Origin of the sequence: Acinetobacter psychrotolerans (genome assembly GCF_048552595.1) — a bacterium.
In the GTDB taxonomy this organism is placed as follows: Bacteria; Pseudomonadota; Gammaproteobacteria; order Pseudomonadales; family Moraxellaceae; genus Acinetobacter.
Window position 1 is genome coordinate 1 of sequence record NZ_JBIMDK010000015.1, and the last position, 57,671, is coordinate 57,671.

General features: G+C 37.4%; 58 protein-coding genes and 1 pseudogene (1 of these 59 running past the window's edge). 38 read left to right on the forward strand and 21 right to left on the reverse strand.

Annotation, left to right across the window (positions count from 1 at the left end):
• Positions 1 to 76: 76 nt before the first annotated feature.
• The 4 genes from ACG94X_RS12615 to ACG94X_RS12630 all read right to left on the reverse strand — a co-directional run bounded on the left by ACG94X_RS12615 (position 77) and on the right by ACG94X_RS12630 (position 3,155).
• Positions 77 to 898: a hypothetical protein gene (locus ACG94X_RS12615; RefSeq protein WP_419384072.1), complete on the reverse strand. Its 822-nt coding sequence runs from the start codon at positions 896 to 898 to the stop codon at positions 77 to 79.
• A 460-nt stretch (positions 899 to 1,358) separates the two neighbouring features.
• Positions 1,359 to 2,018, reverse strand: a complete 660-nt coding sequence (locus ACG94X_RS12620) for a hypothetical protein (RefSeq protein ID WP_419384073.1) — start codon at positions 2,016 to 2,018, stop codon at positions 1,359 to 1,361.
• A 16-nt stretch (positions 2,019 to 2,034) separates the two neighbouring features.
• A complete protein-coding gene (locus tag ACG94X_RS12625) occupies positions 2,035 to 2,475 on the reverse strand; it encodes a ClpXP protease specificity-enhancing factor (protein WP_419384074.1) in 441 nt (146 codons plus the stop codon).
• Positions 2,476 to 2,501: 26 nt separating this feature from the next.
• Positions 2,502 to 3,155: a glutathione S-transferase N-terminal domain-containing protein gene (locus tag ACG94X_RS12630; RefSeq protein WP_419384075.1), complete on the reverse strand. Its 654-nt coding sequence runs from the start codon at positions 3,153 to 3,155 to the stop codon at positions 2,502 to 2,504.
• Between the two features lie 124 nt (positions 3,156 to 3,279).
• Between ACG94X_RS12630 and ACG94X_RS12635 the strand changes: the two genes are divergently transcribed.
• Complete coding sequence (locus ACG94X_RS12635) at positions 3,280 to 3,744, forward strand: hypothetical protein (RefSeq protein WP_419384076.1); 465 nt, start codon at positions 3,280 to 3,282, stop codon at positions 3,742 to 3,744.
• A gap of 137 nt (positions 3,745 to 3,881) precedes the next feature.
• Here the strand turns inward: ACG94X_RS12635 and rpsI are convergent, their stop codons facing one another.
• Together rpsI and rplM are read right to left on the reverse strand one after the other, a co-directional pair.
• Entirely contained in the window at positions 3,882 to 4,268 is a 387-nt protein-coding gene (gene rpsI, locus ACG94X_RS12640; protein WP_004647927.1) for a 30S ribosomal protein S9, read from the reverse strand.
• Positions 4,269 to 4,280: 12 nt separating this feature from the next.
• Positions 4,281 to 4,709, reverse strand: a complete 429-nt coding sequence (gene rplM / locus ACG94X_RS12645) for a 50S ribosomal protein L13 (protein WP_086192086.1) — start codon at positions 4,707 to 4,709, stop codon at positions 4,281 to 4,283.
• 251 nt (positions 4,710 to 4,960) lie between these two features.
• Here rplM and ACG94X_RS12650 point away from each other — a divergent pair, with 251 nt between their 5' ends.
• The 4 genes from ACG94X_RS12650 to ACG94X_RS12665 all read left to right on the forward strand — a co-directional run bounded on the left by ACG94X_RS12650 (position 4,961) and on the right by ACG94X_RS12665 (position 8,838).
• Complete coding sequence (locus ACG94X_RS12650) at positions 4,961 to 5,974, forward strand: hypothetical protein (RefSeq protein WP_419384077.1); 1,014 nt, start codon at positions 4,961 to 4,963, stop codon at positions 5,972 to 5,974.
• A 201-nt stretch (positions 5,975 to 6,175) separates the two neighbouring features.
• Positions 6,176 to 7,144, forward strand: coding sequence for a 4-hydroxythreonine-4-phosphate dehydrogenase PdxA (gene pdxA / locus ACG94X_RS12655; RefSeq protein WP_419384078.1), 969 nt, complete (start codon positions 6,176 to 6,178; stop codon positions 7,142 to 7,144).
• A gap of 20 nt (positions 7,145 to 7,164) precedes the next feature.
• Positions 7,165 to 7,977, forward strand: a complete 813-nt coding sequence (gene rsmA / locus ACG94X_RS12660) for a 16S rRNA (adenine(1518)-N(6)/adenine(1519)-N(6))-dimethyltransferase RsmA (RefSeq protein WP_419384079.1) — start codon at positions 7,165 to 7,167, stop codon at positions 7,975 to 7,977.
• On the forward strand, positions 7,978 to 8,838 hold the full coding sequence (locus ACG94X_RS12665) for a symmetrical bis(5'-nucleosyl)-tetraphosphatase (protein ID WP_419384080.1): 861 nt from the start codon (positions 7,978 to 7,980) through the stop codon (positions 8,836 to 8,838). It begins immediately after the preceding gene.
• A gap of 71 nt (positions 8,839 to 8,909) precedes the next feature.
• Here ACG94X_RS12665 and ACG94X_RS12670 read toward each other — a convergent pair whose 3' ends face one another.
• The 5 genes from ACG94X_RS12670 to hflX form a co-directional block, all read right to left on the reverse strand.
• Positions 8,910 to 9,329 carry a DUF2147 domain-containing protein gene (locus ACG94X_RS12670; protein WP_419384144.1) on the reverse strand — a complete coding sequence of 140 codons (420 nt, stop codon included), beginning with the start codon at positions 9,327 to 9,329 and terminating at the stop codon, positions 8,910 to 8,912.
• 571 nt (positions 9,330 to 9,900) lie between these two features.
• Positions 9,901 to 10,344: a DUF2147 domain-containing protein gene (locus ACG94X_RS12675; protein WP_419384081.1), complete on the reverse strand. Its 444-nt coding sequence runs from the start codon at positions 10,342 to 10,344 to the stop codon at positions 9,901 to 9,903.
• A 93-nt stretch (positions 10,345 to 10,437) separates the two neighbouring features.
• Positions 10,438 to 11,106, reverse strand: a complete 669-nt coding sequence (locus tag ACG94X_RS12680) for an LrgB family protein (protein WP_419384082.1) — start codon at positions 11,104 to 11,106, stop codon at positions 10,438 to 10,440.
• 9 nt (positions 11,107 to 11,115) lie between these two features.
• On the reverse strand, positions 11,116 to 11,487 hold the full coding sequence (locus ACG94X_RS12685; protein ID WP_419384083.1) for a hypothetical protein: 372 nt from the start codon (positions 11,485 to 11,487) through the stop codon (positions 11,116 to 11,118).
• A gap of 43 nt (positions 11,488 to 11,530) precedes the next feature.
• A complete protein-coding gene (hflX, locus tag ACG94X_RS12690; RefSeq protein WP_419384084.1) occupies positions 11,531 to 12,862 on the reverse strand; it encodes a ribosome rescue GTPase HflX in 1,332 nt (443 codons plus the stop codon).
• Positions 12,863 to 13,144: 282 nt separating this feature from the next.
• Between hflX and ACG94X_RS12695 the strand changes: the two genes are divergently transcribed.
• On the forward strand, positions 13,145 to 13,960 hold the full coding sequence (locus ACG94X_RS12695) for a lysophospholipid acyltransferase family protein (RefSeq protein ID WP_419384085.1): 816 nt from the start codon (positions 13,145 to 13,147) through the stop codon (positions 13,958 to 13,960).
• Between the two features lie 133 nt (positions 13,961 to 14,093).
• Here the strand turns inward: ACG94X_RS12695 and ACG94X_RS12700 are convergent, their stop codons facing one another.
• A complete protein-coding gene (locus ACG94X_RS12700; protein WP_419384086.1) occupies positions 14,094 to 15,725 on the reverse strand; it encodes a phospholipase D family protein in 1,632 nt (543 codons plus the stop codon).
• A 96-nt stretch (positions 15,726 to 15,821) separates the two neighbouring features.
• Between ACG94X_RS12700 and ACG94X_RS12705 the strand changes: the two genes are divergently transcribed.
• The 3 genes and pseudogenes from ACG94X_RS12705 to ACG94X_RS12715 form a co-directional block, all read left to right on the forward strand.
• Positions 15,822 to 16,832 carry a metallophosphoesterase gene (locus ACG94X_RS12705; RefSeq protein ID WP_419384087.1) on the forward strand — a complete coding sequence of 337 codons (1,011 nt, stop codon included), beginning with the start codon at positions 15,822 to 15,824 and terminating at the stop codon, positions 16,830 to 16,832.
• A gap of 276 nt (positions 16,833 to 17,108) precedes the next feature.
• The gene (locus tag ACG94X_RS12710; protein ID WP_419384088.1) at positions 17,109 to 17,480 is read left to right on the forward strand and encodes a ribonuclease E inhibitor RraB; all 372 of its coding nucleotides are present in this window, start codon (positions 17,109 to 17,111) and stop codon (positions 17,478 to 17,480) included.
• A 288-nt stretch (positions 17,481 to 17,768) separates the two neighbouring features.
• A pseudogene (locus tag ACG94X_RS12715) lies at positions 17,769 to 17,934 on the forward strand (SRPBCC domain-containing protein); the annotation flags it as partial.
• Positions 17,935 to 18,101: 167 nt separating this feature from the next.
• On the opposite strand, the gene ACG94X_RS12720 reads toward ACG94X_RS12715, so the two are convergent.
• The 3 genes from ACG94X_RS12720 to ACG94X_RS12730 form a co-directional block, all read right to left on the reverse strand.
• Complete coding sequence (locus ACG94X_RS12720; protein WP_419384089.1) at positions 18,102 to 18,995, reverse strand: NAD(P)-dependent oxidoreductase; 894 nt, start codon at positions 18,993 to 18,995, stop codon at positions 18,102 to 18,104.
• 103 nt (positions 18,996 to 19,098) lie between these two features.
• Positions 19,099 to 19,887: a crotonase/enoyl-CoA hydratase family protein gene (locus ACG94X_RS12725; RefSeq protein WP_419384090.1), complete on the reverse strand. Its 789-nt coding sequence runs from the start codon at positions 19,885 to 19,887 to the stop codon at positions 19,099 to 19,101.
• Positions 19,888 to 20,084: 197 nt separating this feature from the next.
• Positions 20,085 to 22,889: a GacS-like sensor histidine kinase gene (locus ACG94X_RS12730; protein WP_419384091.1), complete on the reverse strand. Its 2,805-nt coding sequence runs from the start codon at positions 22,887 to 22,889 to the stop codon at positions 20,085 to 20,087.
• A gap of 314 nt (positions 22,890 to 23,203) precedes the next feature.
• On the opposite strand from ACG94X_RS12730, the gene cysM reads away from it, so the two are divergent.
• From cysM to ACG94X_RS12750, 4 genes are all read left to right on the forward strand, one after another.
• Positions 23,204 to 24,124 carry a cysteine synthase CysM gene (cysM, locus tag ACG94X_RS12735; protein ID WP_419384092.1) on the forward strand — a complete coding sequence of 307 codons (921 nt, stop codon included), beginning with the start codon at positions 23,204 to 23,206 and terminating at the stop codon, positions 24,122 to 24,124.
• Positions 24,125 to 24,209: 85 nt separating this feature from the next.
• A complete protein-coding gene (locus ACG94X_RS12740) occupies positions 24,210 to 25,031 on the forward strand; it encodes a 3'-5' exonuclease (protein ID WP_419384093.1) in 822 nt (273 codons plus the stop codon).
• An 8-nt stretch (positions 25,032 to 25,039) separates the two neighbouring features.
• Complete coding sequence (gene rlmD, locus ACG94X_RS12745; protein WP_419384094.1) at positions 25,040 to 26,434, forward strand: 23S rRNA (uracil(1939)-C(5))-methyltransferase RlmD; 1,395 nt, start codon at positions 25,040 to 25,042, stop codon at positions 26,432 to 26,434.
• A 27-nt stretch (positions 26,435 to 26,461) separates the two neighbouring features.
• Entirely contained in the window at positions 26,462 to 28,771 is a 2,310-nt protein-coding gene (locus ACG94X_RS12750) for a RelA/SpoT family protein (RefSeq protein ID WP_419384095.1), read from the forward strand.
• 79 nt (positions 28,772 to 28,850) lie between these two features.
• Here the strand turns inward: ACG94X_RS12750 and ACG94X_RS12755 are convergent, their stop codons facing one another.
• Both ACG94X_RS12755 and ACG94X_RS12760 read right to left on the reverse strand, forming a co-directional pair.
• Positions 28,851 to 29,276, reverse strand: coding sequence for a hypothetical protein (locus ACG94X_RS12755; RefSeq protein WP_419384096.1), 426 nt, complete (start codon positions 29,274 to 29,276; stop codon positions 28,851 to 28,853).
• A 147-nt stretch (positions 29,277 to 29,423) separates the two neighbouring features.
• Complete coding sequence (locus tag ACG94X_RS12760; RefSeq protein WP_419384097.1) at positions 29,424 to 30,200, reverse strand: SDR family oxidoreductase; 777 nt, start codon at positions 30,198 to 30,200, stop codon at positions 29,424 to 29,426.
• Positions 30,201 to 30,308: 108 nt separating this feature from the next.
• Between ACG94X_RS12760 and mazG the strand changes: the two genes are divergently transcribed.
• The 9 genes from mazG (at position 30,309) to yjgA (ending at position 37,027) form a co-directional block, all read left to right on the forward strand.
• Positions 30,309 to 31,088 carry a nucleoside triphosphate pyrophosphohydrolase gene (gene mazG, locus ACG94X_RS12765; RefSeq protein ID WP_419384098.1) on the forward strand — a complete coding sequence of 260 codons (780 nt, stop codon included), beginning with the start codon at positions 30,309 to 30,311 and terminating at the stop codon, positions 31,086 to 31,088.
• Positions 31,089 to 31,170: 82 nt separating this feature from the next.
• Positions 31,171 to 31,536, forward strand: coding sequence for a ComEA family DNA-binding protein (locus ACG94X_RS12770; RefSeq protein ID WP_419384099.1), 366 nt, complete (start codon positions 31,171 to 31,173; stop codon positions 31,534 to 31,536).
• A 142-nt stretch (positions 31,537 to 31,678) separates the two neighbouring features.
• The gene (pcnB, locus tag ACG94X_RS12775; RefSeq protein WP_419384100.1) at positions 31,679 to 33,160 is read left to right on the forward strand and encodes a polynucleotide adenylyltransferase PcnB; all 1,482 of its coding nucleotides are present in this window, start codon (positions 31,679 to 31,681) and stop codon (positions 33,158 to 33,160) included.
• Positions 33,157 to 33,642 (forward strand): 2-amino-4-hydroxy-6-hydroxymethyldihydropteridine diphosphokinase, encoded by a 486-nt coding sequence (gene folK, locus ACG94X_RS12780; RefSeq protein ID WP_419384101.1) that lies wholly within the window; start codon positions 33,157 to 33,159, stop codon positions 33,640 to 33,642. The genes pcnB and folK overlap by 4 nt, the downstream gene beginning before the upstream one ends.
• Positions 33,643 to 33,688: 46 nt before the next feature.
• A complete protein-coding gene (gene panB / locus ACG94X_RS12785) occupies positions 33,689 to 34,498 on the forward strand; it encodes a 3-methyl-2-oxobutanoate hydroxymethyltransferase (protein WP_419384102.1) in 810 nt (269 codons plus the stop codon).
• A gap of 2 nt (positions 34,499 to 34,500) precedes the next feature.
• Complete coding sequence (gene panC / locus ACG94X_RS12790; RefSeq protein ID WP_419384103.1) at positions 34,501 to 35,346, forward strand: pantoate--beta-alanine ligase; 846 nt, start codon at positions 34,501 to 34,503, stop codon at positions 35,344 to 35,346.
• A 27-nt stretch (positions 35,347 to 35,373) separates the two neighbouring features.
• The gene (gene rapZ / locus ACG94X_RS12795) at positions 35,374 to 36,225 is read left to right on the forward strand and encodes an RNase adapter RapZ (RefSeq protein ID WP_419384104.1); all 852 of its coding nucleotides are present in this window, start codon (positions 35,374 to 35,376) and stop codon (positions 36,223 to 36,225) included.
• Complete coding sequence (locus ACG94X_RS12800; protein WP_419384105.1) at positions 36,222 to 36,491, forward strand: HPr family phosphocarrier protein; 270 nt, start codon at positions 36,222 to 36,224, stop codon at positions 36,489 to 36,491. Before rapZ ends, ACG94X_RS12800 begins: the two co-directional genes overlap by 4 nt.
• Before the next feature lie 2 nt (positions 36,492 to 36,493).
• A complete protein-coding gene (gene yjgA, locus ACG94X_RS12805) occupies positions 36,494 to 37,027 on the forward strand; it encodes a ribosome biogenesis factor YjgA (protein ID WP_419384106.1) in 534 nt (177 codons plus the stop codon).
• A 202-nt stretch (positions 37,028 to 37,229) separates the two neighbouring features.
• Here yjgA and ACG94X_RS12810 read toward each other — a convergent pair whose 3' ends face one another.
• Entirely contained in the window at positions 37,230 to 38,876 is a 1,647-nt protein-coding gene (locus ACG94X_RS12810) for an acyl-CoA synthetase (protein WP_419384107.1), read from the reverse strand.
• A 229-nt stretch (positions 38,877 to 39,105) separates the two neighbouring features.
• The gene (locus tag ACG94X_RS12815) at positions 39,106 to 40,158 is read right to left on the reverse strand and encodes an AraC family transcriptional regulator (protein ID WP_419384108.1); all 1,053 of its coding nucleotides are present in this window, start codon (positions 40,156 to 40,158) and stop codon (positions 39,106 to 39,108) included.
• A gap of 123 nt (positions 40,159 to 40,281) precedes the next feature.
• Here ACG94X_RS12815 and ACG94X_RS12820 point away from each other — a divergent pair, with 123 nt between their 5' ends.
• From ACG94X_RS12820 to ACG94X_RS12860, 9 genes are all read left to right on the forward strand, one after another.
• Entirely contained in the window at positions 40,282 to 42,006 is a 1,725-nt protein-coding gene (locus tag ACG94X_RS12820) for a neutral/alkaline non-lysosomal ceramidase N-terminal domain-containing protein (RefSeq protein WP_419384109.1), read from the forward strand.
• Positions 42,007 to 42,018: 12 nt separating this feature from the next.
• On the forward strand, positions 42,019 to 43,362 hold the full coding sequence (locus ACG94X_RS12825) for a D-arabinono-1,4-lactone oxidase (RefSeq protein WP_419384110.1): 1,344 nt from the start codon (positions 42,019 to 42,021) through the stop codon (positions 43,360 to 43,362).
• 67 nt (positions 43,363 to 43,429) lie between these two features.
• Positions 43,430 to 44,602, forward strand: a complete 1,173-nt coding sequence (locus ACG94X_RS12830; protein ID WP_419384111.1) for an alanine racemase — start codon at positions 43,430 to 43,432, stop codon at positions 44,600 to 44,602.
• Between the two features lie 232 nt (positions 44,603 to 44,834).
• The gene (gene thrS, locus ACG94X_RS12835; protein ID WP_419384112.1) at positions 44,835 to 46,757 is read left to right on the forward strand and encodes a threonine--tRNA ligase; all 1,923 of its coding nucleotides are present in this window, start codon (positions 44,835 to 44,837) and stop codon (positions 46,755 to 46,757) included.
• 5 nt (positions 46,758 to 46,762) lie between these two features.
• The gene (infC, locus tag ACG94X_RS12840) at positions 46,763 to 47,314 is read left to right on the forward strand and encodes a translation initiation factor IF-3 (protein ID WP_419384145.1); all 552 of its coding nucleotides are present in this window, start codon (positions 46,763 to 46,765) and stop codon (positions 47,312 to 47,314) included.
• Positions 47,315 to 47,555: 241 nt separating this feature from the next.
• Positions 47,556 to 48,173, forward strand: coding sequence for a glutathione S-transferase N-terminal domain-containing protein (locus tag ACG94X_RS12845; protein ID WP_419384113.1), 618 nt, complete (start codon positions 47,556 to 47,558; stop codon positions 48,171 to 48,173).
• A gap of 87 nt (positions 48,174 to 48,260) precedes the next feature.
• Positions 48,261 to 48,542 carry a hypothetical protein gene (locus tag ACG94X_RS12850; RefSeq protein WP_419384114.1) on the forward strand — a complete coding sequence of 94 codons (282 nt, stop codon included), beginning with the start codon at positions 48,261 to 48,263 and terminating at the stop codon, positions 48,540 to 48,542.
• A gap of 108 nt (positions 48,543 to 48,650) precedes the next feature.
• The gene (locus tag ACG94X_RS12855; RefSeq protein ID WP_419384115.1) at positions 48,651 to 49,010 is read left to right on the forward strand and encodes a hypothetical protein; all 360 of its coding nucleotides are present in this window, start codon (positions 48,651 to 48,653) and stop codon (positions 49,008 to 49,010) included.
• A gap of 4 nt (positions 49,011 to 49,014) precedes the next feature.
• Positions 49,015 to 49,440, forward strand: a complete 426-nt coding sequence (locus ACG94X_RS12860; protein ID WP_419384116.1) for a YqaA family protein — start codon at positions 49,015 to 49,017, stop codon at positions 49,438 to 49,440.
• 181 nt (positions 49,441 to 49,621) lie between these two features.
• Here ACG94X_RS12860 and ACG94X_RS12865 read toward each other — a convergent pair whose 3' ends face one another.
• A complete protein-coding gene (locus ACG94X_RS12865; RefSeq protein ID WP_419384117.1) occupies positions 49,622 to 50,374 on the reverse strand; it encodes a TonB family protein in 753 nt (250 codons plus the stop codon).
• 597 nt (positions 50,375 to 50,971) lie between these two features.
• Between ACG94X_RS12865 and rpmI the strand changes: the two genes are divergently transcribed.
• The 5 genes from rpmI (at position 50,972) to ACG94X_RS12890 (ending at position 53,143) form a co-directional block, all read left to right on the forward strand.
• Complete coding sequence (gene rpmI / locus ACG94X_RS12870; protein WP_004278281.1) at positions 50,972 to 51,166, forward strand: 50S ribosomal protein L35; 195 nt, start codon at positions 50,972 to 50,974, stop codon at positions 51,164 to 51,166.
• A 12-nt stretch (positions 51,167 to 51,178) separates the two neighbouring features.
• Complete coding sequence (gene rplT, locus ACG94X_RS12875; RefSeq protein WP_419384118.1) at positions 51,179 to 51,538, forward strand: 50S ribosomal protein L20; 360 nt, start codon at positions 51,179 to 51,181, stop codon at positions 51,536 to 51,538.
• 254 nt (positions 51,539 to 51,792) lie between these two features.
• Positions 51,793 to 52,173, forward strand: a complete 381-nt coding sequence (locus ACG94X_RS12880; RefSeq protein ID WP_419384119.1) for a hypothetical protein — start codon at positions 51,793 to 51,795, stop codon at positions 52,171 to 52,173.
• Positions 52,174 to 52,298: 125 nt separating this feature from the next.
• A complete protein-coding gene (locus tag ACG94X_RS12885) occupies positions 52,299 to 52,505 on the forward strand; it encodes a hypothetical protein (RefSeq protein WP_419384120.1) in 207 nt (68 codons plus the stop codon).
• 104 nt (positions 52,506 to 52,609) lie between these two features.
• Positions 52,610 to 53,143, forward strand: a complete 534-nt coding sequence (locus ACG94X_RS12890) for an AAA family ATPase (RefSeq protein WP_419384121.1) — start codon at positions 52,610 to 52,612, stop codon at positions 53,141 to 53,143.
• A gap of 281 nt (positions 53,144 to 53,424) precedes the next feature.
• Here the strand turns inward: ACG94X_RS12890 and ACG94X_RS12895 are convergent, their stop codons facing one another.
• Entirely contained in the window at positions 53,425 to 54,444 is a 1,020-nt protein-coding gene (locus ACG94X_RS12895) for a hypothetical protein (protein WP_419384122.1), read from the reverse strand.
• A 169-nt stretch (positions 54,445 to 54,613) separates the two neighbouring features.
• Between ACG94X_RS12895 and pheS the strand changes: the two genes are divergently transcribed.
• Both pheS and pheT read left to right on the forward strand, forming a co-directional pair.
• Positions 54,614 to 55,594 (forward strand): phenylalanine--tRNA ligase subunit alpha, encoded by a 981-nt coding sequence (gene pheS / locus ACG94X_RS12900; protein ID WP_419384123.1) that lies wholly within the window; start codon positions 54,614 to 54,616, stop codon positions 55,592 to 55,594.
• A 139-nt stretch (positions 55,595 to 55,733) separates the two neighbouring features.
• Positions 55,734 to 57,671, forward strand: partial view of a phenylalanine--tRNA ligase subunit beta gene (gene pheT, locus ACG94X_RS12905; RefSeq protein ID WP_419384124.1) — the 5' portion only. The gene runs 444 nt beyond the window's last position; the window shows 1,938 of its 2,382 coding nt (coding positions 1-1,938); it begins with the start codon at positions 55,734 to 55,736; its stop codon lies beyond the right edge, outside the window.

The window sequence follows — 57,671 nt, forward strand, 5'->3', positions numbered from 1 at the left end:
CGTTAGATTGGCTTACACCATTAGAGAAATTTGCTCAGCTTGTTGATTATCATAAGACTTTTCAAACTGTCGCACCTCATGTTTGAATTCGCCCCTGTTCAATTTCTGCGCCTAAAATAAAACAAGCAGTCAGTTGTAATAATATTTTTTTATCGACTTCATTTGGTTGTGGCCAAAATTTTAAACGGTAGTATTGACCTACTGTAGGAACAGTGGTTATTTCGGGGCAACGCCATATTAAATTGAATAACCAATTTTCTAAGTTAAATTGGCTTTTATGTGATACTTTTATAAAATCATTGATATTTGCAGCTTTATATTCAATTGTTGGATTCGTTTTGAATTCTTCTCGTGAAGCTTCTAGCCATGCAAAATGTGCATAATGATCAATAATAGCGACAGCCCCTAACTGGTCACTGAGAATGAGTTTTCGACTTTCTTGGTTATACATGTCTGTGAAATAATGAATATCTTTGATTTCGTATTGTTCATTTATAGATTTTTCAGTAGCAAGTCTTTCATCTTCAAAATTTTCCGAATCAATTTGATTTTCTCCAGATTGTTCATTTTTTTTCAATAGTTGAATATTGATCCAATTTCTAAGTATTAATTCATCATGAATAGGGATACATAATAAATTATCTTCGGCACTTTCATTGTGCTCGCAGTGTTTTGAAATTTTTAAATATGGAATATTTTTGTTATGGATAATATTTTGAATATTATCATTATCGAAAAATTGCTCATTAATCAAAATACAGTTGATATTTTGATCGGTCACATTTGTCCAATTTATACCAATATTATTGGGTAAAATTTTTCGAAGTCGTATTTTAAGATCGTCAGAGGCTGTTAAACCTAAGCCTGAGATTGCAATATTGATACATTGATTATTCATAATATCACTTGTCTATTATTTCTACTCAAATGAACTTGTTATAGTTTAGCAGTTATCGTTGAGTGAAATGAATTGCCGATACTCTCATATTTTAAGATTTTGATTTTACAAAGTCATTCATTTATGTGTATGTAGATTGCTTCGGTTTTATTCACAGGTTAATAAGTGTTTAAATTAAAACTAAACTTACCATGTAAATACATGGTTTTTATATCACTTTAAATTAACATTAGTCATTATCATTAATCTATAGGCGATAAAGAAATAATTCATTAGTTATAATATTTAATTTACATAAATTATTCATTTTAAATTTAATATTAGGTGGTTTTTAGTTAAATATAGCGATAATTTATTTGCAAGTGTGATTTTCATCACGAATTATTGTTGCATTTTCTAATATTTTTTATAATGAAAAAAAGCGATTATTGAAATCGCTTTTTATTACTTTTTGAATGATTTAAGCAAATATATTACTGACTGCAATATAGAGTATATATAGCACGATTAATGCAACAATCGGTTCTGCAATTTTGGCCCAAGTTGGGTTTTGCGATTCTACTTCAGTCACTTCATGAAGATCTGTATCGACTTCTGCTTTTTGAACATTGACCATTTGATTAAACTCCTTCATCGTCTCTTCCAATGATATCTCTTCTTGAGCAATAGGTTGAGAGCCAATGAGTTCAGTTAGTTCGTTTGTTGACCAAACCCAATCTTTTGCTGTACCAGAAAGGTGTTCAATCTGACCAATAACCAATTCTCTTAATCCACGTTTACCTAAACTACCTGCTTGATCCAGTTGTTTCAGTTCCGCAATTTGTAGTTCAAGGACTTCTGTGGTGAAAGGTTCAAGAATTGATTTTTCTAAAATTGATTGATTAGACGCAGATGTAGTTAAGTGGCGAGCAATTTCTTGGATATACAAATGATCTTGAGTTTGTATTTCTTGATACAAACTATCTTCATTATTTTTCCATAAGCTGATCAACTTACCCAAAGTTAATGAATTGATTTCATTAATATTTTGGTCGCGTTGTTTCGCATCTAATTCGGATAAGAGCTGAGGCTTTTGAATCTTTATCTGCTCAGCAAAGTATTGTACAAGATCAAAAGCCATCGAGTTCTCCTTAATTTTATTCTAAAATTCTTAAACTTGGTTTTTTCTTCGATGTCTCAGGTGTTGTTTCTGTTTCATCGCTAGTATTTGATTTTAAAGCATCTTCATCTACTTTTACATTGGCATATTCGTCAGGATCAAAGAATAATCCTTGTCCATTTTCTTTTGGATAAATACCCAATATAGCATTCATGGGTACATAAATATCTCTAGATACACCGCCGAAACGTGCTGAAAAAGTCACAGCGTCATTATGTATATTAAGCATATGTACAGCATGAGGAACAATATTGAGAACAATTTGCCCATCATTCACAAACTGAGTGGGCACATCTGTATAGGGTTTGGTTGCATCGACTAATAAATAAGGGGTTAAATTGTTATCGCAAATCCATTCATAAATTGCACGTACAAGATATGGTCTAGATGGGGTTACGTTCAATTCTTGTTCAGACATTCGAAAATACTCAATTGATTTGCAATTTAGGGTTTTGCCAAAAATTCACTATATCTATTCTTTTCTTTCAAAGTCATCGACTTGGAAAAAGCAGGGCGGCTAAATATCCGTTGGCAATAGAGAAAAATTGGACGGCATTGCTGCTTAGGCAGCTCAATTCCCATATGTTTTAACCGTATGAAAATTGGCGCTAACATGCAATCTAAAATTGTAAAGTTTTCAGACATAAAATAAGGATAATGCTGAAAAAGAGGGGTTAGTGAAATTAAGGTATCACGTAATTGCTTTTTGGCTTTTTGGCTTGCAGCCGCGTCTAAAGTATCAGAATGGCGTAACATTAGGTCTGCAAGTCTGAGCCAATCTTGCTCTAAGCGCCAAATATATTGTCGTTGTTCGGCACGTGGCGCAGGTGCATCCGCATAAAGTTTATTTTGACGATAACGATCATCGATATATTCAGAAATAATAGCGGTATTAAAAAGTTTTAAATCATTTTCAATGAGCATAGGGAGTTGATTGTATGGATTTAAACTGGCTAAATCCTCATCGTCTTCTTCAACGATGATGAGATGGTGCTTAATCTGTTTTTCTGTAAGCAGGAATCTAATCCAATGTGAACGAAAGTCATCCTCGTGGCTATACAACGTAATCCCTTGTTGAGGTGCATTTTCGACTGACATATTCCAAAAACTTGGTAAGGTGAATAGACTAGAATACTAAAAATAGACAATAAAATCACCTTAACTTTAAAACCTTATGTTAAGTATTTAATTGGAACTGTAAAAAGATGATAAGGATCATTTGATGAGCGTATTTTTTAAAGCCCTTTCTCCATTATTATTGATGATGGTGATTTCAACTAGTTATGCAAAAAGTATTCAAGTGGCAGAATATGCCGCGGATGATGTCGAGACCGCCGCTACTGAAGCTGTCGCAATGAGTACAGATTATGCGGCAGCATATACAGCGTGTGGCGCAAGTGAAAACTGTGATGTTGCTACATCTGTTTCAGATGATGATCGTTATGGTGGTATTGAGCGAGAATATGTCGTAAAAGGCTGCAAAGTCACAATTTATAATGATGGGCCGGTTAAAATGGTCAACGAAAAAACAGATCAACCTTGTAATGCTCCTATCCCTAAAGATCATAAATTCTCAAAAAATGTACGTACTTATGAGGAGAATGGTTGCATTATTACTGAGTCAGTTGCAGCAGACGGTATGACCGATGCTGTAAAAGACTGCTCAAAGAAAAGTAAAAAGAAATGAGCGAAAAATTGGAAGGTGATGATTCTATGTTGATAGGCTCGCTGATTCGTTAAAAAGAAAGAGTCTAAAAATAGAAATTTTGTGCATAAAAAAACCTCGGCAAATGCCGAGGTTTTTTGTCCGATTCTGTTAACGAATTAACGTTTAGAGAACTGAGGACGTTTACGAGCTTTACGTAAACCAAGTTTCTTACGTTCAACTTCACGAGCATCACGTGTAACGAAACCAGCTTGACGAAGAGCAGGTTTTAAAGTTTCGTCAGAAGCGATCAATGCACGAGTAATACCGTGACGGATAGCGCCTGCTTGACCACCAATACCACCACCAGCAACAGTGATGTAAAGGTCAAATTTTTCAGTCACTTCTAAAAGCTCAAGTGGTTGACGAACAACCATACGAGCAGTTTCACGACCGAAATACTGTTCAAGAGTACGGTTGTTGATTACGAGTTTACCAGTACCAGCTGATAGGAAAACACGTGCAGTTGCGGTCTTACGGCGACCTGTACCATAATTAGTAGCCATGTGCTGTATCCCTTAGATGTCCAAAACTTGTGGCTGTTGAGCAGCGTGTGGATGCTCTGTACCTGCATACACTTTCATTTTCTTGATCATTGCATAACCAAGAGGACCTTTTGGTAACATACCTTTAACAGCTTTTTCTAAAACTGATTCAGGTTTGTGAGCGATTAACTTTTCGAAGTTAGTCTCACGGATACCACCAGGGAAACCAGTGTGGCGATAGTATTTTTTGTCTTGAGCTTTTTTACCAGTTACAGTAATTTCTTCAGCATTGATTACAACGATATAATCGCCAGTATCAACGTGAGGAGTATAAGACGTTTTATGCTTACCGCGTAAACGACGAGCGATTTCAGTCGCAAGGCGACCTAAAGTTTTGCCAGAAGCGTCAACAACATACCAGTCATGTTGAACTTCAGCAGGCTTAGCGCTGAGAGTTTTCATTAAACCACTACCTATTATAGTTGGTTTGGACTATGGAATCTGTCCAAACAAAAAGGAGCGCGAATTCTATCTGAAAAGAGTTAGAGTCGCAATTGAAATATTGAATTTCAAGCGCACCATTATATGGATAAACGTACCCAAAAGCAAAGCTTAGTTTGGATAAAATGTTGTAAGGTTTTTTGATTTATATTGGAATTGTGACGGACTTCATGAATAATTAAGGTGATATACAGAAAATAAGTCAGGCAAAAATGAAAATAATAAATTCAATAAAATTCGTTCTACTGCTATTGGGTGTAGGCAACTTAAATCTCAGTTTTGCTCAAGCTGATTTGCAGGATCAGGCATCATCTTTACCGAAACTTTATCCAAGTGTTCCAGTGCATTATCAAAGTAAAGCTGATCTCGGAGATCAGCTTATCGCAGTTCAATGGATGACGGAAGATTTTTCAAAAGAATTAAAAGGCAGTGTGGCTATCAATTGCCAGCCTTTCGGTATTCAAGCGACCACAAAAGATATCGTTGCAGGCTCAACGATTCCACTTACGCTATATGATCCAGAAAATGAAAATGAAGGCGAATATAAATTAAGGGGGACAGTAGGTGCAGATGGTATCGCAAGAGTTGTTTTTGATTTGTGTGAGCCAGAAGCATTTCATGATTTTATTACAGTGCCAAATGAGAAGGCGACGCCGTCTAAAACTGTTGAAAGCAAACTTGCTCAAAAAAATGACATACAGATACCGTTCTCTTTAAAGCGAAACCAGTTAAAGCCAAGTCAATTAAATAAAGCCCAGTTCAATCGAAGCAATTCAAAGAATATATTGGAAAATGAAAAAATATGGGGAAATAAACAAATAAAACAAGCAGGAAAAACCAAGAAAGAAAAAGTAGCAAGAAAAAAGCAGCAAGGAGAACCAGATACGATCCTTGATGCGAAATGGATGACTGTCGATTTTAGTGAAGAAATTCAATCCGCATATCCTTGCCAAGCGGTTGGATTACTTATTCAAACGCAACATATCACTATTGGTGAAGAAGTCGATGCTGTCGTGAAATGGGAGGATGACGATGATAAAAGTCAAAGTGGCGAATATACAGTCTATGGAAAAGTTGAACCAGACCATCGAGTCAGAATAATCTTTGCTCAACATATTGACCCAGCCAAGTGTGGGAAAGACGTTGAATCGATTTTTGAATTTTCTGAAATTGATCAACAGCAAGTTCAACCAGGAACTCGGCCAGCGTCTAAAAGTCAGCTCTAAAGCATTTTAAGTTTCCAACATCTAAGTCTGATGAAATATAAAAATTGTTTGCAATGGTCTTATATAGGTGGTTTGAGAATTTTTTTTGGTTCATTTTTTACGTGATTTAGTTATATTCGATATAAAAATGAACTTGAATTGGAAATGATAATTTAGAACCGATGTATACTGTCTATGCAAGGTCTATTAAAAGAGTTCTAGATGCTTCCTTTATATATAACCAGTGGTGAGCCTGCTGGCATTGGCCCAGATATTTGTTTAGATTTGGCAGATCGTATTGATGATCGTCCAGTTGTTGTATTGGCTGATATCAATATGTTGAGGGAACGTGCCAAAATTTTAAACAAAAGCGTTCAGCTCGTTGAATATCAAGGGCAGATGGAGTGTTTGGCTCAAGGTCAGCTCTATGTGGAACATGTTCCTTTAGCTGTAGATGTTGTCTTAGGTGAGTTAAACCCACAAAACTCTGCATATGTGATCGAACAATTACGCCGAACTGCATACTATGCCATGCAAGGACTGAGTGTCGGTGTTGCAACAGCTCCTGTACAGAAATCTTTGATCAATGACGCAGGTATTCATTTTAGTGGGCATACTGAATATTATCAGGAGTTTGCAGGTATAGAAAGTGTGGTGATGATGCTCGCAACCAGATCATTACGTGTTGCATTGGTGACAACGCATTTACCTTTGCGAGAAGTCGCAGATGCCATTACCATAGAGCGTTTGCATCAAGTCATCGACATTCTTATTCACGATTTAAAAAGTAAATTTAAAATTGAGCATCCACATATTTTAGTGTGTGGTTTAAATCCGCATGCAGGTGAGGGCGGTTATTTAGGGCATGAAGAAATTGATACAATCAATCCAGTGCTTGAAAGCTATAGAGTACAAGGTATTAACCTGAGTTTAAGCATGCCTGCCGATACTTTATTTACCCCTGAACATTTAAAAAATGCCGATGCTGTTTTAGCGATGTATCACGATCAGGGCTTACCTGTGTTAAAATCTCAGGGATTCGGTGAAGCTGTCAATATTACATTGGGCTTACCGTTTATCCGAACTTCAGTCGATCATGGTACAGCTCTCTCCCTCGCAGGCACAGGACAAGCGAAAAGTTCTAGTCTGCATGTTGCTGTCGATTTGGCACTTGAACTTGCACGCAATTAACACATGTTGGAATAAATTTTATGTATCAAATTAATGCCTTAAACCCAAAAGATGAAGGGCATCATACGCGTAAGCGTTTTGGACAGAACTTTTTACATGACCAGCGTGTAATTGCTAAAATTGTACGTTCAGTTGCGCCACGTAATGGTGAAAATATTGTTGAAATTGGTCCTGGACTTGCAGCATTAACCTCACCATTAAATGGTGAATGTGAAGCTTTGACTGTGATCGAGCTTGACCGCGATTTAGCTGCTGGCTTACCGGGACGCGTGCCACATCCTGAGCGTTTGAAGATTATTGAAGCTGATGCTTTAAAATATGATTTTACTGAATTATTTCAGGATGGTCGTCCACTACGTGTTGTTGGAAATCTACCTTATAATATTTCGACTCCTTTGCTTTTCCATCTCTTAGAATTTGGCGATAAAGTCAAAGACATGCATTTTATGTTGCAAAAAGAAGTGGTTGATCGTATTACGGCATCACCAAATACCAAAGAATATGGTCGTTTGTCGGTGATGATTCAATATTTCTGTAAACCCACTTTCCTGTTTGAAGTACCGCCGGGTTCATTCAATCCACCACCTAAAGTGACTTCAGCAGTTTTCCGTTTAGAACCTTACGCAACAAAACCAATCATTGCGAAAAGCGAAAAAGCTTTGGCACGTTTGGTTTCGCATGTCTTTACACAGCGTCGTAAAACACTACGTAATAGCTTAAAAGGCATGATTGTAGAAGAAGCCTTTGAAATTACAGGTATAGATCCAATGGCGCGCCCAGAAACGTTGTCATTGGCGCAGTTTGTTGCACTATCAGATCAAATGGTGGCGTAAATGGCACAGCACAGCGTTCGCTCTGATATTCGTTATAACTATGTGATTGGTGATGTGCAAGGTTGTTTTGAAGCGCTGAAAACATTGTTAAAAGACATTCAGTTTGATGCAGATCAGGATTTTATTTGGTTTGCAGGTGACTTGGTTGCACGTGGTGAAAACTCAATAGGTGCATTACGATTCATTAAAAAACTCTGTGAGCGTGGCGCTGCTGCAACAGTTTTAGGAAATCATGATTTAAACTTACTGGCAGTTGCTCGTGGCATTAAAAAAAGTAAAGAAAAAGACAATATTGATGATGTCATTCATGCTTTAGAAAGTGATGACTTGATTGATTGGTTGCGTAAACAGCCATTATGTTTATTTCCCAATGAAAATACGATTCTGACCCATGCCGGTATTCCGTGTGTTTGGGATGCTGAACAGGTGGCAGCTTTGGCAAAAGAAGTTGAAGCGGTATTGGCAGATGATGATTTTGATGTTTTAGATCAATTCCTCACAGAAATGTATGGTAGTGAACCAGACCTTTGGTCAAATGATTTACAAGGTAATAGCAGATTACGCTGTATTACTAACTATTTGACTCGTATGCGTTTAACGGATAAATATGGGCGTTTAGAGTTCAGCTTTAAAGATGCATTGGATGAGCCAATGCCTAAAGGTTTCCAACCTTGGTTTGAGTATCCTTCTTTAGCGGTAAAAACACATCAAATTATCTTTGGGCATTGGGCTGCACTGCAAGGTAAAACTATTACTACACAGATTCAAAATGTAGATGGCGGCTGTGTCTGGGAGCATCAACTAATTGCTTATCGCTTAGAGGATCAACAACTTTTTAAAGTGGATAATCCTGTTTTTTAATACATAGCCATTCTCAAAATAAAAGCCACACAACGTGGCTTTTGTTTTGAATTAAGCTGTCTCGTCTAGAGCTAATCTATTTTAATCCAAGTCTGGCTTCTGCCTAAAACAGCGATCCCGATATATCCCCTTAGGACTAATTTTTTTCCATTGGGGGATAGCTTAGCTTTGACACTATAAATTTTACCTGTATTAGGATCTAAAATTTTGCCATTGGCATAATTTGAAGCATCAACTTGTTGAAGCCCATTAATCACGTTTAAACCAATAATTCGCTTGTTGGTAAATGGGGCAGGGCAATCTATACAATGTTCTTTAGGCGTATAACCCACACGAGGCGTAACTTTCGTCACTGTTCCTGTGTATATGCCATTTACATCTTTGGTTATTTTGACTACTCCTTTAGGAGCGCCAGTTTTATCATCAACACTTTGCCATGAACCAATGATATCTTGGGCTAAAACGATATTGCTGAAACAGAGCAACAACATCGAACTTAATAATTTATTCAAATTTTTCATCATATTAATTCCTTTTAATACAAAATAATTGATCTATAACGAGTAACAGACTTTTTAGTGCTAGAAGCAGTACAGAAGAGTATTCATTTAAGTTGATAGTGCTTCAATTTATCGACAAAAAATAAAGATGATGAGTGAATACCATAGTTCACATTTCTGAATATATTATTAAAAATACTTTAAATTGTTGGGCTAATTTGGAGTATTTTTCTGCATTTTTAATCGTTGTGATTTTTATGGTGACTTGAAATTGATCGTGTGTTCATCGCTGTATTACGGTGCTTTATTCTCTGGATATTGATTATGTTTTTGAATGATTGTGATTTGGCAGTATTCTAAATATAACCAATTTTTCACCTCATATTTTCTTTATATAGGTAGATGAATAAAGGCACTTAAAACGACTGTTTTATTATCAATCGTATGTTTAAGTATCGTATAACTCAACTGCTTGCCATTGGGCTAATCAGCTGAGAAATACTGTATTTAGACTTTGTCTATTTTCAAAAAATTGTAAATAATTTAATGAATAAACAAATGATTATTCACGGATCCAAGTCTGGCTGCGACCCAATGCAGAAACGCCAATATAGCCTCTTAATGATAGACGATTACCGTTCGGGCTGAGTTTGGCCTTCATTGAATAAACTTTGCCAGTTAGTGGATCTAGAATTTTTCCACCAACAAAATCTTCTTCACTGGTTTGTTTTAAACCTTTAAGTACGTCCATACCTAAAATGGGTTTATTGGTATAGGGTGCAGGGCAATCTATACATATTTCTTTCGGTGTATAACCTGGACGTGGTGTTACTTTAATGATTTTACCTGTAAATGTTCCATTCGATTCTTTACGAATCTCAAGAACAGCTTTGGATGAACCTGTTTTATCATCGATATTTTTCCAAATACCAGAGATATCTTTTGCCATACTGCTACAGCTTAGAACCGTGAATAAAGTGCCTAAAATAAATCTATTGAGCCTCATTTATGAGTTCCTTATCAAAATGGGGTGGAATAAATTTATATTAAGTCGAATAAATATTCTATGCAATCATGTGAAAAGTGAAGTATGTCGCACTTATTGAATTAAAAGTATAAAGGTCGGCAACCAGATAGCAGTAAATACGGCATTGACTGCCATTCCAAACGCTGCATAACGCCCTGCAACAGTGCCACGTTGCCATGCTTGAGCTGTACCAATTGCATGTGCAGCAAGCCCCAAAGCTAAGCCAACAGCACGTTCATCATTAATATTGCGTAAAATAATTGATGAAAATGCAGCACCAATAACACCCGATAGAATCACAATAAGGATGACAAGTGTGACTGGTGAGTGCAATAAAGTTGCGATGTTAATTGCAATCGGTGTGGTTACAGCACGGGTGGCAAATGCCATGATGGTTGGTTCAGACATATGCAAGGCGTAAGCCAAACTCATGGGTAATGCAACAGCACTAACACTTGCAAAGACTAAAATTCCAACCACAGATTTAAGGGGTAAGTCATCATAACGCATAGAGGCTAGAGGAATTGCCAATGCAACAGTGACATAACCTAAAAGGTGGCTAAACAAACCATTCATGTGAAGATTGTATTTTTCGTAGGGAATTTTAAAAATCATTAACAGCCCAATGACGAAAAACATAGCAATGACCAATAACGGAACTTGAGGAAGTCTTTTATTGACTGGTTTTGCTGCAAGGTAAGCAAGTAAAGTGATGAGGAAACCGGCAAGAACACTTAACATATCAATCTCCTATAACCACTTTTTAGCCATTTTTGCATAAACCCACAATGGAATCAGCGTACTAATAAACATCACCAGTAGAAATAAAGGAATTTCTTTGCCCATACTCACCAGCATGATCAGTGAGCCGGCACAAATGGGTAAAAAAGCGAAACCACTTTCTTTCATCAATTTATTGTTGGTATCAACCAGTCGTGCAGGGATTTTTTTAAATCTACGCCATAAAACCAAGACAAATAAAAGGCTGAGCAAGCCTGTTAAATTGCCTAATTCTGGATGATTAAATTGGGACATGACCCAAACAGAAGCCTCACGGAAGAAGATAATTAACCCAATGGTAAAAATCCATGCTTGCCAATCAATGCGTTTTAACAGTTCCATGTATCTTTATTTATAAAATATAATCTTTCACGTTTTAACCGATTTAGCGCTTTATTTCAAACTCTTCTAACGGTCTTTTGAATTGTTCAGCTTTTTTTCCTAAGATTTCATCTATAGGTAAATGCGCTTGTTTGATGAGTTGCTCAAGTTTGTGAGGTGCCATTGCAACCGTTAATTGCAAGTTTCCTTCCTCGTCATAATGTTCAGATTGGATCACATTTAAGTCATAAAGCTGATTACGAAATTTGCCATAGGCCGGCTTTAATCGAACATCAAAATTCTGAATTTGCCCCATTAAGCATTCATGAACAGCTTTGCGCAATAAATCTAAGCCTTGCCCAGTATGGGCGGAGACATAAACACGCTCGGGTTCATGTGGGTTCTTATAAACGATTTTTGCATCTTCACCAGATTGATCAATTTTGTTGTAGACCCTCAATGTCGGAATATCTGCACCAATTTCATGCAGTACTTTTTCGACTGCCTCAATCTGTTCCATCACTTCTGGGCTACTTGAATCGATAACATGTAACAGGAGCGTTGCTTCTAAAGTTTCTTCAAGTGTTGCTTTAAATGATTCGACTAAAGAATGAGCGAGATTGCGTACAAAACCAACAGTATCGGCGAGAACTAATGTGCCTATACCATCCCAATCTAATCGTCTAAGTGTCGGATCGAGTGTTGCGAATAATTGATCCGCTGCGTATACATCACTCTTTGCTAAGATATTAAATAGCGTCGATTTTCCTGCATTGGTATAGCCAACCAATGATACTGTCGGAATATTGGCTTTTTGACGTGCAGCACGACCTTGGACACGGGTCTTGCGAACTTTTTCTAAGCGGTCTTTGAGCTGATCCATTCGAATACGTAATAAACGACGATCTGTTTCTAAAATTGTTTCACCTGGCCCACGTAACCCGATACCGCCTTTTTGGCTATCCAAATTACTATGGCGGCGTACCAGTCGAGATGAAAGATGATCCAACTGCGCCAACTCAACTTGTAATTTCCCTTCGTGGGTACGTGCGCGTTGTGCAAAAATATCGAGGATAAGACCTGTGCGGTCAATCACACGACATTTTAAAATTTGTTCTAAATTACGTTCTTGTGCAGGGGACAGCGCTTGGTCAAAAATGACCAGTTGAACATCCTCATTTTTTACAAGTTCTGCAATTTCATCTGCTTTACCTGTGCCAATAAAATATTTTGCATCAGGTTTGATGCGTTGAACTGTAATATGTTCAAAGATATTAGCACCTGCAGACTTAGCCAATAGTCGAAATTCTTCAGCGTCCAAATCTTCTAATATTTGTACAGTTACACTGACTAAAATGGTTTTTTCACCACCTTTATTTTGACTAAAATATTCCACAGATATTAAAACTCAGAATTGGATGAGAATAGATATTCTAAAGGATATTACGATTGAAATACCAAAGCATTGTTAAAGTTTTGAAATAAAAATGAAATCCTCATCCATCTAAAGATATTGATTTAATATAGCTTCAAAGCATAATGGTGGCTCATTTTTTAATATTTAAAAATTTGTATAAAATAAATTGTATTTTATGCTTTTTTGACCCATGCAACTTTATGTGGATGTGTATACAATACTGAAAGTTAATATGAAATATATTCTGTTTAGTGAGCGTCTATGACTCAACAACAATCAATCAAAAAGTCTAATTCTTCGAATTTAAGTTCATTCGCTAAGCTGTTTTTATATGGTAAAAAATTGGTGGCTGGGACTTCAGCAATTTCTGAAGGTTTTTACTTGGTGTATCGCCATCAACTCTATAAAGATCCGAATAATCCGCACAATACACGTTATGTACAGCACTTCTGCCGCCGTCTATGTGATGTGTTTAATATGGATCTGCAGATACATGGTGAAATGCCGCGTGAACCAGCTTTATGGGTCAGTAATCATATTTCATGGTTAGATATTGCCGTATTGGGTTCGGGTGCAAGAGTATTCTTTTTAGCCAAGGCTGAAATTGAAAAATGGCCTATATTTGGAAAATTAGCCAAAGGTGGCGGCACTCTATTCATCAACCGTGGTTCGGGTGATTCAGTCCGTATTCGTGAGCAAATTACTGATTTTTTAAGTAAAGATATTCCAGTTTTGTTTTTTCCAGAAGCGACTACAACTGATGGAAGTAAAGTCAAAAAAGTCCATGGTCGTATTTTAGGTGCAGCCATTGAAGCGAACAAACCTGTTCAAGTCTGTGTGATTTGTTATGTGAATAAAAAAGGTCAATTAGATACTGTTGTACCTTTTATTGGTGATGCTACTTTTGTCGATCACGTACAGGCGGTACTTGAAATGCCAAAAGTGACAGCCCATTTAAAAACATTTCCTGCTATTGCTACAGAAGGGCATACGGTGGAAACCTTGACTAAATTGGTTCAAGACACGATGCAACAAGGTTTAGAAGATTTGCAAAAAGAAGTTTTGGTTCAGCAATAATGGGTTTATTTAGACATGTTTTAAGCATTGATAAGATCAACAATCTATAAATTTTTGTGCATAAAATCAAAAAATTTCAGCTTTTAAAGTTGAGATTTTTTGATTGATCAATACAAAGTTTAGAGTGACCGAATCACATAAATCCTTCAATTGGTAGCCATGAAATTATTTTAACTCCCGCTTTTTGCCACCATTTCATTTTGGGTTCTTTACGCAGAGTGACAATACCTTGCGGTGTTTCTTTCAGCCAATTAATTTTTTGTTGTGAATCTAACACGAGCTTATACGCATATTTTTTCAGATTAACATCCATTGTTTTATGCACAGCATTTGCCAGTGGTGGACTGTTAATAATCACACCAATTTCAGTATTTAAATTTGCAGAACGTGGGTCAAAATTAAAAGAACCAATAAAAACTTGTTTATTATCAAGTGCCATTAATTTGGCATGTAAGCTTGAACGACTTAAACCTTTTAGACTCACTTTGGTTTGCTTGGAGATTTCTTTAGAGTTTGGATATAAATTCTCTTCTGAAATCGCAGGTAAAAACTCATATAATTCAACGCCATTTTTAAGCAAATCAATACGATACTTGGCATAAAAAGCATGTACTAATGCGACATCATTGGCTTTAAATGAATTGGTGAGTACGCGTACTTGTACACCATCCTTCGCCAATTCAATAAGTTTAGCTTCGCCTTGTTTTTGCGGTACAAAATAAGCCGAAATTAGGTCAACACTATGTTCAGGATTTTCTAAACGTTTGACCATTTGGAAATTTAAATGCTGTTCTTTCTTGGCTCTGGCACGAATTTTATCTGGTGCATCTTTAACCACTTCTGCTTTGACCCAATCGAGTTGAATATTGTGATCGAGCCATTGGTCAAAATCGTGTGTTCTATTGCTTAAATCTAGATAATTTTGAACCGTAATTTCTTGATAATGCTTGGTTAATTGTTCTTTTAATCCATCGTAGCGTAGTGTGTAAGTATTATGATTGATAATATTTCGCACAGGGTAGGCGTAGCTGTGATTCCAATACTCATCAAAAGAATGGGTAATATCATCCACGGCTTGTCCAACGAGCATGACATCGACATCGGAAAATTGGTAACTGTCACTGACGTTATAATATTGATTACTCATGTTACGACCACCAATCAGGGAAATTTGATTGTCGGCAGTAAAGGTTTTGTTATGCATACGACGATTAATACGTTTTAAATCAAGCACCATATCAATAGGGCGTAAACGTCTAAAACGATATGGATTAAAAAGTTTTACTTCGATATTAGGGTGTTGGTCGAGTGCCAAATAGACACCTTCCATTTTTCCTGCATTATTATCATCAATTAAAAGGCGAACTTTGACCCCACGATCCGCCGCTTCAATTATTTTATAGAGTGCCAATGATCCAATCTTGTCATTGTCCCAAATGTAATATTGCAAATCTAAAGTCTTTTCAGCTCTTTCAATTAAGTTAATACGTGCTGCTATTGCTTCTAAAGGGTCATAAAGAACGTGATAGCCTGTCAGTTCTGGGTTTTGTTGTTTGAGTGGCGTGATGATTTTAGCTAAATCTGTTTGTTGCGTATCGATATCATACGCATATTCAGGTTGAATATTTTGCTGCTTGGGCAATGTCGTACAGGCAGAAAGGCTCAACAAAATACTGCAACTTAGCGCAAGTAAAATTTTGGAACGGCTATTCCTTGTATTGTACTGCTGTTGTATTTGCGTATTTTGCGGGAATTTTCGTTCCATAATGTGTTCTGCGTTTTCTATGAGCTAGAGTATAATTGCCAAGTCTAAAAAGATAAACAGAGAGCTGACAGATGTTTAACATCTGAGAGATTGAATATGTTCACGACATTTAACGTTACAACAATGTTTTATTTGAGTTTTATTCTGATCGGACTTTGGGGTATTTCACAAGCTTGGATTAGTCAGTCTAGAACAGAAACAATTCATCCTTTTAAATCTTTCGTACATTTACTGGCATTTTACTTATCTTATTTATTAATTCCGTTGTTGTTTTTTAGCATTTATGCCGGTTGGATGGATATTTTTTCGCTCCACCAATCAATATTTATTTTTTTACTCAGTAGCTTACTGATTTATGCACGATTTATTGAACCACATACCGTACATGTTCAGCATCTACATTATCAATTTGATCAAAATAAACCTTTTCAAAAACCCATAAAAGTTGCACTCCTTGCCGATTTACATATTGGTTTATTTTCAGGGCACGAGCGTCAATTGAAGTCCATTGTCAAAAAAGTCAATTTGGAACAACCCGATTTTGTGGTGGTTGCAGGTGATTGGACATATGAACCTGAAAATAAGTTAGCCGAAGAATTGGCTATTCTGAAAGAGATTCAAGCACCCATATATTCTGTGAATGGTAACCATGATGAACAGTACCCAGGTCCACCGATTCAAGCTTTGTTAGCAAATGCCTTAGCTGTGAATAATGTGATGGATATTGAAGGGAAAATTGTTGAATTTGATGAATTTCGCTTAATTGGAGTTGGTGATTTATGGGCAGGTAAGGCAGACATGCGTTATATGCCTGAATTACCACAAGATAAGCCGTGGCTGATTTTATCGCACAATCCCGATACTGTAGATATGGTGCCTGAATTGCCGACACGGCCCTTGATGTTGTCTGGCCATACACATGGTGGACAAGTCGAATTGCCGTGGTTAACCAGTTATATCATGAAAAAAGTATCCATTCTTGGGCATAAAAAAGGCATGTATTTACATGAAAATGCAAATGTATTTGTCAGTGTTGGAACGGGCATGGTTGGTGTGCCATTCCGTTTCCGTGTTCCGCCAACAATCGATATTATTGAATTAAGCTAATATGTAAATCATTTTTAAAGTTTTGAATTGATAATGAAAGTGTTGACGATTGGCTAGTAACTCAACTTTTATTTTTGAAATTATAGACAATAGAAGGATCAAAAAATTTAAAATGATTTAGCTTTATTTATTCTTTAATGAATTTTTATTACAAAATCTGCTCAAATAAAAGTGGCAATTTATTGAGGAATCATGAATATTCTAAATTGTCATAAAGATTTGTTAGGCTGAAAATAATCATTTTATAGCCTTTTTCAATATATAGAGGATTCAAGCATGTCTCGTAATTATGAACAGTTCCCAGATAACGATAACGGTAATCTGCTTTGGCAAATGCAAGAAGATGGCGATGACTTGAATGAAGTGCATGAAATTGAATTTTCAATGTATTTTAAGACGCAACAATTGGCAGAGAAATGCGCCTTATCTTTGCTACAGCAAGAGCAAAAAGTTTCACTTTATTTGGATGAGGAAACTGAGCCGAATGAATGGGTAATTACTGTATATGTACACTTATTACCTGATTATGAAGATATTGTTGATCTTGAAGAGTGGTTTGGAAAAATTGCTGAGCAATATGAAGGCGAATATGATGGTTGGGGGTGCACGACTTATATCTTTGATGATGAAGATATCGAAGAAGAATAATCATTCATAAAACGTATTAACTTTTACATCGTGTATCTGTGAACTTTTTGGTAATAATACAGATATCACGATGGAAATATTTATTTAAATTCAATAATTTCAGTTGGTCATTAGAAAAATGAAAATGGTTATGCTCTCAGTTTAACGGGAGGTTGGGTAAGTGCGCTAGAAAAGTTAGATGATTCTGCTCACTTTTTTGCAAAGTTTGGGTTTAAGACAAAGCCATATGAAATAAAAAAGATACAAATATCATTTTGGTGAGAAAAATAAAATTCAAGGATTTGAAAAATGAGTAATACAGTCAAATTACATCGTGTATTTAGTGCACCTCCCGAGCGTGTATATCGTACTTTTTTTAAATCCTGATGCTTTGGTTAAATGAATACCGCCACATGATTTTTCTGCCAAAGTTCATCATATCGATGCCACTGTGGGTGGAACATATAAAATGTCAAATTATGTTCACCAACAAAAGCCTATTACATGCTTTACAACGGTAGTTTTAGTTACCAATGTGTTTGATGCCATTCTTCTTTATACATGTACCTTTGCACCAAGGACAATGAAGTTCTATTCCGATTTTCACACATTTAAATATAACCGAATTGTGCTTTGGCACTTCTATTTATTCGCAGCATACTTTTTAGAACACCGTTCAATTTGAATAATGACAGTGGCTAAATCTGCCTCGGCAAACCCATTTGCTTGGTGATTGGTTAATTGGGTTAATGCACGTTGTGCAACAGGAATTTCTAAACCGAATTGTTGCGCAAGTTGAACAGCATTATTTAAATCTTTAGACAGTGTTTGGACTTTCCATTGTACAGGCTCAAAAGTATGTGTTGCCATACGGGGTGACAGGATTTGAAAGGGTTTTGAATCTGCGAATCCGCCTGCAAGCGCAGGTGCAAGTAAGTGAGTATCCACACCTGCTTGGTCTGCCAAAGCAACAGCTTCGGCAATCAGGGTGCTATTCGCAGCAACAATGAGTTGATTGCAAATTTTAGTGGCTTGTCCTGTACCTGTATCTCCCATACGTGTTACACGTTGCGAGAGTATGTTGTAAACGATTGCTAAATCTTGAATGGTTTCTGCATTGCCACCTGCAAAAATAACCAAAGTACCATGTTCAGCACCTGCAGTTCCGCCAGAAACTGGCGAATCAATCCATGTGACTTGTTGTGCCTTGGCTTGATTTGCAAGTTGTTTGGTTTTATTCACAGACAGACTAGAAAAATCGACAATGATTTGTTTTGCTTGTAATTTATTTGAGATTTGATTGTAAACAGCTTCCACTGCATGATCATCTGCAAGACAGGTTAAAATAAGCGGATATTCCGCAATATCATCCATATTTAAAGCATGTGCGCCCATATCAATGAGTGGAGCACAAGCACTTGCGGTTCTATTCCAAACGGCAATGTGAAGACCTGCTTGAATTAAACGGGCAGCCATACGAGCGCCCATTAAACCCATTCCTAAAAATGCAATTTTGTTATTTCGATCAAAAATCATTTAATTAAACTCAATTTCTATATTTCAAAATGTAGATATGTTGTGCTATCTCAAAACATTGAATCAAAGTATAGCTATTCACAAAATTGTTATTACAGCGCACTTATTTATATTGGCGAGGTAAAAATTGAATTTCAGGGTTTTTATCTTTTTTACGGGCAATTTGGCTGTTTTTACCGATTAGAAGTTTAAGCTGCCAAATTTTCTCTAAACGTAAAGATTTTTTTGGTTCATGTTCCATTGCATCGAGTACACGTTTAGCTGCCATGAGGGCATCGGGTGAGCGTTGCAGCATTTCTTCTGCAATGGCTTGTGCTTTAGCTAATGGAGATTTATCAAGATGGGTCACTAAGCCGATTTCTTTGGCATAGAGACCATCAAAAATACGCGCAGTTAAGGTAAGTTCTTTGGCTAAGTCCAAACCAATGACACCTTTAATTGAACGGGTTAAACCCATATCGGGTACTAAACCCCAACGGCTTTCCATAATTGACATTTGAGTTTCAGGGTGCGCGATACGAATATCAGCAGCTAAGGCAAGTTGCATACCTGCGCCAAAGCAAAACCCTTCAATTGCAGCAATGACTGGAACAGGAAGTTCTTGCCAAATTAAAAATGCTTTTTGGAATAGGCTTTGTCCTGGTTTAATCAGTTCCCAAGCTGCAAAAGCCGTATTTTTAGGGCTATTTAGATCCGCTAGATCTATGCCTGCACTAAACACATTAGCTTCACCTGTTAAAATAACAGCACGAATACTGCGATCAGATTTAATTTTTTTTGCAGTATTAACCAATTCCTTGAGTAGTGCAAAACTCATTGCATTGCGTTTATCTGGACGATTTAAGAAAACCGTTGCGATACCGTTGTTTTTTTCAATACGTAGTAATGCCATGATGTAGACTCTTATTTTTCCTATGAATCAGCATAGCATGTCAGTCTGTTTGATGCATGACAGTACAGTCACAGAAAGTTGTCTCTAAAGCAAATCACCACGATTGGAAAATGAATATTTAAAAATCAAAAACGGATCAAAATATTTATTTTAAAATGAATGCTTAAAATCAAAAAAAAATGCTGATGCAGTCTATTTTATAAAGTTGTTAAAATCTGTTTTGCTGCCGCTTCAACTTCATGCATAACCAATTGTAAATGATCCAATCGATTTAACACTTCTTGAATAAATTGCTCATCTGCTTTACGTCGTTCTTTACGCAGGGTGGAGAGAAATTGCTCAAAATCTCCAGTCGCACGTTGTAGTTTAGCCGTGCCAACATAACGTGTAGCACCATATAAACGATGTAATACATGCTCAAGTTGTGGGAAATCTTCAAGCTCAATGAGCAGCCGTATTTCCTCTAATTCAGTCGGGAAACTATCGACTAACATTTTGAGTAAATCCTGAGCTAAATCTTCTTTATTTGCAGCCAATTGCAAGCTTTGTTTCCAATCTAAAATGTCTGAATCAAAGGCATCAATCAGTACTGTTTTTTCTACTTGCTGTTGTTGTGTAAATTTGTCCGAGGTCCAATTGGTTAAAATTTGGATAATTTGTTCAATTTGAATAGGTTTAGTGACATAGTCATCCATACCAACTTTAAGCAACTTTTGCTTTTCATCCGCTAAAGCATGTGCCGTCAATGCAATAATTGGCAGTCGCATACCATCTAAAGTTGATTCTAATGAACGAATGGCACGAGTGGTATCAATACCAGACATGACAGGCATTTGAATATCCATAAAGACCAAATCATAAGGTTTATGACCTTGCTCTATAGCTTGTTGGATAATATTTAATGCTTCTTGACCGCTTTGGGCTTTGGTCGTTTTAACATTTAATTCGCCTAATAATGCTTCTAAGACGATGAGGTTCGGCAAGTGATCATCAACCGCTAAAATATGTAAGTCACGACCTTTAAAATTCTTGTGTTGTTCTTGCTCAAATACAGGTTGATTGCTCAACAGTTGGATCACAGAACTACGACTTAATGGTTGGTAGAGTGGTCGTGCTTTGTATTCATTTAACATATTTTGATCAAGTGACATTTGATAGCCATAAACAGCCAAATGACCTTGATAACGCCCACGGATTTCTTTTAATAACGCTTCGGTATCACCGCTGTGGTCTACAATCAGCCAGGTATTCTCAGTATTATCATCTAAATTATTCAAACGACTAAATAAATCTAGAATAGATTGCGCTTCGTTATGTTGAACTTGGTAATTTTCTAAATAATGACGTAGAACATTCGCAGTAGCAGGGTGTGCTAAATAAGACACCACTTTCATATTGCTGAATGATGGGTGAATGGTTTCCTCATCTTCATTTACAATAAATTTAGCAGTAAACCAAAAGGTTGAGCCTTTTTCTGTTGGTGCACGTTCTTGGTTATCTTCAAAGCCAATTTGACCTTGCATTAAATGCACAAGTTGCTTGGAAATGGCGAGTCCTAATCCTGTACCACCAAATTGACGAGTGACGGAAGCATCGCCTTGAGAGAACGATTCAAATAGCTTTTTACGATCTGTTCCGCTTAAACCAATACCGCTGTCTTGGACGCTAAAATGTAGTAAGCATTGTCCAATGTCATCATGTTCCATGCGAGCACGAACAATGATTTCACCATCTGGGGTGAACTTAATCGCATTAGAAATTAAATTGGTTAAAATCTGCTTCACACGAAGTGCATCACCAATGACATACTTTGGTACATTGTCTGCAAAGTAGAACGCCATTTCGATATGTTTTTGCGCTGCCAAGGGTGACAACATATCCATTACATCGAAAATTGCTTCTTCCAAATCGAAAGGTGCTGTTTCGAGTTCTAATTTTCCAGCATCAATTTTTGAAAAATCCAATACATCATTAATCAATGCCAATAAATGTGCTGAAGATTTACGAATGGTTTGTAAATATAAACTTTGGTCGTTGCTCAAATTATCTTGGCGTAACATTAGGTGAATAAAACCATCAATACTATTCAAGGGCGTTCTTAATTCATGACTGATATTGGCAAGAAAAACAGACTTTACCTGATTCGACGAAATGGCTTGGTCACGAGCTTGTTTATAGGTAATGTTTTGAACTTCTAAAGTATCTAAAGTACGGCGTAAATCATCTTCAGTTTGTTCAGTATGCTCTTTTAATTCTAAAAAACTAAAGTGTAAGCGTTTGACGACGTTCGCAATATCTCGCTGTAAGAGTCGTAACTCACCTGTACTGTTAATGATCATATGCTGATCAAGAGTATCTGCATTCAAACGCTGTAATTGCATACGAATTTCGTACATGGGTGCAATCCAACGTCGTGAATAAAAATTCAAACACAATAAAAGGAGTAGTAAGGTCGTTAATGCTGTAGAAATCAGCACGATCATGACACGATAGTGAGCGATTTCTAAAGGTTGATTATCTAATTCAATCACCAACCACATATTCTTAGCCGTGTTGGTCGGATTGAGTTTTAAACCGTAAATATAATTATTTTGACTGGGTATTGGGCCGAAAAATAGACTGTTTTTGGGAAAGTCTGGCCAATCACGTTTACTTTGATAACCAATACTTAAATGATTGACCTTATTTTCATCTAAAACAGCAGCACTGACTAAATGTTTTTCATTGAACATTTTTTGCAGAATACTTTCAGCTTTGGCTTGTTGTTCAGGTGTTTGTCCAATAATTTGTGTGAGTTGTTCTGCTGTATATTGATAACGGCTTAAAATTGCGATTGCAGCAAAACGCTGTTTAGACTTTGCCGAAGCAGATGTTTCAGAGAGAACCAATGCAGTACCGACGCATGCCATAATCATAATTGGCACAAAAATCAACGCTATAAGCTGTCCATAAGCGTGATTGAGTTTTAATCGTTTAAAGAGTTTTTTATTGAAATTCGACATGGTTCCAGCAGCTCATTCCCCATGTCGGCGATATTAACATGCTTTATTCATAGTGCATGACATTATGATTAAAAATCTTTTAAATTTGGAAATGGTTATGCTTATTTAAAGATAAGATTATCTCTTCTAGTGCTAAGGAATTGTGTTTTAAGTTTATCTAATTCATTTTGCTTAATTTAATTTTAAAATTTAATTTATCTATCAAATGTCTATGTTGTATTTAGTTTGATCATGCTTATAAAAACCAATTTGAAAGTTGTGCAGTCAGACGCTTTTTTTCATACAATACGTCCACCTCAATATAGGTGCGACCCATGAGTAATGCACAACCAGATTTTTTAGCCGACGAATTTTTGTTAGATCACTATGTAGGAAAAACTCCTTTGGTGCGTCTACAGCGTTTGGCAAGTCATACTCAAGCAACTGTATTGGCAAAATTAGAAGGTAACAATCCAGCAGGTTCAGTCAAAGATCGCCCTGCATACAATATGATCATGAAAGCAGAACAGCGTGGTCAAATAAAACCGGGTGATACTTTAATTGAAGCCACCAGTGGTAATACGGGTATTGCATTGGCAATGGTTGCGGCGATGCGTGGTTATCACATGCGTTTGATTATGCCTGCTGCATCTAGCCAAGAACGTAAAGATGCGATGCGTGCTTATGGCGCTGAATTGATTGAAGCCGCCAATATGGAAGAAGCTCGTGATATGGCGCTTCAAATGGAAAAAGAAGCTCAAGGCTTAGTGCTGAATCAGTTTGGTAATCCTGACAATGTTGAAGCGCATTACCTCACAACAGGTCCAGAAATTTGGCAACAAACAGGCGGTAAAATTACCCACTTCGTGAGTTCTATGGGAACTACAGGCACGATTATGGGCATTTCAAAATATTTAAAAGAACAAAATCCTGAGATTCAAATTATTGGTTTACAACCCTCTGAAGGTTCAAATATTGCAGGGATTCGTCGTTGGCCACAAGAATATCTTCCAACTATTTTTGATGCAAAGCGTGTCGACCGCATTATGGATATTCCACAAATTGAAGCAGAAAAAACGACTCGCCGTTTAGCACGTCAAGAAGGTATAAGTGCAGGAACTTCTTCTGGCGGTGCTGTATGGGCATCGATTAAAATTGCAGAAGAAAATCCAGATGCCATCATTGTGTGCATTGTTTGTGACCGTGGTGATCGTTATTTATCTACTGGATTATTCTCTGTTATTGATGACGAGTAATCTAATTTTTGATAGTTGTTTCTGATTTATTATTGATTTGAACTGATAAATTAAGAACCTTTAACTCATTGAGTAACCTGACTTTATGCGCTTACCTGTTTTAGTTTTTGATATTGAAACCCTGACTGATCTTAAGTCTGGGGCGCATTTATATGGTTTGGATTTACCTCAGGATGATTTAAAGCAGGCACTTGCTAAATTACGTCGTCAAGAATCAGGCAGCGATTTTCAGCGTTTGTCATTGCATGAAATTGTCTGCATTTCTGGGTTGTGGTTAGATGAAAATGGTACGATAAAACTCTTTTCATTTAGTCGAGAGAAGTATTCAGAAGCTGAAATTTTACAAAAGTTTTTATCAATTTTTGATAAGCGAAATCCGACGCTAGTCAGTTGGAATGGTTCACAATTTGATATTCCTGTGATTTTATTTCGCGCGATGTATCACGGACTTTCTGCACCAAGTCTGTTTGATCAGGGTGAGATTGACACACAAAAAAGGTATAATAACTATCAGAACCGTTACCACAATCGTCATGTCGACTTAATGGACGTGATGGCGGTGTTTAATGGTCGTCATTTTCAAAAGTTAGATGATGTTGCACATTTACTCGGCTATCCCGGTAAACGTGGTGTTTCAGGTTATTTTATTCCTGAGTATGTTCAACAGCAGCAATGGCTTAAATTGACCAGTTATTGTGAAGGCGATGTTTTGAATACATGGTTGATCTATCTACGATGGTCTTTGTTAAAAGGACAAATGTCTTCGCAAGATCATCACTTATGGGTTCAAGCTACGATTCATTATTTACAAGGTCAAACGCAGCAACAAGAGTTCTTGCAAGTATGGCGTGAAACGTCGCAGAACACAGAATTTACTTCAGCAGATTTTCTCTCAATCCCCAATTAGGTATTCCTTTGAAACATAGCGCTAAACCTCGATCATCTCAACTGCCACAATATATTTTTAAAGTTGAGAGACTTTCACATGAAGGGCGAGGGATTGCACACTATGGAACGGATGAGCAGCATCCAACAGAAAAACACGGCAAGAAAGTTTTTATTCGTTATGCTTTGCCAGGTGAAATGGTTAAAGCCCAGATTACTCGTCAACTTTCTAAGTTAGAAGAAGCCGATAGTATTACGTTAATCAGTGCTCCAAATCCGCAACGTGTAACACCTTTTTGCCCACATTTTGGTATTTGTGGTGGTTGTAATATGCAGCATATTCATCCAGATGAGCAGATTCGTTTAAAACAAGAGGTTTTAAAATCACATTTGAGTCATTTTGCAGGCTTAGAACCTGAACAGTGGCTTGAACCTATTCGCTCATTACAAAGTGATTATCGTCATAAAGCCCGTATTGGTGTGCGTTATTTACCTAAACAAAATAAATTGTTAATTGGTTTTCGTGAAGCGCAGAGCAATCATTTAACTGAAATTCAGACGTGTCCAATTTTAGCCAAAGAACTCAATCAAGCTTTACCCGAAATCAAGCTATTACTCGAAAGTCTAAAAGGCAAAAGTAGCATTGGTCATATAGAATTAGCCAAAGGTGATTGTGAAATCGCTTTATTGGTTCGTCATACTGAAAAATTAAAAGCGCATGATGTCAACCTATTGCAACAATATGCGTTACAGAAACAGTGGCAATTATATTTGCAGCCATCTGGTGTAGAAAGCTTACACCGGGTGGATGATGCTCAGGCAGCGATGCATTTACATTATCGTTTGGATGATTTTGATGTTGAATTTGCGTTTAATCCAACAGATTTTACCCAAGTGAATCCAACGGTAAACCATCAAATGATTAAATTGGCATGTGATTTGCTGGATTTAAAACAAGGTGAAAAAGTTCTAGATCTATTCTGCGGATTGGGGAATTTTTCACTTCCTCTTGCTCGGCAAGTTGGAGCGACTGGAAAGGTTGTTGCGGTTGAGGGTAGTGCGGAAATGGTTAAGCGTGGTACAGAAAATGCACTGAACAATAGCTTAACCAATGTTAAATTCTATTCACAAGATTTAACAAAAGACTTTTCACATTATTCTTGGGCAAATCAAGGATTTGATGCATTATTGATTGACCCTCCTCGAGCAGGTGCAGAGCAAGTTATGCAATATGTGCCAAAGTTTGGTGCAAACAAAATTGTGTATGTTTCATGTAATCCTGCGACTTTGGCAAGAGATGCGGGAATATTGGTACAACACGGTTATACGCTCAAGAAGGTAGGTGTGATGGATATGTTTACCCATACGGGGCATGTTGAATCTATAGCCTTTTTTGAAAAGAAATTAGAGATAAACGATTTATAATGACGTATAGAGTTATAGGAGAAGGGTATGGTCACAGTACGTGAACAACTTCCTGATCAGCTTAATGAGTTATCAGAGGAAGCGACTGTAGAACATGCCGATGAAGCGCAGCACGCTTTGGCCACTTGGTTAGATCGTGTGCGTGGAATTTTAGACGGTGCTAAACTTGAACAGTTAGAAGAAGTCGCTCAATTAGTATTACAAAAAGAGTTGGCTACAACCGTCAATTATCGTACCAATACCTTCGTGACAGGGATTGGTATGGCGGATATTCTGGCGCATTTACGTGTCGATGAAGATACGCTGGCAGCAGCCGTGCTTTACCGTAGTGTGCGTGAAGGTTTGACCACACTTGAAGAAATTCAGCAAAAAATCGGAGAGAATATTTACAATCTCGTCAAAGGCACTTTGGCGATGGGTAAACTTTCTGACTTGATTGAAAAAAATAAACGCTTAGAAGATCACTTTAATAATGATCAGCGTGAACATTTGACTGGCATCTATAAAATGCTGATTTCAGTGACTGAAGATGTTCGTGTGGTATTGATTAAATTGGCTGAGCGTACTTTTGCATTACGTGAATTAGCGGATTCTCCAAAAGAGCGTCAAGAGCGTGTCGCGCGAGAAATTCTCACGATTTACTCGCCATTGGCTCACCGTTTAGGGATTGCACAATTAAAATGGGAGCTCGAAGATCTGGCTTTCCGTTATTTAGCACCTGAGCGTTATAAAGAAATTGCCTCATTGCTGAATGAAAAACGTTTAGAGCGTGAGCAATACATTCAGTTTGTAGTGGATAAACTTAAAGATGTGTTGGCTGAACATGAGATTGAGGCTGAAATCACAGGTCGGGTAAAACATATTTATTCGATTTATCGCAAAATGAAGAGCAAGAATCTCAGTTTCGATCAGCTTTATGATATTCGTGCTTTACGTGTTTTAGTTAAAACAGTGCCTGAGTGTTATCACGCTTTAGGGATTGTGCACCAAATTTGGCGTCATATTCCGCATCAATTTGATGATTATATTACCAATCCGAAAGCCAATGGCTATCGTTCTTTACATACAGCTGTCATTGCTGAAAATAAATCTTTGGAAATTCAGATTCGTACCAAAGAAATGCACAATGAAGCTGAGTTAGGGGTGTGTTCACACTTCAATTATAAAGAAGGCTCTAAAACCACAGATTATTCATTTAACCATAGGTTACATTCTTTACGTGCAGTTCTTGAACATTATCAGGAACGTACAGAAAGAAGTGCGCATGCAAATGAAGATGAACCTGAAGATTTTGAACAAATTCAAGATTTTGAAGGTTTTGAAAAAATTTATGTGTTTAGCCGTGATGGGGATATCAAAGAATTACCACGGGGCTCAACCGTCCTCGATTTTGCTTATCATGTGCATACCGAAGTGGGCAATAAGTGCTATGCGGCACGGGTGAACCAACGCTATGTGCCTTTAACCTATACCTTGAAAACGGGTGAACAGGTTGAGATTTTAACCAAGAAAGATCGTGAGCCAAACCGTGATTGGTTGGTAAATTCACTGGGTTATATCAAAACGTCACGTGCACGAGACAAACTTCGCCATTGGTTTAGACAGCAAGATCGGAGTAAAAATATTGAGGTTGGGCGTGAGTTACTCAACAAAGAGTTATCACGTTTAGCTATCCATCCAAAGAGCATTGACTTGAGTGATTATTGCAATCATTTTAATGTTAAATCTGGTGAGGATATCCTCGTTTCATTGGTGAGTGGAGATATCAGTCTTCATGCCTTGATTAATCAAGTAAATCGCCATATGCACTTGGATCAAGACGAACCTGAACTTGTACTTAAGCCGACATTGAATCCACGTGCGAGCCATACATTATCTGCACATGGTATTTTAATTGATGGTTTGGATAACGTCGAGTTGCACGTTGCACAATGTTGTCAGCCTGTACATGGCGAAGCTATTGCAGGATATATCACGCTTAATCGTGGTGTCAGCATCCATCAAGTGGCTTGTGGTGATTATCTCAGAATGATTAAACTTGAACCTGATCGTGCTGTAGAAGCAGACTGGGAAATGCAGCCTACACGTGGTCAAAGTGTACAAATCGTGGTTGAGGCTTATGATCGCCGTGGTTTGTTGAAAGATTTAACTCAAGTGATTTTTTCAGATCAAATTAATATCCGTCAAGTCAATACGATTTCTGAGGCAGATGGTATTGCCAATATGAAATTGCTGATTGAAGTGAAAGGTTTGGCGCAATTGTCTCGTTTATTGGCAAGATTAGAGCAGCAACCTGGCATTATTAGCGCACGAAGATTGGTTCAAGGTAACTCATAAATTTTATTTAAAAATCTGTAATAAAAAACCTGCTTTAAGCAGGTTTTTTATTACTCTACAATGCAATTGCATTTTTAGATTAGATTTTGCATTTTTTAGATTTTTGGTAAACAACAATGTTATCAAAATTTGCTTGTGAATCTGCTTTAAGCTTTTGTTGAATATCAGGATTACTTGCATCAGAAGTATCTTGTTGACCAGCAATTGAGTTTGCAAGTTGTCCTGCTTTAGAATCACTTTTGCCAAATGCACCTAGCGCGCCACCAGCAATACCAGCCCATTTGCTGACTTTTGCAGAAGGGTCTTGAGCTTTTGCACTGATGTTAGCAAGGTTTTTATCAGCAGCTTCTAAAGATTGTTTAGCATTGGATTTTTCAACAGAAAGTGTTGCACAATCCATGCCTTTAAGTTCAGATGTACTTAACTTTTGAGAAGCAGATGCTGTAGCAGCAAAAGTTGAAGTGGAAAGTGTAGCAATGGTTGCTAATATAATGATTTTTTTCATATTTTATAGTCACTTAAAAAGTTTTAAATTATAAATTACCTCCATGAGGCATATGCATATTAATCGATTGTGTGTGTTTTGTCACACTTTATTGAATTTTGTTTAAGGTGGTATCTGTCACTGCTTGATTGTAATGTTATCAAATTACTAAGATTTCTTTGTAAGTATTAGATTAGTAAAACGATTTATAAATTGTGGGCTAATACTTGATAGTTTGAACATGATTTTGGTTTTTATGCCGACTGGTGTATGGGTATTGGTCAGAATCGTCCCTTTAGCATTCACTAAATTTAGTATTTGTTGTGCTACATCCTTTGGACTTAAGTCAATGCCAATATTTTTTATCGCCCCTGCATCCATGTCTTTAACCATTGCAGTTTGAACGAATAATGGCATGACATCCAAAACACGAATACCATATTTTTTCCATTCGATATCTAAACCTTCCGTCATTCCACGAACTGCAAACTTACTGGCAGAATATGAAACAAGATCTGCTTGCCCGTAAATAGCAGATGCCGATGAAAGATTGATCACACGTGCAAATTGAGCTTTTTTTAGGTAAGGAAGTGCGGCGTGGCAGCCATTCAAAACACCATTCACATTGATATTTATAGTTCGATGATGTGCATTAATGTCAGTTTTTTCAAAATCACCTGAATATAAAATTCCTGCATTATTCACCAGAATGTTTAAACCACCAGCCCAAAGGGTAAAGTCTTCAAGCGCCACCTGCCATTGTGAATAATCACTGACATCCAGTTTTCCTGCTCTGGCATTGCTTCCCAATTGGTCTGCCAAGGTTTGAGCGAGCGTTTCATTGATATCATAAATACCAACTTTATAACCTTGTTGGTAGAATAGACGAGCAATTGCAGCGCCGATCCCTTGTGCAGCGCCACTAATTAAGATAGTTCGGCTCATTTACTATTCCTTTTTTATTTTGAAAATGAATACATTGAGTTGAACATAAAATATGTATCTCGACAAGCGTTGAAAGCGCTTTTGTTATTGATCTTTAAGGACATAAAAATGGAACAGTTATTGGCAATCATGAAGCAATTACGTGCAGAATGTCCTTGGGATCGTGAGCAAACACCTGAAACTCTGACTCGTTATGCTATAGAAGAAGCTTATGAAGTAGAAGAAGCGATACGCACAGGTGATGTGAATGACATCAAAAATGAGTTGGGGGATTTATTGCTACAGGTGGTTTTTCAGTCGCAAATGTATAGTGAGCAAGATGCTTTTAATTTTGATGATGTGGTTGAGGCGATTTGTCAAAAATTAATCCGACGACATCCACATGTTTTTCAAAAAGCGCAATTTGAAAATTTAACAACGGATCAAGTCTCTGTTTTGTGGCAAGACATCAAAACACAAGAAAAGCAGCAACAAGTAAAACAGGGCAAAGCACCATCACGTTTAAGTGAAGTTAAACATGGTCCTGCATTAACGCAAGCTGAAGATATTCAAAAAAATGTGGCAAAGGTGGGCTTTGATTTTCCAGATGTCATGCAAGCTTACGACAAGGTGAAAGAAGAATTATCTGAGTTTGAAGAGGCAATGCAATCGGAAAAAACGGATGAAATAGTTGAAGAATTTGGTGATTGTTTATTTTCATTAATCAATGTTGGGCGTAAACTAGGCATCTCTAGTGAGATGGCACTGTTAGGTACCATTCATAAATTTAAAACACGCTTTGCTTATATTGAAGATCAAATTAATTTAAAAAATAAAAGTTTAGAAGATGTAACTTTACAAGAAATGGATCAACTTTGGGATCAAGCAAAGCAAAAATTAAAAAAATAGGTCATTCATGAATTTCTTTAAATCGATTTTTTATTTATTAATCAGGCTAAGTAATATCTTTTTATCTTTATTATTGTTGAGTATGCCTTTTACGGTGCAAGCTCAACAATTTGATAATGCATATTTAAAATGGAAAGCTGATCAACAGGCACAAGATGCCAAATTGAATAAGTCTAATGATCAGTATTATTTGTCACGACCAACTGTAAGTAGTCCATCGGCAAAGGCAAATACTCATTCTACGGTTGCCTCAGGTACTAAAATTAGTATTAATTCAGCAGGTTTGGAGCAATTACAACAGTTGAACGGTGCAGGACCTAAAAAAGCACAGGCGATAATTGATTACCGTAATCAAAATGGTCAGTTTAAAACTATTGAGGATTTAGGTAATGTTAAAGGCATTGGTGCAAAATTTATAGAGAAAAATCGTGCTGTACTAAGCTTGTAATCACGGTATTTTAGATGGATTATGTGTATTGTAATTTGAAAATTAGACTAAGATTTAGAGAATAAAATTGCCCTTTAGCTGTGTAAGCGATATCATTAGCGTAATTATGATTTTTACGTCTTGACGTAGGAGACAGTGTCTTTTGCAAACTTTGCGTGCGTCAAAGTGTGGATTATCCACCGCCCAATTACCTCCTTCCATTTTAGATGTTATTGATTCACTCACCAAAGCAGGCTATGAAGCATATATAGTCGGTGGCGGTGTGCGTGATTTAATGCTCGGTTTGAATCCGAAAGATTACGATGCAGTGACCAATGCTACGCCATCCCAAATTAAAGAAGTATTTGGGCGTCGTTGTCGAATCATTGGGCGTCGTTTTGAACTGGCTCATGTTTATTCGGGACGTGAATTGATTGAAGTGGCGACTTTTCGTGCACCACCGAAAAAGGCAATTACTTCTGCTCAAGGGATGATTTTACGTGATAATAATTGGGGAACCATAGAGCAAGATTTTTCTCGCCGTGATTTTTCAATTAATTCAATGTATTATCAGCCACGTAAAGATGAGATCCTCGATTTTTGTAATGCGATTGACGATATAAAAAGCAAAACATTACGTCTGCTTGGCGATCCAACTTTAAGATTTGAAGAAGATCCTGTGCGTATGTTACGTACGTTACGCTTTGCTGCAAAATTGAATTTTAGTATTGATCCTAAAATTATTAAAATTTTCACTCATGAAATGACTGATTTATTGAGTGATGTGTCACCACATCGTCTTTATGATGAATCACAAAAATTATTCACTATGGGGCATTTGCAACGTGTGATGCCAATGCTGATTGAGTTTGGTATTTGGAAACAGTTATTTACAGATATTACGCCTGAAATCACGCCATTTATGGAGCGTGTCGCTAGAAATACCGATCAACGTATTCAAATGGGTAAAACTATCAATCCTGCATTTTTCTATGCTGTATTGTTGTGGAATAATTTTCTGGCGCGTTGTGATTATTATCATGAAAAAGGTGTGGTTGCCACGGAAGCTCGTGCTCAAGCAGGCTTAGATGTACTTAAACGACAAGCAACGCGAACCATTATCCCTCGATTTGCCGAAACTTTTATTCGTGAAGTTTGGGAAATGCAAAGTCGTTTGCTTAATCCAAAACCGCAACAAATTGAAGCACTTTCAAGTCATGCGCGCTTCCGTGCAGGCTTTGACTTTTTATTGTTAAGAGAGAAGTCGAACGACCCTTCAACCCATGGTATGGGGGCTTGGTGGGAAGCTTATCAAGATATGTCTGTGGACGAAAAAGAACGTGCTATTAGCGCGTATAACCGTCAACGAGCGAAGAGTCGTCGTAAAGGTTCGGATGCTGTTGTAGTCGAAGATCCTAAGGCTGTCACAACACAGATTGAACCGTTGGTAAAAGAACAAGAAACACGTAGTCGTCGTTCACGTAATAATAAGCCGACCTCTCGTGCTTCTTCAAATGATTCAAGAAGCCGAAATGATTATAAATCTCCAGTTAAAACTGGTGAAATCAATGCGGATCATCCAATCACCAAGCGTAGACGTGTACAGCGTGATCTAAGCAAGGTGGTTTTTGGACCGACGCAATGATGCATAAAACCTTTATTGGTTTAGGTAGTAATTTGGGTGACTCTGAGCAAATTTTACGGGAAGCTGTGGAAAAGCTCAGAGAACTTGGCGTTGTTTCAGTTTCGAAGTTGTACCAAAGCCCTCCTATGGGACCACAAGATCAACCGAATTATCACAATGCTGTTGCACAGTTAATCACTGATTTAGCACCTTTGGCTTTATTGGATGCATTGCAAAGCATTGAGAATGAATCGGGTCGTGTGCGTTCACGTCGTTGGGGTGAGCGAACTTTAGATTTAGATCTTTTGCTTTATGCAGAAAAAAACATTATAAATGAGCGACTCACCGTACCGCATATTGGTATTTTAGAGCGTGATTTTGTGGTGATTCCTTTATTGGACTTAGACTCTGAGTTAAAAATAAACGGACAATCACTACAAAGCCAAGAACTTGTGCAACATTCGACATTGACTGTCTTAGCCGATCAAACTTGGGCAGATTGATCAGTTGAATGTGCCACAGAACTCTCAAAGATAGAGGAATATCGTCATGATCAGTTTAAGTGATTTAAGACAATTTAAAGCTCAGGGGCGGAAATTCTCATGCTTAACTTGCTATGATGCAAGTATGGCAAGAGCGATGGAAGTTGCTGAAGTTGATACAATTTTAATTGGCGATTCTTTGGGGATGACCATTCAAGGTCATGATTCGACACTTCCTGTAACTGTAGCTGATATGGCATATCATACTGCTGCGGTGCGCCGTGCGAATCAACATTCACTCATCTTTTGTGATTTACCATTTATGAGTTATGCAACGCTAAATGATGCGTTGGTTAATTCTAAAACAGTGATGCAAGCTGGCGCTCAGATTGTTAAAGTTGAGGGTGGCGCTTGGCTCGCAGAAACCGTTCAAGTATTAACACGTAACGGTATTCCAGTCTGTGTACACCTAGGTTTAACACCACAATCGGTACATGTTTTTGGTGGTTATAAACTGCAAGCGAAAACACGTGAAGCGGCTAATCAACTGATTGCAGACTGTAAAGCTGTAGTCGAAGCTGGTGCAGCAGTATTATTGCTTGAATGTGTACCTGCACAAATGGGTAAAGAAATTGCTGAGTTATTTCCACAAATACCAGTGATTGGTATTGGTGCAGGCCTTGATACAGACGGTCAAGTTCTTGTTGTTCAAGACATGCTTGGGCTGACTTTTGGTAAAGTGGCGCGTTTTGTGCGTAATTTTATGAAAGAACAATCAGGTGAAACAGCAATTCTTGATGCATTCAAGGCATACCATGCTGCTGTACAAGAAAAAACCTTTCCTGCGAAAGAACATACATTTCAAATCGAGCTGTAAACATGAAAACAGAAACGACCATTCAAGGATTAACAGCATCGTTGAATCCTGCTCGAGCGACACGTAAAACAATTGGATTTATTCCGACGATGGGGAATCTTCATCAAGGACATTTAAATCTGGTACGTGAAGCGCGTCAGCTTTGTGATGTGGTGGTGGTCAGTATTTTTGTGAATCCAACTCAGTTTGGACCGAATGAAGATTTTGATAATTATCCACGTACTTTAGAACAAGACAGTAATCTGCTTGCGGAAGTTGGCTGCGATATCGTTTTCGCACCATCAGTCGAGCAAATGTATGGTAAATATCCACGTTTGACCAATATTAGCGTGAGTGAAATTACCAATGATTTATGTGGTTTACAACGTCCAGGGCATTTCGATGGTGTGGCACTTGTCGTCACGAAACTGTTTAATATTGTACAGCCGAACTTTGCTTTCTTTGGGCAAAAAGATTATCAACAATTGGCTGTAATTAAACAGATGGTTCGAGATTTGAGTATACCGATTGAAGTAATTGGTGTGCCGATTGCACGTGCTGAAGATGGATTGGCTTTAAGTTCTCGTAATGGTTATTTAACTGAGCAAGATCGTCAAACTGCACCTGTTATCTTTAAAGCATTGAAAACGGCTGAACAAAATTTACATTCTGGTCAAGTATTGTCAGATACACTAGGCCAAATTCGTGCAAGTTTGACAGATGCAGGTCTTATTGTAGATTATGTTGAAGTACGTAATCCAATGCTACAAAAGGTTGATCAATTCGACCAAGATGTTGTATTGTTTGTTGCAGCAAAATTAGGCAAAACTCGCCTGATTGATAATTTGCAGGTTAAACGTCCTGCTTAAAACTTTGCTTTTTAGGATCGCTATGCCATGAAGCGTATACTTATCGTGACAGGACAATCTGGTTCGGGAAAGTCATCTGCTTTGCAGGTGCTTGAAGATTTAGGTTATTACTGTATTGATAATTTGCCGTTGGCATTGCTCCCTGAAATAGTCGAAAAACTAGACAAAGAAAATAATCTAGAATTATTAGCACTGGGTATTGATGTACGAAGTGCCAAAGAAGATTTGCATGGCTTTGATCAAGTTTTTCAGCATTTGCAAAAGCATGGTACTGTAGATGTTATTTATTTGACGACGCGTGATCAGGAGCTTATTTCCAGATTCAGCGCCTCAAGACGTCCGCACCCATTGTCAAATCGCTTTCAAAGTTTGAATGAATGTATTCAAGAAGAAAAAAATTTATTGTTGCCTATTCAGCTCAGAGCAACGGTACACATTGATACAACCGATAAAAGTGTGCATGATTTAAAAGATACCTTATTGTCCAAATTGGGTCAGTCGGATAAACTGATTTTAATTTTGCAGTCTTTTGGTTATAAACACGGTATTCCTTTAGACGCAGATTTTGTTTTTGATGTGCGACATTTGCCGAATCCGCATTGGGATTTAGAGTTGCGTAAATATTCAGGTTTAGATGAACCTGTACGTCAATTTTTAGAAAGCAATGACCAAGCAAATGAGATGTATCAAGACATCTATCAGTTTTTAAATAAGTGGTTGCCAACTTTTTCTGAAGGTCATCGTCACTATGTTACGGTATCGATTGGCTGTACAGGCGGGCAACATCGTTCAGTTTATATTGTGGATAGATTGAAGAAGGCTCTTGAGTCGAAATGGACTATTCAAGTATTACATAGAGAAATGAAGCACTGGTCATGATTGACACAACTGTTGACGTAATTAATAAATTAGGATTACATGCGCGTGCATCCGGAAAACTAATAGAAGTCACTACTAAATTTAAATGTTCTATTCAGATTGGTAAGGGCGACAAATTAGTCGATGCCAAGAATATCCTTTCTTTACTTATGCTCGGAGCTGGTAAAGGAACCACCTTGCGTCTTGTGATTGACGGATCAGATGAAGAAAAAGCTTTGTCTGAAGTTCAAGCACTTTTCGCAGATAAATTTTACGAGGCAGAATAATCGTGGCACGTCGTACGCAGCGTTTTACTGAAGATGATTTTGATTCTTTGGAAGGGCGTGCAAGTAAAACCGAACAAAAGAAAGCTGTGCATCGCATGGCTGCTTTAGGTGAGCAACTTTCTGAGTTGCCTAAGAAACAAATTTTAGCTTTACCTGTGGAAGAGCGTTTGATTGATGCATTGTTAGAAGTGCAATTGATCACGGCTTATGAAGCTCGTCGTCGTCAATTTCTACGAATCGGTAAATTATTACGCAACGAAAATGAGACAATAATTTTGTCTTATCTCACACCTAAACAAGGTGCGAAGAAATTGGCGCAATTAGGTCGCTGGGTTGAACGTATGATTGAACAACGTGATCCTGCGATTAAAGAGTTTTGTAAGACTTATAATGCGGCAGAAAGCCATCCGTTGCGTCAGCATGTATTGCGTATTCACCGTGATATTGATTTGCAACTGACGGCTGAAGAGTTGGCTGAATCTAAGCTTAAATTTTTAAACTATGTGCAACAAGTGGCATTATTGTCTGATCAATAAGTGATTAATCTTGATAAAAAGCGACCTAAAGAGGTCGCTTTTTTATTTGTCTAATAAATTACTTTTCAAGACTTTATTTACATCTTTTTTAAAGATCTATTCTCATTCTAACCTTTTCCCAAAAGGAGATGGGGGTGAATGGTTCCACCATAAATAATAAGTAAGTATTTTATTTATCTGATAAAATTATCAAAAAATAGGTTTAACTCAATTCAGCAACTGAACGCTCTTTTGCCCAATCTCTTAAAATAAATTTCTGTAATTTACCTGTCGATGTTTTTGGAATTTCACAAATCACCACATCTTTTGGTACTTTGAAGCGTGCTAAATGTTGTTTACAAAATTCAATGATTTCTTCTGGTGTAGTTTCAGCACCTTGTTTAAGTTCAATAAAGGCACAAGGGACTTCTTGCCAACGTGAATCAGGTTTTGCAACCACTGCGGCAGTCATGATTGCTGAGTGGGTATATAGCACTTCTTCAACTTCTAAGGATGAAATATTTTCACCTCCAGAGATGATAATATCTTTAGAGCGATCCATGATTTTTGCATAACCATCTGGTTGGCAAACGGCTAAATCACCTGTATGGAACCAACCACCTTTAAAAGCTTCTTCTGTCGCTTGGGTATTTTTTAAGTAACCTTTCATGACAATATTGCCACGGAACATGATTTCACCCATGGTCGTACCATCATTGGGTACAGGTTGCATTGTTTCTGGGTCAAGTACGCGCATACCATCTTGCAATGGATATGGTACACCTTGGCGAGAATGCAACTGGGCTTGTTCCTGAATGGATAGTTCGCTCCAACCTGCTTGTGAAGCACAGAGTGCAGAAGGGCCGTATGTTTCAGTTAACCCATACACATGGTTCACTTGGATACCAATATGGTGCATACCTTCAATAATCGCAGCAGGAGGCGCAGCACCTGCCACCATCACTTCTACATGGTGATCAAATTTGATTTGTCTGTCTTTTGGTGTGTTAATCAACATCGACAATACAATTGGCGCGCCACAGAAATAATCTACTTTGTATTGGTTAATGAGTTTGTAAATGAGTTCAGGATCAATTTTACGTAAACAGATGTTCGTGCCGCCATTGGCAGCTACTGTCCAAGCAAAACACCACCCATTGCAGTGAAAAAGTGGGAGCGTCCATAGGTACTTGCAACGTGGAGTCATACCGCAAGCAATGATATTACTTGCTGCATTGATATATGCCCCACGATGATGATAAACCACACCTTTGGGATTACCCGTCGTACCTGATGTGTAGTTTAAGCTAATTGCATCCCACTCATCATTTGGAAGGTGCCATTCAAAATTAACATCACCGTCTTTGAGCCAGTCTTCATATTCAATTTGACCGATACGAGGAGTAGCATCATTGGCTTCATATTCTACATCTGCAACATCAATAATATAAATATCTTGTGCGGCAAGAGAAACAGCTTCTTGCGCCAATGTAGCAAATTCAGGGTCAACCAAAAGTACTTTGGTTTCTGCATGTTCGAGCATGAATGCAATAGTCTTCGCATCTAAACGAGTATTGAGCGTATTTAACACGGCACCTGACATAGGAACTGCAAAATGTGCTTCTACCATTGCAGGGATATTCGGTAAAAGAACAGATACCGTGTCGTTCTTTTTGATACCTAGATTTTGAAGTTGGTGCGCAAATTGGCGGCAACGTGTATAGGTTTCACGCCAAGATATATGACGAGAACCATGTACAATCGCATCTTGATTTGGGTAAATATATGCCGCACGTTCTAAGTAACGTAATGGTGATAACGCCACAAAGTTTGCAGGGGTACGCGGTAACTCATCGTATGCACTAACCATGGTTAAACTCCATCTCTATTTTGTTGTAATTTCCTTGGCTAAAAGATACCCACAACTGCCAAGGAATGCCGTTATTCTTTAGTCGAGTATTTATTCTAATTTAAAAAATATTGTTAGAATAGCAATCCATTAAATCGACTGGATGTATCTAGAATATTGATATTAAAATCATTATTTTATTTTGGTTGCAGGTTTAATTGATAATTACAAGAACCAAAAATGACCATAATCACGAAAAAACTGAACTTGAGAGTATAGTTTTCTTATAGTCGCTGGGTGCATAACCTGTCCATCTTTTAAATGCACGTCGGAATTCACGTAGCTCACTAAACCCCAAAATTTGACTAATTTCACTGATTGAGTAATCATTTTTAAGTAAAATTTTGGCTTTATTTTCTAAAACTTGTTGCCGAATAAGTTGGAAATTAAGCCCTTCTTCGACTAATAAACGTCTGAGATGCCGTTCACTGATATGAAAATGTTGCGCTGCTTGGAGCATATCGAAGCGTTCAGGCAAGTGCGACAAGATCAAATGTTGTAGAACTTTAACCAAACTGCGCTGGTTGATTTGATTGACTTGATTTAAGGCTGTATCGCAAATTTGAATGGCTGTTTGATAATTGGCAGGGCTATAACTTTTAAGTGGTCTAGACAGTATAGATTGATTAAATCGAATGAGGTTTTTATTGCAATTGAACTGAATCGGGCAATTAAAAATGTGTTGGTAATCTTTTAAATAGGCAGAACCATCATAGCTGAGTTCTAAATTAATCAGATCATGGTGTTCATCAAGCATCATCTGTAAACAGGTCATAATACTGGCAAAAACTTCATCACAAAAAAAAGCTTTTAAATCACTACAAGGGCTACGTTCTGAAATTTCAATTTCGCAATAATCATTCACAATATTAAAAGAGAGGTCTAAGACACTGCCAGAAATGGGGTGATAATGCAGAGCCGTTTGCATTGCCTCAGTCACAGTCCTACAGGCCTGCATGGCAAAGCCTAAAATTCCCATCGAAACTTGACCTTCATGACTGCCCAGTAATAAACCGAGATGAGGGAGCTGCGTTTGCTTCACCGCTTGTCGTGTGACATGACAAATCTCTAAAAAACCAACAAATCCTTGCCCTTGACGGATCTGTGCTAAGTCTAGGTTTAAATTTTCAAACCATGTTTCATAAGACCATTGCTGTTGTTCTGCATAATGAATCAAACTGGTTAGAAGCATAGGCGGGATTAAAAAGTGAGGATCTGCAAATTCCGTTTGCTGTTTGTTCATAAAGTCCGATTAACCCCCCATATTTTTGTTTGTTTTACCCTAGTTGATATCGCATATTTTTGTTTAACTTTCAATTCGCATCTCGTGATAAGCATAATAATTCAGATAAAGGAATATTTCTGCATGTATATGGTAGGTTGGAATAAACAAGAAATACAGATTCAACCGAAGGGTTATGCCATGTTTGGCTATGGTATGTGGTCACATCGAGCTTATGAAAAGCGCAGCCCTTTATACGCACGTACATTTACGATTCGTGAAGCTCAAAAGACAGAACCTATCATTATTTGTTGTTTGGATTTTGGCTGTATTACCTACGCAATGCGAAGTGGTGTGGTTGAATCGCTAAAGCAGCAACTAAAAGATCGGTTTGATGAGCAACAACTACTTGTTTTAGCGACGCATACTCATTCTGGGCCGGGTGGGTGTGCATATGAGGCTTTATATAATATGCCGACACCAGGTTTTGTACCTGAACATTTAGCAGCTGTTGTGGATGCGGCAGTAACCAGTATTATTTATGCTCTGGAAGCCGAGCAACAAACTGAAATTCGCTATGGAACCAGTCAGTTTGATACAGATGTTCCTGTTGCATGGAATCGTGCATTAAAGTCTTATAATCGTAATCCAGACGTTCAGCAAAGAAGCATTAAAGAAACACATTTAGCATTGAATCGTGAAATGCAATTGATTGGTTTTTATCGCAATGATCAGCTTTGTTCGTTTATTTCATTATTCGGTGTACATGCAACGTGTTTGGGTAATAAATTAAAAGCTTATGATGGCGATAATAAAGGTTATGCAGCTAGTTTTAGTGAGCAATATTTACAAAGCAAAGGTAATTTAAATCCTGTCACTATTTTTGCTCAGGCTTCGGCAGGCGATGTTTCACCGCATTTTCATGGCTTAAATCAGGATAGGATTCGTAATAAAATTCAGGGCGAGCAAGAATATCAATATGCACAACAAAATGGTCGTTATCAAAGTGATTTAGCAATTCAAGCATTGCTACATTGCGAGCAAAAAATGGATGGTGAATTGGCTGGACTCTTATCTTATGTAGATTTGAGTCAAGTTGAAATTCCGACTGAATTTTCCAATGGGATCGACAATGCCAAAACCAGTGCTGCATGTCATGGTGTGGCATTTTTTGGCGGAACACCTGTAGATGGTAAAGGCGCAGCAAAGCCAATCACAATGGTCATGTCACTGCTTTCGAAGCAAGTTCGTAAAAAGCGCTTAGCCAATCCAAACGGAATAGATTATTTAAAATACAAAGCCTTATATGATTCCCAAGCTCCCAAAAATATTGTTTTAGAAAGTCCTGATAATCGCCTATTGGGTAAAGACTTAGATTTTCAGCCCAGTTTTTTAGACCCATTGATTGCGGAAATGAATCGTCAGGTTAAAGCAGGCGCTATTCAAAATAGCCCATTAGTTCCGCGTGTTTCACCCCTTCAAATTTTAAAACTTGGGCAGCTTGTATTGGTGTGCTGTCCAGGCGAAGTCACCACCACCGCAGGGCAGCGTTTAGTACAAACGGTTTATAAGGTTTTGACTAGTCCTTTATCTGTAAGTAAGGTTTGGTTGGCTTCATATTGTAATGATTATATGGGTTATATCACGACCAATGAGGAATATCAGCAACAAGGTTATGAAGGTGGGCATACCTTATTTGGACAATGGACACATGCGGCAATTCAATTCAAATTTCAGCAACTTGCACGGCAGCTCAATGTTGAGAAATCACAACGTGACTATGACCAAGTGAATCGCCCTGCAACGATTCCACAGCATGAGATTGATCAAAGAACCAATCATGGCAGTTTAAAAACTGCTGTGCGCTAAAGGATGAGCAATATGAATCAATCAACAGGTCAAACAATCAATCAGACAGAAGATCAAACGACTCATCACCAAATCAATGAAATAAAAAATACGTCCAAATGGAATAATTGGTCTGGTTATCAACACTCACAACCTGAACATATTCTCAAGCCACAAAATATTGAGCAAGTACAACAAATCGTGCAACAACATGCAAAAATAAGAGTGGTTGGAGCAGGGCATTCATTTACTCCGTTGGTATCTACGGATGCGACTTTACTGTCATTAGACCACATTGCAGGGTTTGTAGATTCGGATCAGCAGCGATCACAAGCCAGTATTTGGGCAGGTACAAGATTGTTTCATCTTGATCAGTATTTACAACCGATCAATCAAGCATTGATACAACAAGGGGATATTGATCAGCAAAGTTTGGCAGGTGCAGTTTCGACTGGAACGCATGGTACGGGTATCGATTTACATTGTATTTCAGCCTATGTAGAAGCATTTGAATTACTGACAGCGTCTGGTGAGATTTTGCGTTGTAATGAATATGAAAATAAAGATATTTTTGATGCTGGGCGGGTTTCTTTAGGCAGTTTGGGTGTTCTGACTAAAATTACCATGCAGAATAAACCACGTTATAAGCTTAAAGAGCATGTTGAGTTGGTCGCTGTTAGCGATTTAGTGACTAATATTGAACAGTGGAAAAAACAGCATCGTCATATTGAGTGTTTTGCATTTTCACATGCAGAAAAATTGATGTTAAAAACTTTAGATATTACAGAAGAACCCATTCAACCACGTAAACAGTCGTGGCCATCTGAAGATATGCTTTTGACGATGTGTTGTGAATTAACCCGTGCTTTTCCTACACTGAATCCTCATTTACAAAAGCTTTTAGGTGTATTTGTTAAACCGACGACTTTTGTAGATTGGTCAAGTCAGATTTTCCCGACACCACGCAATACTAAATTTAATGAAATGGAATATCAGATACCTGCTGAACACGGTATAGCGTGTTTGCAAGAAGTTTTGGCAGCTTTGAAAAAATCGCAATATCCGACATTTTTTCCAGTAGAGTTTCGCTTTGTCAAAGGTGACGATATTTGGTTGAGTCCATTTTATCAAAGAGATTCAGTTTCGATTTCTATTCACCAATTTCATAAACAAGAGCCGAGATTGTTATTTGACTTAGTCGAACCAATTTTGCAAAAGTTTCAAGGTCGCCCGCATTGGGGGAAAATGCATACAATGAATAGTTCACAGCTCAGTGCATTGTATCCAAAGTGGATGGATTTCATGCAAATAAGACAACAATTAGATCCTGCTGGAAAATTTTTAAATCCATATTTGGAATTATTGTTTGACCAATAGGATTGCTTGAGTCAGTTATACATTGAATATCGATTGTGAATATAAAATTGCAGGGTGGAGGGGTGTGATGAGTAGATTGAATACTATTTTTTTTGAACAATTGAATGGTGATTTAAAACGTAGAGAATATGCATTACCTCACCTAATTGTCGATGCTCAAGCACTTGAACAAAATCTGCAATATGTCACAACGCAATTGCGAGATGCAAAACAGTTGCAACCTCGAATTGTGGTGAAATCTTTAGCTTGTCTTGAATTATTAAAAATAATCAGTCAAAAGCTTTCGACACAGCGTTTTATGGTGTTTCATCTTCCTCAATTGTTACCCATACTGGAGAGTTTTTCGGGAGCGGATATTTTATTTGGTAAACCCATGCCAGTCAGCTTGGTGAAATATTTTTATAATGAAAATCACCATTGGCAAAGTTCAAATATTCAATGGTTGGTCGATAGCCATGAACGATTATTGGAATATCTAGATATCGCAAAATTATTTGCGCTTCGTTTGAAAATTAATATTGAAATTGATGTTGGATTACATCGTGGTGGTGTTAATACAAAGTCATCATTGAAACAGATGCTTGGTGTGATTCAGGAGCATACTGAATATTTAGAGTTTACGGGACTGATGGGTTATGACGCACATGTGACAAAATTACCTTCTATCATTAAAAAATCCGAAGACGCTTACCAAGAATCTCAACAAATTTATCAGGCTTATATCTCTATTATTCAGAATGACTTCTCTAAATTATGGCGTGATGATCTTTGTTTAAATGGGGGAGGAAGCCCCAGTTTTAGTTTTCATGTGAAACATAGCGTGTGTAATGATTTATCTTTTGGTTCAATGCTGCTTAAACCCAGTGATTTTGATGGTGATACTTTAAGTGTTTTGCAACCTGCATTATGGATTGCGACACCCGTTTTAAAGGTGCTGCCTCATACGCAACTGCCTGGACTGCCTTTTTTAAATAAACTTCCTCATGCGTATAAGGCTTTGTTTGTGTATGGTGGTTATTGGATGGCGGATTATATCTATCCAAAAGGCATTCGTCCGCATGTATTATATGGGCGTAGTACCAACCAAGAAATGGTGAATGTACCTAAAAATACTGAAATTGAAGTAGATGATTTTGTTTTTTTAAGACCGACGCAGAGCGAAGCCATTATTCCGCAATTTTCTAAACTGTATTGTTATCAAAATAGGCACTTTGAAGCATGGGAAAGTTTTAGGGAGTAGGGAGTAATTTTCAAAGTACCGCACTCCCACTATGAAATGTCAACAGACCTATAAATTTCGCTCTATTTCACAGAAGATCGTTGTAGAGGTTTATAAATTATCATTTAAGGTGTAAAATTTCACACACTTTTATTTTGTTCCACCGATTTTATCTTTTGAGGGTTTTCCTCGATCATAATCTCGCGGTGATATGCTCCATTGTACGGGGCATCACTCCTTAAGGATTTTAAATATGCCTATTATCACATTGCCAAATGGCGATCAAAAAAGTTTTGATCACGCCGTTTCCATCATGGAAGTTGCTCAAAGTATCGGACCTGGACTGGCTAAAAATACAGTTGCAGGGAAAGTAAATGGTCGCTTAGTAGATGCAAGTGATTTAATTACCGAAGACGCTACACTTGAAATTATCACACCTAAAAATCAAGAAGGCGTGGAAATTATTCGTCACTCATGTGCACATTTAGTGGGTCATGCGGTCAAACAATTATTTCCAGAAGCAAAAATGGTGATTGGCCCTGTCATAGAAGATGGTTTCTACTATGACATCTGGATGCCACGCCCATTCACATTAGATGATATGGCTGCAGTCGAAGAGCGTATGAAAAAGCTCATCGATCAAGATTATGAAGTCATTAAAAAAATGACACCACGTGACGAAGTGATTGCAGAATTTACATCTCGTGGCGAAGAATACAAATTGCGCTTGATTGCTGATATGCCTGAAGAAACTCAAATGGGCTTGTACTATCATCAAGATTATTTGGATATGTGTCGCGGTCCTCACGTACCGAATACTAAATTTTTAAAATCATTCAAACTCACTAAAATCTCTGGTGCTTACTGGCGTGGTGATGCGAAGAATGAACAGTTACAACGTATCTACGGTACAGCTTGGGCAGACAAAAAAGAACTCGCTGCTTATGTCAAACGTATCGAAGAAGCAGAAAAACGCGATCACCGCAAAATTGGTAAAGCATTAAATCTTTTCCATATGCAAGAAGAAGCACCGGGTATGGTGTTTTGGCATGCCAATGGTTGGACGATTTATCAAGTCCTTGAGCAATACATGCGTCAAGTACAAAATGACAACGGCTACCAAGAAATTAAAACACCACAAGTTGTTGATATTTCTTTGTGGGAAAAATCGGGTCATGCGGCAAACTATGCGGAAAATATGTTTACGACACATTCAGAAAGTCGTAACTATGCTGTAAAACCAATGAACTGCCCATGTCACGTGCAAGTATTTAACCAAGGTTTGAAATCTTACCGTGATTTGCCAATCCGTTTAGCAGAGTTTGGTTCATGCCATCGTAACGAACCATCGGGTTCATTACACGGTATTATGCGAGTACGTGGCTTTACGCAAGATGATGCACATATCTTCTGTACCGCAGATCAAGTTGCCAAAGAAGTTGAAGATTTTATTAAACTGACTTTAGATGTTTATAAAGATTTCGGTTTTGAAGAAGTTCAAATGAAACTGTCTACACGCCCAGAAAATCGTGTGGGAACAGAAGAAATGTGGGATAGTGCAGAAAAAGCATTGTCTGATGCTTTGGATCAAGCAGGTTTGCCATGGGATTTACAGCCAGGTGAGGGCGCATTTTATGGTCCGAAAATCGAATTTTCATTAAAAGACTGCTTAGGTCGCATCTGGCAATGTGGTACGATTCAGTATGATCCGAATATGCCAGAACGTTTAGATGCTTCGTATGTAACTGAAGATAACGATCGTGATCATCCAGTAATGTTACATCGTGCAATTCTTGGCAGTTTCGAACGTTTTATTGGTATACTAATTGAACACTATGCTGGCTTTATGCCACCTTGGCTGTCTCCTGTACAGGCATGTGTCATGAATATTACCGATTCTCAAGCAGTTGCTTGTGAGTCAGTGGTCGCAAAACTCAAAGAAAATGGAATTCGTGCAATTTCAGACTTGAGAAATGAGAAAATCGGCTTTAAGATTCGTGAGCGAACTTTAGAACGTATTCCCTACTTATTGGTACTTGGGGATCGAGAAGTGGAAGAAGGTACTGTCAATGTACGTACCCGTTCTGGAACAAATTTAGGTACTATGTCAATAGATGCATTTGTTGACCTAGTGAAAGCAGCCGTCGCCGAACGCGGCCGGTATATTGTGGAGTAAGAAAGATTAAACAGCCTGACCGTAACCAACAACAAGGTGCTAAGAGCAATCGTCCTGCATTGAACGATGAAATTAAGGCGAAAGAAGTTCGTCTCGTTGCTGCAGATGGTGAACAAAAAGGCATCGTTTCACTTGCTGAAGCGTTGCGTGCTGCGGAAGAAGTTGATCTTGACCTTGTTGAGATTGTTGCTAACGCAGAGCCGCCTGTTTGTAAAATCATGGATTTCAACAAACATTTATTTGATCTGAAGCAAAAACAGAAAGATGCCAAGAAAAAACAGCATCAGGTTCAGGTGAAAGAAATTAAGTTGCGTCCTGGTACTGATATTGGTGATTACAACATCAAGCTGCGTGCCATTCATAAGTTTCTTGAAGAAGGTAACAAAGTTAAGATTACCTTGCGTTTCCGTGGTCGTGAAATGGCGCATCAACAACTAGGTCTTGCTCAATTGCAAAGAATTGAAGCTGACGTAGCTGACTTTGGTGTGATTGAACAATCACCAAAAATGGAAGGTCGTCAAATGGGTATGTTACTTGGTCCTAAAAAGAAAAAGTAATATTCTGTTGATACCGAGAAAGCACTGCATTTGCAGTGCTTTTTTTATGGAATAAATATGCTCTAGTTGTTTAGATTTATAGATAAAAATCATGAATAATCTAAAGGTTATACATTTACATAACAAAATATTAAGGTTTAAAGGCCATAATATATTGCGGTCTTGTTAGTAAAAACATGATATAAAAGTATCATGAATTATGAAAATATTTAAAAAATACAGCAAAAAAGAAGGGCTGAACATGATTGATTTATATTATTGGGGTACACCCAATGGTCATAAAATTACCATCGCATTGGAAGAAATGGGATTGGAATATCAAATATTTCCCATCAATATTTTAGAAAATGATCAATTTCAACCTGATTTTTTAAAAATTTCTCCAAACAATAAAATTCCTGCCATTGTCGATCAAGATGGTCCAAATGGTGAGGCGATTTCAGTATTTGAATCGGGCGCAATTTTACAGTATTTAGGTCGTAAAACAGGATTGTATTATCCAAGCGATGAGCAAGATCGTGTTGAAGTTGAACAATGGTTGATGTGGCAAATGGGTGGCTTGGGACCAATGCTTGGGCAAAATCACCATTTTAGTCAATTTGCGAAAGAAAAAGTTCCCTATGCTATTGATCGTTATGTGGCTGAAACAAAACGTTTATATTCTGTTTTAAATAAACAGCTCATTGGGCAGAAATTTGTGGCAGGTGAGTATTCGATTGCGGATATGGCGATTCTACCGTGGCTGCTACGTTATGAGTGGCAACAGATTCAGCTTGAAGATTATCCTTATGTGAAAGAATATATTGAGCGTTTGACTGCTCGCCCTGCAGTACAAAGAGCATTATCAATCAAAGTGTAAAATGTATTTTATGTTAAGATAACAAGCCACCGTTGGTGGTTTTTTATTTTTAGATAGTCGTTTTTTAATGCTAGGTAGGCTTTGATAATGAAAGATTTCTTTTTAAATTTCACCAAGATTTTAGAGTCAAATTCGAAAATATACTGGAGCATTATTGTCGGCATCGTAGGCTGTGTAATTTTATATATTATTGAAATTGTTCATATTCAAAATGTACTAGGGCATCTGAATAGCCAAGAGTCAGCAGCCATTAGAAATGTGATTGATCCAATTGTCCAACGTTATCAGTGGTCACGTTTTGCTGTGGTTGGAGTTACAATATTTTGGGCTGTATTTGAATATTTTAAAACAAAAAAGCATTTAATTTAAAATAACATTGCTATTGAACTGAATGGAAGTCCGATTAATATGCTATTGAAATATAAGTATATACAGCATTTTTTCTTGTCCCTAGGAATATTATGTAGTGCTGCAATAGTGAGTTCAATAGTACAATACCAATCTGCGATGGACTATTTGTGGGGGATTGTTTTAGCAGTTGTTGTCATTCCTAGTTTAATTTTTTCTTTAATCTTTGCTTTAATTCAAGTGCGATTAGGACAAACGATTCTCAATACTATTCTTTTAGTGAGTTTACTGGCCATTTATATTGTATTTTTTATATATAGCAAGCTTCATTTAGATAGCAATTGGAATGATGTTTCGGAAGGGCGAATAAAACTTACGCTAATTCAACAAATTTTAAAATCTGACTGGAGTTATTGGACAGCTTTTATTTTACCTTGGATTATTTCAATATTAATCTATATGTTTAGATCCAAGAAAATTACATATTAACGCAATGGCTTATCTTTTATTATTTATTTCTGCCTTTGGGGCAGCGACTTTACTTCCTTTACAATCAGAGGCGGTACTTGTTGGCTTATTGATGCAGCATAAATATTCCGTTGCATTATTAATTATCGTTGCTTCTATTGGTAATATTTTAGGTTCTTGCGTCAACTGGTATTTGGGGTTGAGAATAGAACGATTTAAAGATAAGAAGTGGTTTCCTGTTTCAGAAAATAATATGATTAAAGCTGAAAAGATTTATCAAAAATATGGTTTTTGGTCGTTATTACTCAGTTGGTTACCTATGATTGGCGACCCAATTACCTTGATTGCTGGATTGTTTAGAGAAAAATTTTGGCGTTTTTTACTCATGGTTTTTATTGCTAAAACAGGTAGATATATTTGTATTTACTTAATATTTCAGGGATGGTTGTAAATATTGAAGGGTAGGTATCTTTTGAGAAATCGTCCCTCATATCTGAGCAATACATGGCACAAGAGAAGGAAAAGCCAATATTGGTTTTAAAACCTATTTAATCGTAACCATTTGGTAGTTGAATCTGCCTTTATAAAATGAGAAAAGGATTGGAATATCAATATCCCAATCCATGATGATTTTAATGACAATCATTCATTTTAAATTTAATTTCATCTTTAAAAGTAGATTGTTTATATATCCATAAAGTTCGGTAAGAACGTTTGACATCAACCTGAGCATGTTCAACAGCTTCAATCACTTGTTGGTCAATTGCATTAACACCAGAGCGTTTGGTTAAGTTAACATGGCTAATTTCACCTTGTTTATTCGCCTTAAATTTGAATTTTACAACACGATCTTTATTTTTTAATAAATCTTGTTCGAGTGATAATTGTGGTTGTTTGGTGTAGCTGAATGCTGTGGATTTATTTTTTTCCTGTTTCACCCAATTTTGTGAAATGAAATGATAAGTACATAGAGTTGTCTGTGTATGATCTTGAGCATTTTCCAAATTTAAGCTAAAGGTTTGATAGCCTATCATTGGAATCAATTTTCCATTCTTTTTAATGGGTTTAACTTTTGCTTGTTCGACAGCATTGACGAGTTTCTCATCTAAAATACGCAGTCCAGTGCTGTCTTGTACGTCTGCATTGACTACGTTGCCTGAAGCATCAGTTTGAACACGAATGATCGCTGAACGATTCTGATTTTTAAGTTCTGAAACTTGATAACTGATCTGAGGAAATTTGATCCATTGAATACGCGTGGTCAAATGTTGAGATTGGACTTGTTCAGATTGAACACCATGCACTTGGATCGTTGGAAGTTTATCGGCGCTATAGCCAAAAGTTGGAATGGTGATTAGGCAGATAAGAGTAAGAACTTTGTTCATAATTTTAGCGATCCATGCCGTTAGGTGCATGTGAGTGATTTTAGTGCCCGAAGTATTTATCGAATTTTAGTATCCTGCAATAGAAAATGTATCAAGAGGTGTATTTTTTACTATTTTTTAATGATGTTATTTCCAGTTTATTACTTATTCGGGGTTTCATGAATTTTTTGGTGATATTTGCAGAAATAGTTTAGTGGTTTTTATCTGACTTATTGCAATGATTGTCATTACTGTAGATTCATGCAACATAGTGATTGAATGTGATAAACATAGTGATTGAATGTGATAAACATAGTGATTGAATGTGATAATTGATAAATCTCGATAAGCAGAGCTCAGCAAAAACATCTGTATTAGTTTTAAAGGGATCCATTTTATCGTGATGTCATTATTGTAAAAATAGTTAAATTCATTGATTAAAATTATTGATGATTTTTAGATCGGAAAATACATTAATCAAAGCTAAGATTTCAATGAAATAAGCATTAGTTTAGCTTTTGTTTTATGGGTTTTTGCTTTAGAATATTCGCTCCCTTACCTGCAGGTCGTTATCGCAATGGTGCGAACGCTCCGAACAGGTGTTCAAAAGAGGTTGTTATGCCTAAGATGAAAACTCGCCGTGGTGCAGCTAAACGTTTTAAAGCGACTGCTAACGGTTTCAAGCGTAAACAAGCGTTCAAACGCCACATTTTGACCAAAAAATCTGCTAAGCGTATCCGTCAATTACGCGGCTGTGTAATGGTTCACGTTAGTGACGTTGCTTCAGTTCGCCGTATGTGCCCATACATCTAAGGAGATTTATAAATGGCTCGTGTAAAACGTGGTGTACAGGCGCATCGTCGTCATAAAAAAATTCTTGCTCGTGCTAAAGGTTACTACGGCGCGCGTTCACGTGTTTATCGTGTAGCGTTCCAAGCAGTAATTAAAGCTGGTCAATATGCTTATCGTGACCGTCGTCAAAAGAAACGTCAATTCCGCGCTTTGTGGATTGCACGTATCAATGCTGGTGCTCGTCTAAATGGTTTGTCGTACAGCCGTATGATCGATGGCTTGAAAAAAGCTCAAGTGATCATCGACCGTCGCGTACTTGCAGACATCGCTATGCATGATGCAGTTGCATTTGCTGCTATCGCTGCTATCGCTAAAGGCGCATTAGCTGCTTAATCATCTTCTGATGATTGAAAAAAGACCGCTTTTTAGCGGTCTTTTTTATGATTGTTTGTTTTATTTGTTTCCAAGCATCAATCGTTGCGAATATCGTAGTAATTAATTTCATGTTTGAAAAATATTGAGTGTGATATGGGGGGGGGGCTAAAATAAATTGCTAGTAATGCTGAGTCATATTTTTGAAATTATTAATTATTGAAGGTATTATTAGATAATAAAGTGTTTTGAATTTTTAAATAAATAAGTGACTTATGCGCAAACAATACCATTTTCGCCAAGTGGGTGATGATACATATATTTGGGATGTACATCGTTTAGTAGAGCTGAGTCAGGATTTTCCAATTCACGATGTTCTATTGTCAGATATTAAAGAGCTGAATGAAGCCTATTGGTTTCCAAACTCGCATCCTACAACACAAAATATTATTGAACATATTCAACTTATTCAAGCCGCAGATTTAAGTTATCCGATTATATTATCTGCAGATGGTCGTGTGATGGATGGTATGCATCGCATTGCAAAAGCCAAATTGCAGAATTTATTTACAATCAAAGCTGTAAATTTTCAGCTAACACCTGAAGCTGATTATATCAATATTGATGAAAATGATCTTGATTACGACGATGAATGACAATGTTACTTTATTATTTACGCTTTTAAAGTTGTTGAATATATACACAATATCAACATGAAAAATATAGTTCTTTTATCACAGCTCACCTAAAGTAGAAATATAATAAGAATTGGAGATTGAAAATGCGTGTTGAAATTGAAGGTGTGTCACAGGGTTCTATTGAAGTTCAATTACAACTATTGCCAAGAATTGGCGAAACGATAAAAGTTATGTATGGCGCTGATGCGGAAGTCAAAGGTGAGATAATAGGGTTGCAGCACAATATCAACCAACATGCCGATGAACATAAAGTGATTTTAACAATTCGTCCTGTTGTTTTGTGTGAGTAACTTAAAGACCATTTATTTCGCAAATTTTTTATTCTAAAGCTTTACAGAATTTGTTAATTTTTATAAAAAGTAGCCATGTGAGCTACTTTTTTATTTGGTGTGTGATGAAAAAAATAAATGTGATAGGAACCTCAGCTTCAGGAAAGACAACATTTTCTAGAAAATTGGCTCAAAAATTGAATTTAAACTACATTGAGTTAGACGATTTATTGTGGATGGATGATTGGCAGGAAACGGCTGATGGCGAGTTCTTTCAAAAATTGAGAAAGAGCATGGATAAGGCTAAACATGGTTATGTTATTGATGGAAATTATAGTCGTACCACTCATATGACGTGGCAAGAGATAGACACTGCAATTTGGCTAGATTTACCTTTTCATATCAATTTGTTTAGATCAGTAAAACGGGCTGTTAATCGTTCACTTTTTAGGAAAAAACTATGGCAAAGCTCGAATAATAAAGAAAGTTTTTCTCGAATGTTAAGTCGTGATTCAATTATTCTCTGGATGATTAAAACGCATCAAAAGAATCGGAAAAAGTATCTGGAAAAGATGAATGACCCTCAATATTCACATATTCGATTCATTCATTTGAAATCTACAAAAGAAATAGAGCAATTTTTAGAAAATAGCAGGTAGTCATAACGTCTGATGAAGCGCTTAAACTTTTTGTTCAATACTTCTGATAAAACGATTGTTGAAGCTTCGCCTGATGACAAAATTTGGGGAATTGGTTAGTCGACGATGATGAAAATGCTGAAAACCATTGCAATAGAAAAGTTTAAATTTCTTAGGTTTTGCTTTTATAGAAGTGAGAAAGCAACTCTAAATTTAAAGTTGCTTTCATTGATCGTTCAAATTGATGGATTCAAACAGTAATTGCAAACAATCGTTTATAGATAGCAAACCATGTTTAAACTTTATAGTCCAAAATAATAGGCTGCAAGGCAGATCAATAAAGTGATGAAAATCAGTGTAAAGACACTGGTTTTAGCATATTTATGTTCAGTTTGCGGTTTTGCGCTAAATGCTGAGCGTGATTCATTTACTTGTGGCTCAAATGGCGACACAATTTCTTTCGGTGTTAAACGTGCAGACTTGTAATGATTGGCGACCTTGGTTACAAATTTTGCGGTTAGATCATCCAGTTTTTGTGAAAAATGGCGTAAATTCATTTGTACATCTGGGCTGAGCGTTTGTTCATTTTCATCATAAGGATGCTGAATTTTATCTTCTAAGAACTGTGATAATGCATCTAAACGGTTTAAAGTTTCATGGGCATAATCTGCTTGATAGTCTGTTGGTAGTAAAGAAAGCTTCAAGCTTCCATCATCAAGTAATTGGTCTGCGGCACGAATACCATAATAAGGTAAGCTTTTATTATTTGGCTCTTGGAAGCCTTGAGCAAATTGAGTATCAAATAGCTCATTTTCAGTAAAGGCTTGAATATCATCCCAATTGGGTTGAACCAAATCTTGGTCAATTCGTTTGAAATATTTTGAATTGAGATCAAAACGCCAAAAAATTTCTTGGCGAATTGGACTACATTGAGTTTTGGGTGCTTCATAGTCATTATCTGCGGTATACCATTCAGCCAGTTCTTTGCCAAAAATCCATGCAGTTTTTTTATTCTGCTCATGACTGACAATAAAATGGGTAATGGGTAAGAGTTCTACATTTGCATTGGGATTTTTTTCGTCATTTAATACACTGGAACTATGCAAAGTTAAACGAGTCGTCCCTTGTTTTTTAATACCTTCCAACCAAACTTGAAAATGTTGGGCAAGTAAATGTTGACGTATTAAATCTCTAAAATTAAATGCATGCTGATTGAAAATTGCATGATTTACCCAACGGGTAAAGCTCAAATTTTGAGTAAGATACTCATTACCGTAGGTGACTAGGGTAAGTTGTTGTTTCCAAATTGGGTCGAGTGCCATTTGTTATAGATCTCGGTGACTGTCTCTATGTAAGTCTGATTATCTTATACTTTTTATAATAGAAATTACTAATCTAATTTTCCTGTCTAGTAAGCTTCATCCATCTGCATAAAAACTGTTAGAATGCACGGTTATATTATTTTTCTAAATTGTTGCTTTGAGAGTTATTATGTCACTGGAAGCCCTGACCACTGAAGCGCTCGCTGCGATTGCAGCAGCTCAAGACCTTGTTACACTCGATCAAGTCCGAGTGCAATTTACAGGGAAAAAAAGCCAGCTTGCGGAACAGTCAAAATCTTTAGGTAAAATGGATGCCGAAGAACGTAAAGTTTTTGGTGCTCAGATTCATGCTGCACGTGAAGCCATTACAACCGCACTGACTGAACGCCAGACAGAATTACAAAAAGCTGGACTAGAACAAAAACTTGCAAGTGAAACTATCGATATTACCTTGCCGGGTCGTGGACAAACTATAGGTAGTATTCATCCTGTTACTCAAGTTCAAGAACGCATTTGCCAGTTCTTTACCAAAGCAGGTTTTACCGTTGAAACGGGTCCAGAAGTTGAAGATGATTATCACAATTTTGAAGCTTTGAATATTCCAGGGCATCACCCTGCACGTGCGATGCACGATACGTTTTATTTTGATGCAAATCATTTACTCCGTACCCATACATCTGGTGTGCAAGTTCGTACCATGGAAAAGAATCAACCACCGATTCGTATTGTATGTCCAGGTCGTGTGTATCGTTGTGACTCAGATCAAACGCATTCTCCAATGTTCCATCAGATTGAAGGCTTATACGTTGCGGAAAATACTAGTTTCGCTGAATTGAAAGGTTTATTAATTAATCTTCTCAATGAGTTTTTCGAGAAAGATTTAAAAGTGCGTTTCCGTCCATCTTATTTCCCATTCACAGAGCCAAGTGCGGAAGTGGATATTATGGATGAACGTGGCCGTTGGTTAGAAGTTTTGGGTTGCGGTATGGTGCATCCGAATGTGCTTCAAGCTGCAGGTATTGATCCTGAAAAATATAAAGGCTTTGCATTTGGTTTAGGTGTAGAACGTTTTGCAATGTTGCGTTATGGCATCAATGACTTACGCATGTTCTACCAAAATGATGTGCGTTTTTTACGCCAATTTGCTTAATGGTTTAAACAGTTATTTAAAATATTGAAATTCCCCTAAATCCCCCTTTGAGAAAGGGGGACTGTCACGAATAAATATAAAGTGAGCAGTTTTCTCCTCTTTTTTAAAGAGGGGTTAGGGGAGATTAAGGAATAAATGCATGAAAATTAGTGAAAATTGGCTTCGCACGTGGGTAAATCCTGCTATCGATAGCGAAACTTTATCTGACCAATTGACGATGCTCGGTTTAGAGGTTGATGATTTAACACCTGCGGCTAAGCCATTTACAGGTGTAGTGGTTGGTGAGGTTTTGTCTGTAGAGCAGCACCCAGATGCAGATCGTTTGCGTGTAACAACAGTTAATATTGGTACAGGTGAACCACTTCAAATCGTATGTGGTGCGCCGAATGTACGTGTAGGTATGAAAGCACCTGTTGCAACCATTGGTGCCGTATTACCTGGTGATTTTAAAATCAAAAAAGGCAAATTACGCGGAATTGAATCGCAAGGGATGCTATGTGGTGCTTCTGAAATTGACCTAGAAGATAAAATTGATGGTCTTTTGGAACTTCCAGTTGATGCACCTGTCGGAGCGGACATTCGTGAATATCTAAATCTTGATGATCATGTTATCGATATCAGTATCACGCCAAACCGTGGTGATTGCTTCAGTATTCGTGGGATCGCACGTGAAATTGGTGTGATTAATCAACTTGCTGTGACAGCTCCTGAAATTTCAGAGGTTGCTGCAACGATAGCTGATCAAAAACAAGTGCTTGTAAATACCGATGGTTGCCCTCGTTATTTGGGTCGTGTTATTAAGAACGTTAATACCAAAGCTTCAACACCTGCGTGGATGGAGCAAGCATTATCACGTTCAGGTATTCGTCAGCACAGTATTTTAGTCGATATTACCAACTATGTACTCATAGAATTGGGTCAGCCTTTACATGCTTTTGATGGTGGGAAAGTTGAGGGTGCTGTGCATGTACGCCAAGCAACGGCTACTGAAAAATTAACTTTGCTCAATGAACAAGAAATCGAACTCACAGAGAATGTGATGGTGATTGCGGATGATGCGAAGGCATTGGCAATTGCAGGTATTATGGGTGGATTAGCTTCATCTGTAACGGATGAAACGACAGAAATTTTCCTTGAATCTGCATTTTTTGCGCCACTTGCAATTGTAGGTCGTGCTCGTCGTTATGGTTTGCATACCGATGCATCACAACGTTATGAACGTGGTGTAGATTTTGAATTGCCAATGATTGCAATGAATCGTGCATCACAATTGATTGCAGAGCTTGCAGGCGGCGAGTTTGGTCCAATCACGATTGCTGAAAATGCAGCACTATTACCAAAACGTGAATCGATTGAGCTAAATCAGGCGCAAGTCAATCAATTACTTGGTTATAAAGTAGACTCAGCATTTATTACAGATGCACTGCAACGTTTAGGTTGTGAAGTGACTGTAAAAGCTGAAGGTGAATGGATGGTTATTCCTCCATCACACCGTTATGATATGGCAATTTATCAAGATTTGATTGAAGAAGTTGCTCGTATTCATGGTTATGACAATATTCAAATCAGCTTGCCTGTGATTGATGTAAAACTTGCAAAACATCAAGATCAGTTTGAATTACCACAATTGCGCCAAACTTTGGTGACTTTAGGTTATCAAGAAGCAATTAGCTTTAGTTTTGCCGATTTAAAACTGGAAAAACAGCTGAATCCAAATGTAAATCCTTTGGCTTTGGCAAACCCGATTTCAAGTGATCTGGCTGTGATGCGCTCAACGTTGCTTTCAAGCTTAATTCCTTGTGTGCAATACAATATTAATCGTCAGCAAAGCCGTGTTCGCTTCTTTGAACTTGGTTTACGTTTTGATTATCAGAATGCTGAAAATATTAATGGTCTCAAACAAATTCCAACACTGGCAATGGTTGCGGTGGGTTCTAAGCAAGCTGAATCATGGCATGGCAAAGTTCAGTCTATGGATTTCTTTGACTTTAAAGGTGAAGTTGAAGAAATACTCGCTGCTGGTCGTGTGAATGTTGAATACGTTCGTTCTGAGCGTGAATGGCTACATCCGGGTCAA

What these genes read in the sequence shown, in the direction of transcription:
- panC (WP_419384103.1), top strand. Translation starts at nt 34,501, where the DNA reads ATGAAAACAGAAACGACCATTCAAGGATTAACAGCATCGTTGAATCCT.
- ACG94X_RS12630 (WP_419384075.1), bottom strand. Translation starts at nt 3,155, where the DNA reads ATGTCAGTCGAAAATGCACCTCAACAAGGGATTACGTTGTATAGCCAC.
- ACG94X_RS12625 (WP_419384074.1), bottom strand. Translation starts at nt 2,475, where the DNA reads ATGTCTGAACAAGAATTGAACGTAACCCCATCTAGACCATATCTTGTA.
- rplM (WP_086192086.1), bottom strand. Translation starts at nt 4,709, where the DNA reads ATGAAAACTCTCAGCGCTAAGCCTGCTGAAGTTCAACATGACTGGTAT.
- rsmA (WP_419384079.1), top strand. Translation starts at nt 7,165, where the DNA reads ATGTATCAAATTAATGCCTTAAACCCAAAAGATGAAGGGCATCATACG.
- ACG94X_RS12755 (WP_419384096.1), bottom strand. Translation starts at nt 29,276, where the DNA reads ATGAAAAAAATCATTATATTAGCAACCATTGCTACACTTTCCACTTCA.
- rpmI (WP_004278281.1), top strand. Translation starts at nt 50,972, where the DNA reads ATGCCTAAGATGAAAACTCGCCGTGGTGCAGCTAAACGTTTTAAAGCG.
- ACG94X_RS12680 (WP_419384082.1), bottom strand. Translation starts at nt 11,106, where the DNA reads ATGTTAAGTGTTCTTGCCGGTTTCCTCATCACTTTACTTGCTTACCTT.
- ACG94X_RS12810 (WP_419384107.1), bottom strand. Translation starts at nt 38,876, where the DNA reads ATGGTTAGTGCATACGATGAGTTACCGCGTACCCCTGCAAACTTTGTG.
- ACG94X_RS12665 (WP_419384080.1), top strand. Translation starts at nt 7,978, where the DNA reads ATGGCACAGCACAGCGTTCGCTCTGATATTCGTTATAACTATGTGATT.
- ACG94X_RS12845 (WP_419384113.1), top strand. Translation starts at nt 47,556, where the DNA reads ATGATTGATTTATATTATTGGGGTACACCCAATGGTCATAAAATTACC.
- ACG94X_RS12670 (WP_419384144.1), bottom strand. Translation starts at nt 9,329, where the DNA reads ATGTTGTTGCTCTGTTTCAGCAATATCGTTTTAGCCCAAGATATCATT.
- ACG94X_RS12685 (WP_419384083.1), bottom strand. Translation starts at nt 11,487, where the DNA reads ATGGAACTGTTAAAACGCATTGATTGGCAAGCATGGATTTTTACCATT.
- ACG94X_RS12740 (WP_419384093.1), top strand. Translation starts at nt 24,210, where the DNA reads ATGCGCTTACCTGTTTTAGTTTTTGATATTGAAACCCTGACTGATCTT.
- ACG94X_RS12885 (WP_419384120.1), top strand. Translation starts at nt 52,299, where the DNA reads ATGCGTGTTGAAATTGAAGGTGTGTCACAGGGTTCTATTGAAGTTCAA.
- ACG94X_RS12635 (WP_419384076.1), top strand. Translation starts at nt 3,280, where the DNA reads ATGAGCGTATTTTTTAAAGCCCTTTCTCCATTATTATTGATGATGGTG.
- ACG94X_RS12615 (WP_419384072.1), bottom strand. Translation starts at nt 898, where the DNA reads ATGAATAATCAATGTATCAATATTGCAATCTCAGGCTTAGGTTTAACA.
- pheS (WP_419384123.1), top strand. Translation starts at nt 54,614, where the DNA reads ATGTCACTGGAAGCCCTGACCACTGAAGCGCTCGCTGCGATTGCAGCA.
- ACG94X_RS12820 (WP_419384109.1), top strand. Translation starts at nt 40,282, where the DNA reads ATGTATATGGTAGGTTGGAATAAACAAGAAATACAGATTCAACCGAAG.
- ACG94X_RS12695 (WP_419384085.1), top strand. Translation starts at nt 13,145, where the DNA reads ATGACTCAACAACAATCAATCAAAAAGTCTAATTCTTCGAATTTAAGT.
- ACG94X_RS12705 (WP_419384087.1), top strand. Translation starts at nt 15,822, where the DNA reads ATGTTCACGACATTTAACGTTACAACAATGTTTTATTTGAGTTTTATT.
- ACG94X_RS12825 (WP_419384110.1), top strand. Translation starts at nt 42,019, where the DNA reads ATGAATCAATCAACAGGTCAAACAATCAATCAGACAGAAGATCAAACG.
- ACG94X_RS12865 (WP_419384117.1), bottom strand. Translation starts at nt 50,374, where the DNA reads ATGAACAAAGTTCTTACTCTTATCTGCCTAATCACCATTCCAACTTTT.
- ACG94X_RS12850 (WP_419384114.1), top strand. Translation starts at nt 48,261, where the DNA reads ATGAAAGATTTCTTTTTAAATTTCACCAAGATTTTAGAGTCAAATTCG.
- ACG94X_RS12730 (WP_419384091.1), bottom strand. Translation starts at nt 22,889, where the DNA reads ATGTCGAATTTCAATAAAAAACTCTTTAAACGATTAAAACTCAATCAC.
- rplT (WP_419384118.1), top strand. Translation starts at nt 51,179, where the DNA reads ATGGCTCGTGTAAAACGTGGTGTACAGGCGCATCGTCGTCATAAAAAA.
- ACG94X_RS12760 (WP_419384097.1), bottom strand. Translation starts at nt 30,200, where the DNA reads ATGAGCCGAACTATCTTAATTAGTGGCGCTGCACAAGGGATCGGCGCT.
- ACG94X_RS12725 (WP_419384090.1), bottom strand. Translation starts at nt 19,887, where the DNA reads ATGGCATTACTACGTATTGAAAAAAACAACGGTATCGCAACGGTTTTC.
- pdxA (WP_419384078.1), top strand. Translation starts at nt 6,176, where the DNA reads ATGCTTCCTTTATATATAACCAGTGGTGAGCCTGCTGGCATTGGCCCA.
- ACG94X_RS12720 (WP_419384089.1), bottom strand. Translation starts at nt 18,995, where the DNA reads ATGATTTTTGATCGAAATAACAAAATTGCATTTTTAGGAATGGGTTTA.
- mazG (WP_419384098.1), top strand. Translation starts at nt 30,309, where the DNA reads ATGGAACAGTTATTGGCAATCATGAAGCAATTACGTGCAGAATGTCCT.
- ACG94X_RS12710 (WP_419384088.1), top strand. Translation starts at nt 17,109, where the DNA reads ATGTCTCGTAATTATGAACAGTTCCCAGATAACGATAACGGTAATCTG.
- rpsI (WP_004647927.1), bottom strand. Translation starts at nt 4,268, where the DNA reads ATGGCTACTAATTATGGTACAGGTCGCCGTAAGACCGCAACTGCACGT.
- ACG94X_RS12880 (WP_419384119.1), top strand. Translation starts at nt 51,793, where the DNA reads ATGCGCAAACAATACCATTTTCGCCAAGTGGGTGATGATACATATATT.
- thrS (WP_419384112.1), top strand. Translation starts at nt 44,835, where the DNA reads ATGCCTATTATCACATTGCCAAATGGCGATCAAAAAAGTTTTGATCAC.
- ACG94X_RS12830 (WP_419384111.1), top strand. Translation starts at nt 43,430, where the DNA reads ATGAGTAGATTGAATACTATTTTTTTTGAACAATTGAATGGTGATTTA.
- cysM (WP_419384092.1), top strand. Translation starts at nt 23,204, where the DNA reads ATGAGTAATGCACAACCAGATTTTTTAGCCGACGAATTTTTGTTAGAT.
- ACG94X_RS12895 (WP_419384122.1), bottom strand. Translation starts at nt 54,444, where the DNA reads ATGGCACTCGACCCAATTTGGAAACAACAACTTACCCTAGTCACCTAC.
- ACG94X_RS12700 (WP_419384086.1), bottom strand. Translation starts at nt 15,725, where the DNA reads ATGGAACGAAAATTCCCGCAAAATACGCAAATACAACAGCAGTACAAT.
- panB (WP_419384102.1), top strand. Translation starts at nt 33,689, where the DNA reads ATGATCAGTTTAAGTGATTTAAGACAATTTAAAGCTCAGGGGCGGAAA.
- folK (WP_419384101.1), top strand. Translation starts at nt 33,157, where the DNA reads ATGATGCATAAAACCTTTATTGGTTTAGGTAGTAATTTGGGTGACTCT.
- ACG94X_RS12750 (WP_419384095.1), top strand. Translation starts at nt 26,462, where the DNA reads ATGGTCACAGTACGTGAACAACTTCCTGATCAGCTTAATGAGTTATCA.
- ACG94X_RS12675 (WP_419384081.1), bottom strand. Translation starts at nt 10,344, where the DNA reads ATGAGGCTCAATAGATTTATTTTAGGCACTTTATTCACGGTTCTAAGC.
- ACG94X_RS12770 (WP_419384099.1), top strand. Translation starts at nt 31,171, where the DNA reads ATGCCTTTTACGGTGCAAGCTCAACAATTTGATAATGCATATTTAAAA.
- ACG94X_RS12650 (WP_419384077.1), top strand. Translation starts at nt 4,961, where the DNA reads ATGAAAATAATAAATTCAATAAAATTCGTTCTACTGCTATTGGGTGTA.
- rapZ (WP_419384104.1), top strand. Translation starts at nt 35,374, where the DNA reads ATGAAGCGTATACTTATCGTGACAGGACAATCTGGTTCGGGAAAGTCA.
- ACG94X_RS12890 (WP_419384121.1), top strand. Translation starts at nt 52,610, where the DNA reads ATGAAAAAAATAAATGTGATAGGAACCTCAGCTTCAGGAAAGACAACA.
- ACG94X_RS12620 (WP_419384073.1), bottom strand. Translation starts at nt 2,018, where the DNA reads ATGGCTTTTGATCTTGTACAATACTTTGCTGAGCAGATAAAGATTCAA.
- ACG94X_RS12800 (WP_419384105.1), top strand. Translation starts at nt 36,222, where the DNA reads ATGATTGACACAACTGTTGACGTAATTAATAAATTAGGATTACATGCG.
- ACG94X_RS12860 (WP_419384116.1), top strand. Translation starts at nt 49,015, where the DNA reads ATGGCTTATCTTTTATTATTTATTTCTGCCTTTGGGGCAGCGACTTTA.
- ACG94X_RS12815 (WP_419384108.1), bottom strand. Translation starts at nt 40,158, where the DNA reads ATGAACAAACAGCAAACGGAATTTGCAGATCCTCACTTTTTAATCCCG.